The organism is Microbacterium sp. CH12i, assembly GCF_000685355.1.
Classification (GTDB): domain Bacteria; phylum Actinomycetota; class Actinomycetes; order Actinomycetales; family Microbacteriaceae; genus Microbacterium.
Map to the genome: position 1 here is coordinate 398,700 of NZ_JHET01000007.1, position 56,560 is coordinate 455,259.

The following is a 56,560-nucleotide window of genomic DNA, read 5'->3' on the forward strand; positions in this document are numbered from 1 at the left end:
GCCCACCAGCCAGTCCGGAACGCTGGCGGTGTTCAGGCCGAGGCCTTCTTCCCCGCCGGTGATGGCCTGGTTGCGTCTGACGAGCACCGAACCTGCTTGTGCGAATGCCAGCGTCACCATCGCGAAGGGGATGCCGTTCACCCGCATCGCCACGGCGCCCGTGATGAGTGCGATCACCATGCCGCCGACCAGCGCGGCGAACACACCTGGCACGAGCGGCAACTCGAATGACCGGAGCAGGATGCCGAGTCCGTAGGCCCCAGCGCCGAAATACAGTGCATGGCCGAAGGACAGCATGCCGGCGCTGCCGAGTAGCAGGTTGTATGAAAGTGCGAGGGCGGCGAAGACCATGCACAGCGACAGCAATGCGAGCGAGCCGGGCGTGTACGTCGGTCCTGGAAGGATGCCGGGCAGCGAGAGGTTCAGCAGCGGAAGCACTGCCATTACGATGACGAGCACTACCCCGATGATCACGGGCGCGAAGCGCTTGAGTGCGACGGCCTGGTTGTCTGAACGGCGCATCATGCTTTCCTCCCCATCAGGCCCGCCGGTCGCACAAGAAGCACGACAGCGAGCAGGATTACGACGATGAAGTCGCCGGTGCCGCCGAGATACGTGTTGGCGACCTGTTGCAGCACGGCGACCAGCACCGAGGCGACAGCGGCGCCGGTGAGCGAACCGAGCCCGCCGACCACCGTCACGATGAACGCGAAGATGAGCAGGGTCGAGCCGAGGTGCGCGGAGACGTACGTCATGGCATGCATTGCCAGCACGCCGCCGATGCCGGCCGCAGCGCCACCGATCGCGAAGACGAGAGTGAAGGAGCGGCGGACGTCGATGCCGAGGGCTGTGACCATGGCCCGGTTCTCGACACCGGCGCGGATGATCATGCCGTAGCGCGTCTTCTTCAGGAAGAGCACGAGGCCCGCGAGCACGAGCGCTGCCGCGATGATCAGCACCCAGTACTTGTTGGGGATGCTGGCACCGAGCACATCCGTGGTCTGCCCCAGCCAGGAGGGCCCGGTGACTGTGATGGCGTCGGTGCCCCAAATGCCTTCGAAGAGCGCGATCGCCGCGAACGACAGACCCACGGTGACGAGTACCTGCTCGATGTGTCGTTCATATAGCGGTCGGATGAGCACAAGCTCTGTCAGCGTCGCGAAGACGGCGCCGACGATTGCTCCGACCAGGATCGAGAGCAGGAACCCGAGCCAGGTCGATGCACCAATCGCTTGTGCAACCGCCCAGCCGACGAAGGCGCTGAGGGTAAGAAAGGCGCCATGCGCGAAGTTCAGCACGTGCATGAGGCCGTAGATGAGGCTCAGACCACTGGCGACCAGGAAATAGAGGGCGCCGAGTCCGACGCCGATGACCAGGGTGAGAACGAGAGCGCTCACGCGTGGGCCTCCGCGCTGACGCCGAGCAACCGACGGGTGAGGTCGGCGTTGTCCAGGATCTCCTTGGCGGGGCCGGTGTGGACAACGCGGCCTCCTGCGATCACCACAGCGCCGGCAGCGAGTTGCCGGACGACCTCAAGGTTCTGCTCGACGAGCAGGATCGGCACGGTCTTGGCAGCTTCTGCCAGAGCATCCGACACTTCTCTCACGATCTTGGGGGCAAGGCCCTTAGTCGGCTCGTCCACGAGGATGATGCGATTGTCGTTGAGGAGAGCTCGGGCAACCGAGACCATCTGCTGTTGTCCACCGGAAAGCGTTCCGGCGCGCTGATCGCGACGCTGCACCAGATCGGGGAACAGCTCCGCGACGAACTCATGACGGGGTGCGCGCTGACGTTCGGCGAGAGCGAGGTTTTCGGCGACGGTGAGTCCGGCGAAGACCTCGCGGTCTTCGGGAACGTATCCGACACCGCGCTGCACGATCTTGTGGGTAGGGAGATTGTCGATCCGCTCCCCCTCGAGCAGCACTTCGCCGCGCCGAGTGATGAGCCCGAGGATGGCGCGGAGCGTAGAAGTCTTGCCGACGCCGTTGCGACCAAGGACAGCGGTGATGCCGGTGGCGGGCACATCGAAGGAGATATCTTCGATGACCTGCTGGCCTGCGATCGAGCCGCGGAGGGATCGCACCTGAAGGATGGGGTCGGTCATGTTGCACTCCCCTTTCCGAGATAAGCGCTCTGCACTGTCGGGTTCTCCATGATCCGCTGAGGGGTGTCGAGGGCGATGATCGTACCGAAATACATCACCGCGACCAGGTCGACCAGTCCCATGAGAACGTCGATGTGGTGTTCGACCATGAGTACGGTGCAGCCCTTCTCGCGCTGCATCACCCGGATGTTGTCGACGAGGCCTGCAACATCGCCCGAGGCGACTCCGGCCATCGGCTCATCGAGAAGGACGAGTCTGGAGTCAGTCGCAAGCAGAGAGGCGATTTCGAGCTTGCGCTTGTCGCCGTGGCTGATGTCGCCGGCCAGAGTGTCGAGTCGATCTCCCAGCCCCACTTCCTCCAGAACCGCAACAGCCTCGGCTGTGGCGGCATCATCGCGGCGCGGGAACTTCAGCAGCGAGTAGCTGCCGCCCTGTGCGGCTTGGGCCGCAATACGGACGTTCTCGAGGATGCTGAGTTTGGGAAACAGACTCGATGTCTGGAATGTGCGCCCCAGTCCTGCCCGTGCCCGCTTGGGCACCGAAAGACCGGTGATGTCTTCGCCGTCGAGGAGGATCCGGCCCGCCGTGGGCTTGATCACACCCGATATCGCGTTGAACAGCGTGGTCTTTCCCGCGCCGTTGGGTCCGATCACTCCGACAAGAGTGCCGGGTGCGATATCGAGGTCGACATCCTTGAGGATTGTCGCTCCGCCGATCTGAAGGCCGAGTCCTTCGACGCGGAGTGCCGCGCCGCTCGTCTTCCGCTCAGGCAGGACTGGGGTGCTCATCGAGTGCTTCGCCTTCTACTTACGGTGCGACGTCGGCTGCGTCGACGGTGGCGACGAGCTCTGCCTTGAATCCGGCACCATCGGCGACGAGACGCGCCTGGTACATGTCCTGCAGGAGCGCGTGGTCGTCCGCGCGCACCGTCATCGTGCCCTTCGGTCCCTCGAATTCGAAGCCCTCGAGAGCAGCGATCATGGCGTCCACGTTGCCCTGGCCTTCCTTGACGGCCTGCACGAGCATGATTGCCGCGTTGAACCCATCCGGGCTGAACAGGTCGGGGGTGCCACCGGCATCCTCGATTGCCGCGATCATCGCGGTGTTCACCTCGTTGTCAGGCGCACCAGGGAAATAGTGATTCAGGAAGTTGATCTTCTCCGATGCCTCACCATAAGCACCGAAAGTGGCCGCATCGCCAAGGCCCGTGACCACCGGGATGTTGTCAAGCACACCCTGCTGGCTCATCGCCTGCCACATTGCGCCGGACGTTGCACCTGCCCAGGCGACGAACACCAGGTCGGGCTGAGCGCTCAGAACCTGCTGCGCGAACGGCGTGAACTCGGTGACATCTTCTGCCACAAGCACCGGAGCAACTGTCGCGCCCTTGCCGCCGAGGATTGCCTCGACCGCAGCGACGTTGCCCTGTCCGAACGCATTGTTCTGGGCGAAGACCGCGACCGTCTTGCCGTCGATGTCGTCAAGGAACGTGCCGGCCGTTGCGACGTCCTGTGCCGACTGACGGCCAGAGCGGAAGGTGTACTCGTTGACGCCGGTAATGGCGTCTGCGGCCGCGGGGCCGGAGATGAATAGAGTCTTGTTCTGGGCTGCCTGCTCTGCGACCGCGAGCGCGACACCCGAAGAAGCGCTGCCGAGGAGGATGTTCACTCCTTCGCCGATGAGTTCCTTCGCTGCGGTGACAGCCGTGTCGGGGTCACCCGCATCGTCGCGGTACTCGACGGTGATCTTGGTGCCGTTGACTTCGTTCGTACCGTCAGTGGCGTAGTCGAGTCCGGCCTTGAACGCCTCGAGATACTGGTTGCCGTAGCCAGCGAGCGGCCCGGTCTCACTGGTGATCACACCGGCGACGATTTCGGCGGGGCCAGTGCTCTCTCCGGTGCTTTCACCGCCACCGGTCGCAGCTTGCGGCGCGCACGCCGCTAAGACGAGGGCGGCCGTGGCGACCACGGAGCCCAGGAGCAACTTCTTTGAAACTCGCATGTGAATGCCTTTCACCCTTGGAAGGTCATAACCTGAAAGCTGATTCAGGTTTTTTAAAACTGTAGATCGCGCCAGGCATTTCGTCAAGCGGCGCATAGATACCTTGAGGTATATACTTCTTGGTATGAATCGTGATGAGATCATCCCCTCGATTGTCATCTCCGCGCACGCTCTCGCTCGGATCGCCGCGAAGGCGGCTCAGAATGAGGCACCCGCGGCGCAGTGGCGAGTGCTCAGTATCCTCGAACACGAATCCGGGCTCCGGGTCGGGACACTTGCTCAAGCGGCACGCACAACGCAGCCGGGAATGACTCGGCTACTGGGCGATCTAGAGCGCAGCGAGCTCATCAGCCGGTCCGCAGATCCGACCGATTCCCGCGCGACGGTCGTCGGTATCACCGACGTCGGACTAACCGCACTATGCGAATGGCGCGAAGAATTCCGCATTACCCTCGCGCCCCACTTCGCTGACTTGGATGACGCGGACTGGAGTGCCCTCACCCGCACGGCCGAGATCCTCGCCGCGCACATCATCGACCCAATCTCTGACGCAGGAGCCCACGAGTGAACAGCAGCACGACGACCGGATCAATCTGGAAACAGCCCGCCCAGGTGTGGGCGGTGGCGTTCGCCAGCGTCGTCGCCTTCATGGGCATCGGGCTGGTCGACCCGATCCTCCCGGCAATCGCCGCATCGCTCGAGGCGAGCCCGACCGAGACAGAATTACTGTTCACCAGCTACCTGCTCGTAACCGGTCTGGCGATGCTCATCACCAGCTGGGTCTCGAGCCGTATCGGCGCAAAGGCCACTCTGATGATCGGCCTCGCGCTCATCGTCGTGTTCGCGCTGGCGTGCGCCATGAGCGGTAGCGTGGACGCGATCATCGGGTTCCGCGCTGGCTGGGGTCTGGGCAATGCGCTGTTCATCTCTACGGCGCTCGCGACGATTGTCGGCTCCGCCTCCGGCGGCAGCGGTGCGGCGATCGTGTTGTACGAGGCGGCGCTTGGTCTCGGCATCGCTATCGGCCCCCTGCTGGGCGGCTTGCTCGGCGAAATCAGCTGGCGCGGCCCGTTCTTCGGTGTCGTCGTACTGATGGCAATCGCGTTCATCGCTGTCCTCACGCTGCTGCGCGGTCCAACAGAGAAGCGTGAGCCGGTGCCGTTCTCTGCACCATTCAAGGCGCTCGGACGGCCAGCACTCGCGATCCTGGCGGTTACCGCCCTGTTCTACAACATCGGCTTCTTCGTACTGCTCGCGTTCTCACCGTTCCCGCTCGGATTCGGTGCAATGGGTATCGGTTTCACGTTCTTCGGATGGGGCCTCGCGCTTGCGATCACCAGCGTATGGGGTGCCCCATGGATGATGCGGCGGATGCGACGCACCTCGATCATCCTCACGATCTTGCCGCTCCTGGCGCTGGATCTCGTCGTTGCCGGCTTCGTTGCCGAGACCGCCCCCGCGCTTGTGACCTGCATAGTCGTGGGCGGCCTGTTGCTCGGCATCATGAACACGGTCCTCACCGAAGCAGTGATGGAAGCCACCGATCTGCCGCGCTCGGTGGCTTCGTCGGCATACTCGTCCGTGCGCTTCATCGGCGGTGCCATCGCCCCACCCGCAGCAGCGCTGCTGTGGCACGCGTTCAACTCGACTGTGCCGTACCTGTTCGCCGCGGCATCCGTCCTGATCGCGACGCTGACCGTTTTCCTCGGCCGCAAGGTGCTCGCGCACATTGACGACGAACCAGCGGATGCCACCATCGAAGATGCCGAGGCGATCACGGTCGGTGACGCCGCCTAGGACCGGGGCGTCACTTCACAGTGACTTCGATGCGTGCGGTCTCCTGCTCGGCGACGTCATCAGGAACTTCGCCACGGAACTCGTATTCGAACTCGATAACAGTCGTTCCGGCGCCCACCGCCGGGAATCGGTAGGTCAGCGAGTTCCCACCTCCGGTGGAACCTTCCTCACCCAGGTATTTCGTACCCGCAGTGCCGGCACCGAGAATTGCGGAGTCCGGCTCCGTCGTGATCACCCAGCCGTCGCCGACAGAACTGTTGATCATGCCGAAATCAATGACCAACGTCTCTCCGGACGAAACGGTGACCGCGTCGCTCGTGTAGTCGATGGTCGTGTCACTCGCACACGCGCTCAAACCGATCGACAAGGCTGTGACGCCAAGCAACGCAAGTCCCGCGCGCGTAAGTTTCTGGTTCATACGGCCTCCCCTGCCGCATACAGGCTAGCGCTCGCCGGAAAATGAAAAAGCCTCGGAATCTGGCGAGAGATTCCGAGGCTATTCCGTGCACCCCCCCCGGGCTCGAACCGGGAACCCATTGATTAAGAGTCAATTGCTCTGCCATTGAGCTAGAGGTGCATGGCCCGGTATTACCCCGGCCGAGGAACAACATTACCAGTTGTTCAGCGTCATGTGAAATCGAGGCGCGACCTGTTCTGACGGGCCGGAGACTATCCTGAGAGAGTGACTGACTCCCCCGCCACCACAGCCTTCGAGAGTGATCTCGAGCTCGCCCTCCGACTCGCCGACGCAGCAGATGCGCAGTCTCTGCCACGCTTCGATGCGGCCGATCTGGAGATCTCGACGAAGGCCGACAGGTCACACGTCACGGATGCCGATCTAGCCACCGAACGCGCCATCCGGGCCATCTTGAGCGAAGAACGCCCGACAGACGGCATCCTCGGGGAAGAGTTTGGAACCGAAGGCGACGCACACCGACAGTGGATCATCGACCCGATCGATGGCACCGCGAATTTCCTGCGCGGCGTGCCGCTCTGGGGCACGATGGTCTCGCTCGCAGTCGACAGTGTGCCTCAGGTCGGCGTTGTCAGTATGCCGGCCCTCGGCCGCCGCTGGTGGGCGTCCACCGGCACCGGCGCTTGGACCGCAACCGACGACGGACCACAGCGCCTGCACACTTCTGCCGTCGATAGCTTCGACGACGCCAGCGTCAGTTTTCAGAGCATCACGCAATGGGCAGATGCCGGCCGTCTCCCCGCGCTCCTTCGCGTGGCGGACCGCGTCTGGCGTGACCGCGCCTACGGGGACGTGTTCGCGTACATGTTGCTGGCCGAGGGACGACTCGAGATGGTCGCGGAGTTCGACGTCAAAGAGTACGACATCGCAGCAGCTGTCCCCATCGTCCGTGAAGCAGGAGGCACATTCACGTCGTTCGACGGCGTGGAGACGATCTCTGCGCGCTCGTCTCTCGCCAGCAACGGCATCCTGCACAATGCCTTTCTCGAGCTCATCCACACTCCCGCGAACGACTGATCCGAGAGGCCAGAAATGACCCGTCGCGCCGTCTTCACCGCAATCGCCGCCCTGGCTTTCGCACTGCCCCTGACCGCCTGTGCTGCTACACCCGAAGCGCAGACATCGCCGCCGCCGACCGAAAGCGCTGCTCCGCCCGCAGAACCTGCGGTCGAAGAGACACCTACACCTGAGCCGACCGCTGCCGCCGAACCGACCTGCGAGACGATCATCGCGCCCAGCACGGTCACGAGCCTGAGCGAGATCGGTTGGACTCACCAGCAAAGAGAATTCCAGATCGGAGCCGACGTTGTCGACGGCGGAATTCAGTGCGTCTGGGGCGACTACAGCGTCGCGTCGGACCACGTCCAGGTCTACGGCTGGGCGCCGCTCGACCAGACCGCATCCGCTGCCGCTCAGCAAACCCTCATCGCCGAAGGCTGGCAGCGTGCCGAAGCCGACGGACACACCTACATCACCGAGGATCCGCAGTTCTCCCTCCAAACCGATGAAGAGGGCTTCGGCATGACCTACGAGTTCGGCGAAGGCTGGGTCGCCCTGGCCAATACGAAACAGGGCCTCTTGCTCATCAACCAGCCCTGATCTCCGTCTTGCTGACAATAGATCCCCGCAGGCGTCTGGGATGATCGTGCCATGAGCAACGTGTTGGCTGGATGGTACGACGACGACGCAGTCTCGCCCGCAAGAGCAGATTGGTTGTGGGCTGCGTGAAGCGTCAAGGTCTCTGGGTTGTGACGTCGGTCGTTGTCGTCGGCCTCGCATTGACCGGAGCGGTCGTGGCGTCGATCTACTCCGCTCACCGATCGGCGCCCACTCAGATCACCGCTACGGAGCCGGAGAAGGGAAACACTCCCGCGTCCCGAGACCTCGAGACAGGCGAGCCATCCGCGCCGGCTCCGCCTACCCCACCGCTCGTCGTCGACGAATCAGTAGTCAAGAGACCAGAGGTCACGAAACCCCGTCTCCCGACGTCCGGCAGCGAAGATCAATCGCCGCATTCCGCAAGGCCAGAGCCTGGAACACCCGGCGGGCTCCGTCCGGAGACTCCAGGTCCGGGTTCGGGGCTGGGTACCTCGACCCCAGCGACCGGAATCGTTCTCGGCGACACAACCGACGAGGCGGGCAATGATCATTCTCTGGTGCTGAAGCTTCCGGAGGAGACCCAAGATGCGCTCCTGCGCACCGATGGCATCTTTGCTGTTGTATCGGGAGCTTCCCGACTATCCGTCACAGGAGATGTAGCTGCGGAACGGTGGCGCTTCATCGTCGACTCAACCGTCATCGGAGCGAAAGCACCCATCGTCGTTGTGAAGACCATGACGAACAGAACCATGCACGATCTTGCATCGGCGCCGGATGTATACACCTCGGCAAGCGGGCTGAACGAGGACCCTCGCGGGATATCCATCCGCTTGACGGCGCTGATAACCGAAGTGCTTTCGAACGCGGAGCCGTCGCAACCAGACAGCCATCTGTACATGGCACTGGCTCAGATGATGCTAGATCCTAACTGGACCGGGGTTATGGTCTTCAACGCCACGGCAACAGTGCCGAGCGAAGTCCTGGGTCAATCGACCGGTGCTCTCGCCGACAGCCCGGTGGCGGTTCTCAATATGGGGTTCACTGCGTCGATTATGTCGGAGGGACCGGAATCGCCTCGCCCGTTCTTTGGCACGGTCGACCAGTCTCGCGTTCGGGGTGATGTGCTCCCGCTGGGTGTCGAGCATCTGCGTGCCCGATTTTCCAACAGCGCCATGGTTGCCTTCGAGCAGGGTTAGGACATCATTAGGGCATACACGCTTGATACATTGCGTGTCGCAGTCGTCAAAGCCCACCAGGCCCGACAGCAGGGGGACCAGGTGAGGGAAGCGCTGGTGTCAGACGATCCACGGTCGCCATCGCGTTCGGCCCCCGGCGGACGGCGACCCTTCGCAGGTCGTCCGGATTCTGGTACACCGGACGGGCATAGAAAAACCCCCGCGCTCCTTACTCTCGTAAGGTAACGCGGGGGTTATCCACAGTGACAACGGTTGGTGGAGCTGGGGAGAATCGAACTCCCGTCCAACGCTGAGTCTCCACGTCTTCTCCGGGCGCAGTCTGTGCAGACGTTCTACTCGGCTCCGACATTTGCCACAGACACCTAAGTCGACAAGCCCAGCCTGGGAAGAGTCCCGCGTGACGTCCAGACGCCATCACACAGCAAGATTCCTAAATGACGCCAGGGTCCGTATCGGAATCACATACGGTCTGACGGACTATCGGGCTCGCTTATGCAGCGAGGGCGAAGTCGTTGCGCTTTGTTTCGGCAACTATTTTTTGCAGGGAGCGTTCACGAGATAACCCTGCATCCTCGGCCCGCTTCTCGTGGATTCACAGGCGCTGTCGAAACCGATCAGCCCCGTGTTCCTTCTTGCGAAGGGACCGTTGTCACTCTGTGGATTTATCACCTCGGATGCCGAAACACCCGAGCTTCTTAGGATACAACGGATACGTTCATCCTGCCATTCCCCGACGTGCCTCAGTTTCTTTGAGCGTGTGGGGGGGGGACGGCGACGACCGGGATGGGACGTTCAAGCGCCAGGCGGATGCTGACCGGACCGCCGCTGCCAGAGCCTGCCGAGCAGGTCGATCGGCGACGGCTTCGCGCGAAGTCGTATAGCGATGAGTCCCCGCTGCTGCTTGAGCATGTGGGCGTTGATGGGCTGCCGTGCGGGAAGTACTTCGTGGTGATGCTCCCGATCTGGCTGCCGTTGCTGCGAGGCGCCGGAGATCTCTACAAACCGTTCGCGACGAGCGAGACGATCGGCGAGTTGGAGGCGATGAGCCCGGCGACCATCGACCGGTATGCAGCTGCGGGGCATCTCGACCACGAAGCCGTCGCGGTTGCTGCGCAACTCGATCGGACTGGCTCCAACAACGCGATATCGCCCAGACCCGCTCCCGCCCCTACGACAAGAGCCATACGGAGATCCATCTGCGGCTATCAAAATCCGGTGTACTCGTTGCACAACGTCAACGACGAGTGTCTCGTCAGCCAGACTCTCGTCGAGCGGAATCGGGACCTACAGTTGGCCAACCACCCACCGTCACGGCGAAGGCACCGCGGCATCCGGATCCTCGATATAGTCCCAGAGCCAATCCTCGGGACGGCCGGGCATGAAGTTGAGGGCCCCCTGGACGATCGGGGTTGTTACCGCCGCCGCCTGCAACTGGACGACGTACTTGTCTGGCGCCCCGACTTGGGCCGAGGGGTTGAACACGGCGACGTTAGTACGCGACAGATCACCGAACCACTTCATCAGTGACGCCGCGGCGTTGAGGTAGTCGCCGGGGTTCCCACCGAGGTGCTTAGCGAATAGTCGGGCGCGCAGATCTTGGGCGACAGTCGTTGCCCCTGGGGTTGTTACAGCCAAGGAGGCAACATCGCCGGCAACCACCACATCAGTCTCCGAGTTGTAGGTGTAGCCGCGGCGGTCGGCGTTTGCAGAACCCGTGATTACCAACTCGTCATCGAATATCCACGTCTTCGAGTGCACGTAGGCGTGCGGCCTATCTGCCCGGCGATGCACGACCGTCCAGCGCTTGCGGCGAGGATCCGCGGCAAGCATCTTCGCAAAGACTGCGCGGCGGCGCGGCCAAGCCTGTTGGACGTCGGCAAAGTCGGGGTGAAGAACGACGATCACGATCCGAAAGTCGTCTGCAGCAGACGCGAGTTTGGCGGCCAGTGCGTCGCCCACCCATTGTTTGTAAGGTATTGATCCTCGAGGTAGATGAAGCGCGTGGCCTCGGCAATCGCCCTCTTCACGGCCCGCCAGATTTGCTGCACGCCCCTCGACGGGTCGTAGAAGTTGTAGTACCTGACAGAACCGTTGACCCCCATATCGCCCGCGGTCAGCGCGCCGCTGCCCTTGAGTTGTTTGTTGATCACGGGAAGGTAGTTCTTCACCAGGATCGAGTAGGCCAATCTCGATTGAAACGTGGGATAGGTGTTGCACACCTGCACGAGCGAATTGCCTCCCGCTGGTACGACAGATGTGCGGTCGCTCAGCCCGGTTCCGTGCTCCGGATGGTCATTCCAGCGCTCCTGAAAGACCTTCACAAGATCATCCGCCGCGGGCCCACGAATCTTGCAATGCACGTCATGGAATCCCGTCGGCCCGATCCGGTCAGTGAAGACGTCCATGCCGCCGCAGTAGGCGATGGCTGCCACCAAACCCGCGTCATCCGCACCGTGGTCGGGCGAAGGCACCACGATTTGAATCTTCTGGTGGTGCGCCCCCGCGAGGGGAGTGCGATGGTCGAGTATTGCGCTCGACCCGTTCGGCAGACTGCCGATGTGTTTCACCGCGTCGGCGCATCCGGCATTCTTCATAATGGTGTTTTCCCACAGCATCGCGCGCACGGCACCGCCCTGCTTCGCGAAGTAGCTCAGTGTCTGTCCGAGCGTCGTGCCCGAGGGTGAGGCCACCGCGCGAACCGTCGTGTTGATGTCGCACGACCAACCCAGGAGGTAACACACCGCCTTCGCCCCCGCGTCCAACTCGAGGCGATCGGCGAGATCCGCGAACGCCTCCTCGCCGGTGGTGAAGAAATCGGTCAGGTTACTTTCCGTCACCGGCCGCATGGAAGCGGAGGTGTCGAACCAACGGGAGTACTTCGACGTGCCCACGGTGCGCCATTACTTCTGCCGACCGGTCTTCGCATCGTATTTGACCTCGACCGGTACTACCTGATCCGTCGGCAGCACCTCAATCCATTGATCGAACACCTCATACGGCTGGCTTGTCACGGCACGGAAGCCACCCTGAAGGGGGTAGAAACCGTGTTCGTAGACCTTGTCGACCGGGGTCGCACTGACCCGATTGTCGTCGTTGATCTCCTCCGCGGGATACCTGCCCACCTGCAGCGACTCCTGATGCTTCTCCGCCACCTTGGCGCACAGGTACTTGATGGCATCGGCAAGCGTGACATCGGCCACCCCCAGGACGGCGCGAATCTCCGCGAGCTCTGCGGCGGGCGCTTGATAGAGCCCGTCCAAGCCCTCTGTGCCTTCCACGTGCACCTGTTGCAGCCAGTTCGTCGCCTCAAGTTCCTTCCCCGGGCGAACGGGGATGACGGCCTTGACCCAGGGTGCATTGAGGAAGGCGTTGCGGAGGTCGTCGCCATCGAGCTCCAGGAGCCAGCCAAGCGAGCTACCCATCCGCGCAAACTGCGATTTCTCGGTGATGTAGTAATTGTCCGGCCGCGACTGGTTGTCTGCCCAGTTCGTGACGTTGCTGTCGAAGATGGCCTCGTTGCTCCCCTGCGCCAAGTACTGGTGGGAGTGGAGGCGCGGCTTCCACCACTCCGGAGCCACAAAATAGAGCATCTTGTCGATGTCGAAGATTGAGTTCAGTAGCTCTGAGATCACGTGACGCGTGTGGTCATTCGTGGTGCTCTCTGGCAGGTGGTAGGTCGCGGTGGTCATTAGCGCACTGATGAGCCGGCGGTAAACGATGATTCGCTCCTCCTCGCGGAGGTCTTCATACTTGCGGGTGTTGATGCCGCTGGCTGCCTCGATGCGCACCTTGGCCGCATCCACAAAGGCCTGTTGCGTTTTGCGGGCGTTCGCCAAATTGGCGGCCGTCACGACCTCTGCGCTTTTGGAATTGGCGGCATCGATCGCCGACTTCGTTGCGGCAGTGGGAGTGAACGCCACGACCCCGCCCACGACGAAGTCGATTCGTTCATCCCACTTCATTCCTCCGGGGCCGATGAACGGGCCCACCTGCACATTGGCGGCATCGACCAAACGCCCCTTGAACGCCCAGGCGCCGGCGAAGTCCTCCCCCGTGCCGGACACTTGGACGACATCGACCATGCTTCCCGGATACTTCAATTCGTACCCGTCTGGTGCGGGCGGGAGGGCAATAGCGCCGAGCGGCAGGAATCCGTCAGCGCCGTTGAAACGACGAGTGTTGTCGAATGTCCACGACACCCCTCCGGTGAACGACACCGACTTGTCTGGCGGGTACTGCTGATTCGACTGTGCGGGCACTGGCGTGAGGTCGGCGGGTTTGGCAATGTTGACGAGATTCGCGAGCCCGAGATCGTTGCCCGGCTCGTCGACGAAGGTCTCCCAGCACAGATAGGTGCCCACATCCTGCACCTGCACACCCACCTGGCGCATCTTGCGACGTAGCTCATAGTTGACCAGGAGGTCGGTGGTGTTGTTCAGGACGTAGCGCTTGCTCGAGGTGTCGATCGTCTCGTTGATCGTCTTGAACGTCGACTTGTAGTTCTGTTTGATCTCCGATGACAGTTTTGACGACTGCTCGCGCATCCGCTTGTGCGTATTTTCGCGGGCCGTGTCTTGGGTTGTTTCGAGGTTCATGCTGCCGGTTGCGGTCGCGTTTCCAGAGCCCCAGGACTGGTTCACCGTGAGGGATGCGCCAAGCTTCAAGTCGTTCTTGTTGTCAGTCTTGACGGCTTCAGAGAGCTCGTCGCGGTCGGTGCTGCTGTCTTCCGTTCGCTTTGTTGTCTCCGTTGATTGCTCGATGATCTGCTCTGTGTAGCTGCGGCGGGTGCTGATTTCGATCAGTTCGACGAGCGAGCCGGGGCTGAGCCAGACGTGCTCGACGGGCGTGCCGAGAAAGGAGTCGAGCTCGAAGAAGAACTGTCGAAACAGGTGAACAATGCCGAGCGGTGACAGGTTGACGTTCGAGATGTCTCGGTTGGGGTCAAATGTGGCAAACGGATCGTCGGCATTCAGCTGCGCGATGATGGCGTCGGTGACCGCCTGCTCGTTGACGTCTGGGTCGACGTAGAACATCTTGTACAGGAGCGAGAAGTTCTTCGTCTCGAGCAGGTTCAGCAAGGAAGCACCGAGGGCCGACTCGCGCTCAACGCGCGCGAACTGCGTGCGTTCGAGTTCGGCGAACGCGGGCATACGTTCCCGCTGGTGAAGGTCAGAACACTGTCTCCGGAAGTCTTCGAGATAGAACTCTTTGACCGTCGTGTCGAGCAGGCTTTGAATCTGGTCTTCGTTGACATACCGTCGCCACTCCTCGTCAACGGGCGGGGTAGTCGGCAGCGTTGTAGCGATGGACGCGAGGAGCCGGCTCGACCCATCCGTGACGATGCGCGGGCCGAGCAGATGGCCGATGCCGATGCGGTCAATGGAGGCATCGCACTCTCGTGTGTCGAAGCGCGCGTTGGCGACGTCGCCAACGTAACGCTTGGAGAGTGAGTAGAGCAGCCCATCCATGGCTTCGTCAAAACCGGGCCGCAGCCGATCTTTCTGCCGAGCCGAACGCCAGCCAATCATGGGCTGGTAAACCCCGAACATTTCACTCGCGTACGGCAGGACGCTCGTGTAGTCCGTCAGATCCGTGATGCGCTTGTTCGTTGTCATGGTGACTCCCGCTGAGAAACGATCCGTGCGGCAATGCGACGGAACTCAAAGGTCGGACGGGCGGGGTCGAAATGCCCCGTCATCTGCCTAAGCAACGTCCAGTGTCAGTAACAGGATCAGTATGCGCTCGTGTAGCCCGCGGGGCAAGGGCACCTCATTCCCGGTCTGGCGTAAAGTCGCACCATGAGCGATGTCACCATCACCGTCCGAGGCGAGAACGAGGCGCGAGTCGCGCCCGAACGCGCCACCGTCAGCGTCACCGTCCGCACCGAGGGCCCTGAGCGCGCCGCGGTCGTTGACCGGGTGATGCGCCTTGCCGAACCTGTACGTGCGAGCATCGCCGAACGTAAAGAATCAGGCGCTGTCGCCGATTGGACGAGCAAGCGTCTTGCGGTGCGCGCAGAGCGGCCGTGGAACAACGAAGGCAAGCGCCTCGCCCTGGTCTATCACGCGACCATCGACTTCAGCGCGACTTTCACCGAAGCATCCGAGCTGTCGATCTGGGTGTCGGATATCTCCGCATGGGACGGTGTCGAGATCGGCTGGGTGAACTGGGATTTGACTCCTGAGACCCGCGCCAGGGTAGAACGCGAAGTCGCATCATCCGCCGTCGGCGTTGCCGTCGCACGCGCCGAGGCCTACGCCAGCGCTCTAAACCTCAGCACCGTCACGCCGCTGGAAATCGCCGATGTCGGCCTCATCTCCAAAGCGCAGCCGCAACGTGCCCCACAGATGATGCAAGCGCGCGGGATGGCGTTCGCAGTATCCGACTCCGCACCGACGATGGAGTACGAACCCGATGAGATCATCGTCTCCGCGGCCGTCGAGGCGCGCTTCACCGCCAGCTAAGCGTCTTCAGCGCGCGAACGGCGCTAACTCTGCAGCAAGCCGCTCGGAGACGTGTGCGTGGATGTCAGTGCCGTCCTCGCCGTGTTCTGCCGACAGCAGTACGCCGGTCTCATGCACCGCTGCCACGAGGTCACCGCGGTCGTACGGTACCCGCGCATGCACCTCGACGGCCGGTTTCGGGAGCGCCTCGTCGATCGCCAGACGCAACTCCTCGATGCCCTCACCTGTGCGCGAAGAGACAAAGTGCGCGTGGGACTCGAGGCCCTGCAGCACGAGGCGTTCGTCGTCGGGGATGAGATCCGCCTTGTTGAACACGACGATCTCGGGAATGTCGCGTGCTCCGACATCACCCATCACGTCGCGCACCGTCTGCAACTGACCCGCAGGATCAGGGTGTGCTCCGTCGACGATATGCAGCACGATGTCCGCGTCTGCTACTTCTTCTAGCGTCGAGCGGAATGCTTCAACGAGCTGGTGCGGCAGATTGCGGACGAAACCTACTGTGTCGGTAAACGTATAGACGCGGCCGTCAGCCGTTGCCGTGCGACGCACCGTGGCATCCAACGTCGCAAACAGTGCGTTCTCGACGAGCACGCCAGCACTCGTAAGCGCGTTGAGCAGGCTCGACTTGCCCGCGTTCGTGTACCCCGTGATCGCGACCGAGGGAATCGTGTTGCGCTTGCGTTCAGCACGCTTCGCGTCCCGCGCGGGGGTGAAATCACGGATCTGTCGCCGCAGCAGCGCCATGCGGGTGCGGATGCGGCGCCGATCAAGCTCGATCTTCGTCTCACCAGGACCGCGCGATCCCATGCCCGCGCCGCCGGCACCGACCTGGCCCCCGGCCTGACGGCTCATCGAATCACCCCAGCCGCGCAGGCGCGGAAGCAAGTACTCGAGCTGCGCAAGCTCGACCTGCGCCTTACCCTCGCGGCTCTTGGCGTGCTGGCTGAAGATGTCGAGAATGACGGTCGTGCGGTCGATGACCTTCACTTTCACAACGTCCTCAAGCGCGCGCCGTTGGCTGGGCGCGAGCTCGGAGTCGACGATCACGGTGTCTGCACCAGTCGCTGCGACGAGATCCTTGAGTTCTTGTGCCTTCCCTCGGCCCAGGTATGTCGCCGGATCCGGGTGCGGGCGCCGCTGCAGCACGGCGTCAAGCACGACGGCACCGGCGGTCTCGGCGAGGGCAGCGAGCTCACGCAGAGAATTCTCGGCATCCGACTGCGCACCCTGTGGGTACACACCCACCAGAACGACGTTCTCGAGACGCAGTTGCCGGTACTCGACCTCTGTGACGTCCTCGAGTTCGGTGGAGAGGCCAACGACACGACGCAGCGCGTGCCGATCCTCCAAATCCCACTGATTTCCGTCGTGGTCGCCGAATGCGGCGGTCGAAGAATTCTGCAGCGCCTGCGCGCCCCCGAATACCCGCGCCGCAGTGCGCGTTTCTGCATTCGCAAGCACGCGGTCCAGCATCTCGTCGGAGTGTGTCTCGTCTGTGGCTTTCGTCATCCTCTGCCTTCTGTGTTCGGCACCTTAACCTTAACCCCGCTGTCCGGTACGCTCGCCGTATGGGGTCCGATCATTACTTCACTGCGGCCCCGGCAAGTGCGGAGAACCTGCGAACCATCAAGGTGACCCTCGCAGGTCGCGAACTCGAAGTGACTACCGCTGGTGGCGTCTTCAGTCCTGACCGCGTGGATGCCGGGACAGCAGTGCTTTTCGCAAGTATGCCGCCACTGCCGCCGGGCGGGAACTTTCTCGACCTCGGCAGCGGTTGGGGGCCAATCAGCATCACGATGGCGCTCGCATCCCCCCATGCCACGGTGTGGGCGGTCGATGTGAACGAGCGTGCTCTCGACCTGGTTCGTCGCAACGCCGAGGCGCTTGGCTTAGAAAACATCAACGCGGTGCTGCCCGACGATGTTCCCGATGACGTCATGTTCCGCACGATCCGCTCGAATCCGCCGATCCGAGTGGGCAAGAACGTGCTGCATGACATGTTGCTGCGCTGGATTCCGCGCCTCGATGAGCACAGTGACGCCTGGCTCGTCGTACAGCGCAACCTCGGAGCGGATTCGCTGCAGCGGTGGATTGGCGCGAGCTTTCCCCCTGGCTACAGCGTGTTTCGTACCGCGACGGGCAAGGGCTATCGTGTGCTGAAGGTGCGCAAGCACGGTACGCCGCAGACGATGCCGATCGACATCGCCTGAGCGCGGTCAGACCTTCGCTGTGGTGTGCACGCGATAGCTCGCTCCACGATGTTCTTCGGGGAGCCGGTCTCCACGACCGTGCAGCTTCTGACGAAGAGTGCCTGGCGTGTACTGGGTCTGGTAGACACCGCGGCGCTGCAACTCCGGCACGATGAACTCGACGATGTCCTCGAACGTGCCCGGGGTGATGGCGTACGCGAGGTTGAACCCGTCGACGTCGGTCTCGTCTACCCAGTCCTGGAGGAAATCCGCGACTTCATCCGGGGAACCGACAACCCGTGGGCCCAGGCCGCCGATGTTCCCCAGCCGGGCAATGTCACGAACCTTCCACTCTTTGCCGTCATCGCCAGCCTGTTGGAAGTTTGCGACGGTTGACTGAATGGCATTGCTCTTGACGTTGCCAATCGGTTCGTCAAGGTCGTACTTCGACAGGTCGATGCCCATCCACCCCGACATAAAGACCAGGGCGCCCTCGTCGCTCGCGTACTGCAGGTAATCTTCGTGCTTAGCGTGCGCCTTTTTCGCTCGTCTCATCAGTGATGATGGTCAGGAGCGTGTAGATCTTCGCGGAGTAGCGGTCGCGTCCCGCCCCCTCTAGGGCATCGCGAATACGCTTCACCACTCCTGCGAGCACTGTCTTCGTGGGCGCTGCAACGAAAATCGCCTCCGCGTTGCCTGCGGCGAACTCGATGCCGCGGGGCGAAGCGCCGGCTTGGTAAATCACCGGCGTCCGCTGTGGCGAGGGCTCAGAGATGTGGATACCTGGCACCGTGAAGTGCTCACCGTGGTGGCCGATCTCGTGCACCTTTGACGGGTCGGTGAACACACCGCTCTCGCGGTCGCGGATGACGGCGTCATCCTCCCAGGATCCCTCCCACAGCTTGTAGGTGACCTCAAGATACTCGTCGGCAACGTCATAGCGCTGGTCGTGCTCAAGCTGATCGTCGTGGCCCATATTGCGCGCTGCGGAGGGAAGGTAGCCGGTCACAACGTTCCAGCCCACGCGTCCTTCGGTGAGGTGGTCAAGCGTCGACATGCGTCGCGCGAAAGGATAGGGATGCTCGTAGGCGGTGCCAGCGGTCACCCCGAAGCCGAGATCCTCGGTCACGGCAGCCATGGCACTAACCAACAGAATCGGGTCATTCACTGGCACCTGCGCCCCGTGGCGAATTGCTGCCTCGTTGGAATCGCCATACACGTCGTAGGTGCCGAGCACGTCGGCGATGAACAGTCCGTCGAAGTTGCCGCGTTCGAGAAGCCTCGCCAATGAAGTCCAGTAGCTGAGCTCTTTGTATCGCGCTGACTGGTCGAGCGGATGCCGCCACATCCCGGAGGACTGGTGAGCAACACAGTTCATGTCAAAGGCGTTGAAGCGGATCTGCTTGGGCATGCCACCCATATTTGCTGATGCAGTGGATTCTCGCCTTTTCCGCGGTAATCCAATGACTTATTTCACCGACAAGCACAGACCTCAGACCAGGTCGACGGTTCCGCTGTAGACAAGCTGCGCGGGGCCGGATAGTGCGACATGTTCGCCATCCTCGGCGGGGAACATCCGCACGCTCAGAGTGCCGCCTGGCACCTCAACACGCCAGTTGTCCGGAGCACGCTCCCCGGCCCAGTAGCGCACGGCAAGGGCCGTAGCTGCAACTCCGGTACCGCAACTGAGAGTCTCCCCCACACCACGCTCGAACACTCGCATAGAGACATGCCCGATGCCGTCACGCACGAGCGGGTCGCCGGGCACGACAAACTCCACGTTCGCGCCAGTGGGAAGTTGTGGCTCAAGTTCAGGCATGTACTCGAGTTCGAGACCAGCGAGCTCTCCCTCAGAGGCGAGAGCGACCACGACGTGCGGGTTGCCGACGTCGATGCCCAGGCCAGGACGAGCGACGTCGAGGCCGCGGGCCATGGCAAGTGGATCATCGCCGGATAGGCGCCAACGTCCAAGGTCGACCTGGTAACCAGTGCCGCTACTGGTCACATCGCGCACGCCGGCGCGTGTTCCGATCGGCAGCGTCGAGCCCGCGTCAATTGTGGCGAGTCCAGCGCGGACCAGATAGTGCGCGAAGACCCGGATGCCGTTGCCACACATCTCGGCAATGGAGCCATCGGCGTTGCGGTAGTCCATGAACCACTCGGCAGCCGGCTCCTCTCGGAGGGCTGCCGCGTCCCTCCGGGAGGGCTGCAGAGCGGACCACACGAAGAATGCCGTCGGCGCCGATTCCGAAATGTCGGTCGCAGAGCACGGCCACCTGCTCGGCGGTGAGCTCGAGCTCGCCATCCGGGTCGGCGATGATGACGAAGTCGTTGCCGGTGCCGTGTCCCTTGGTGAATGCGACCATGTCTTCAGTTTAGAGACCATGTGGCAGCCGGGGCTGGCGCACGGGGCATCCGAGGTCGAGGATGGACCAAGGAGGTCGAGACATGGGGCACGACAAGAAGGACATCAGCCAGGTGAACCTGGCAGGCAAGGTGGCACTCGCGGCACTCGGAATCGTCCAGGTCACCTTGGCGACACTGGCGTTCTGGGATCTGGCGCATCGGGCTGACGAGGATCTTCGAGGACCGAAGCCCGCATGGATTCCGGTCATCCTGGTGAACTGGATCGGCCCCGCGGTCTACTTCGTGCTCGGCGTCAGGCGCGATACCCGGTAACGACCGCACAGGAAGTCGCGGTTGCGCGCGACCTCGAGCAGTTCGAGGTCGAGCATTCGCGGAAACAGCGGCGCGCCAGCTCCGAGTGTCACCGGCGCGAACTGCACCCAGATCTCATCGAGCAGCCCCGCGTCGGCGAACTGACCGGCGAGGCCGCCGCCGCCGACCACCCACAGGTCTTTGCCGCCAGCGGCCGCAGTCATGCTCGCGTGCACCTCGGAGATCGGTTCACTGGTGAGTGTCACGTCAGCGTCGTCGGGAATCTTCAGCTCTCGATGAGTGAACACCCATGTCGGCTGGGTGTAGCCCCAGCGGCCCTCCTCATGATCCATGACCCACTCGTATGTGGATGCTCCCATCGCCAGCGCGCCGATCGTCTTCTCGAACGGCTGATACGCCATCGGTCCCTCGGGATCGACGTCCTGCTTCAAGAGCCAGTCGAGCGAGTGCCCTGGAGTGGCGATGAATCCGTCAAGGCTGGATGCAGTGAAGAAGTGAGTGACCATGTCACGATACTGACACGCACCACTGACGTCGGTCAGAGTAGCGTCGCCGGATCCGTCCCCGGGCCGATCCATTCAAGCTCGGGATAGCGCTTGAACCACGACACCTGACGACGCGCATACCGTCGGGTGAGGGCCTGCGTCTCGGCGATCGCTGATTCTTCCGTGAGCGTTTCATTGAGCTGGCCCAGGGCTTGCGTATAGCCGATAGCCCGTCCCGCGGTCACACCGTGTTCGAGACCCGCCTCGCGGAGCGCTCGGACTTCGGACAGCATCCCCTGCTCCCACATCCGCTCCACGCGCCTGTCGAGTCGCTCAACGAGTTCACTGCGCTCGCTGTGCAGACCAATGATGCGGGTGTTCGGATGCCACAACCGGGGAGCCTCGGGTAGGGCCGCACCGTGCGTGTCAGAACCCTGAGCGAGTACTTCCAGCGCCCGGACGAGGCGGCGGCCGTTCTTCCGGTCGATGCGGGCAGCAGTGGCGGCGTCTTGCTCTTGCAGTCGCGCGAACAGGGCATCGGCGCCCTGCTCATCAAGCTCTCGCTCCAGACGCTCGCGGACAACCGGATCACGAGGTGGGAATTGGAAGTCGAAGATCACGCTGGAGACGTACAGCCCCGAACCACCAACCAGAATGGCGTCGCCGCCACGCGCATGGATGTCTTCGATCGCGGCGCGCGCGAGCGGCTGGTACCACGCCACCGCGGCTTCCTCGGTGACGTCGCGCACATCAAATAGGTGGTGCGGGATGCTGCGGCGTTCTGCGAGCGGAAGCTTTGCCGTCCCGATGTCCATGCCCCGGTACAGCTGCATGGCGTCGGCGTTGACGATCTCAGCGGCATTGCCCGCATTGCGCAACGAGTCGGCAAGGTCAAGGGCGAAATCGCTCTTGCCTGTGCCGGTGGCGCCGACGACCGCCCAGAGGCGCGGAGCTGGACTAGACACCGACGCGAAGCGTGGGAAGCCCCAGCGACACCGCACGCGGAGCACCGGGGTCACCGGCGGTCGCCGGAACGGCACAGGACTCTGCCTGCGCGCGATCCCACGCGTCTCCCCCACGTGTCCGCCGGATGCGCAACGGAGCACCGGTCGGGTCATCGGCGAGCAGGTGGAACGGCGCGCCGTGGGTGATCTTCACGGTGACGACGTCGCCCGGACGCGGAATCTCGGAGCCTTCGGTGACCTCGAAGTGCACGAGACGGTTGTCTTCGGCTCGGCCGGTCAGGCGGTGGGTCTCGGCATCTTTCTTACCCTCGGCGGAGGAAACGAGAACGTCGACTTCACGGCCGACCTGCTTCTCATTCTCTTCGACGGAGATGCGCTCCTGCAGAGCGAGCAGACGGTTGTACCGCGCCTGCACAACTGCCTTGGGTACCTGATCTTCCATCGTTGCGGCGGGTGTGCCCTCGCGGATGGAGTACTGGAATGTGAACGCGCTGGCGAAGCGAGCCTTCTCGACGACCCTCATCGTGTCTTCGAAGTCGTCTTCGGTTTCACCGGGGAAGCCCACGATAATGTCGGTGGTGATCGCGGCGTCAGGGATGCGATCGCGCACGCGGTCGAGGATGCCGAGGAACTTCTCGCTGCGGTACGAGCGACGCATCGCCTTCAGGATGCGGTCGCTGCCGGACTGCAGCGGCATGTGCAACTGCGGCATCACAGAGGGCGTTTCTGCCATGGCATCAATGACATCATCAGTGAACGCGGCAGGATGCGGGCTCGTGAAGCGGATGCGCTCGAGTCCCTCGATCTCGCCCGCCGCGCGCAGCAGTTTTCCAAACGCCTGACGATCGCCGAACTCGACGCCGTAAGAATTTACATTCTGACCGAGGAGTGTGATCTCGATCGCACCGTCGTCGACGAGCAGACGCAACTCGTTCAGGATGTCGCCGGGCCGACGATCCTTCTCCTTGCCACGCAGGCTCGGGACGATGCAGAACGTGCAGGTGTTGTTGCAGCCGACCGAGATTGACACCCAGCCGCTGTGTGCGGAATCGCGCTTGGTCGGCAGCGTCGAGGGGAAAACCTCGAGAGACTCGAGAATCTCGAGCTCTGCGTCGCCATTATGACGCGCGCGCTCGAGCAGGCCGGGCAACGATCCCATGTTGTGTGTGCCAAATACGACGTCGACCCAAGGCGCCTTGTCGAGCACCACGTCCTTGTCCATCTGCGCGAGGCAACCGCCGACGGCGATCTGCATACCGTCGTGCTTGTCTTTGATGGACTTCAGATGACCCAGCGTGCCGTAGAGCTTACCGGCGGCGTTGTCACGCACGGCGCACGTGTTGATGATGACGACATCGGCCTCGGAACCCGAGTCGGCTCGGGCATAGCCAGCACTCTCCAGCGATCCGGAAAGACGCTCGGAGTCGTGCACGTTCATCTGACAACCGAAGGTGCGCACCTCGTAGGTTCGCTGGCGGCCGTCGGCATCGACGGACGCCGACGAGGGCGAGATGATCGTCGGTTCGCTGCGCGGGATAGTCATGGTTCACCTATTCTACGAGCGATTCTGCGCACTCAGTCCGAGTCTACGAACCGTACTCCGCTCGGCGCCTGTCCCAACGATGCTTCGGTGAGGGCCATTCGCGCGGCGTTCATGGCTACGGCGCCGCCGTAACCGCGACGAGCAAGCTGCCCCACAAGGCGTCGCAGCGCCGTATCAAAGTCGAGCCGTGAGAGCGATCGCGCCTTCGTGCGGGCGAATTGAAGGGCCCGTTCCGCATCGTCGTCAGGGAGATCGCCCATCGCCGCGTCAATGACATCGCGCGGAATGCCGCGCTGCGAGAGAGCACGCGAGAGCGCAACGCGCCCCTGCCCCTTGCGCTCGACTCCGGAGAGCACCAGCTGCTCTGCGAGGACCCCGCGTCGAGGTATCCCCGACGACAGAACTCGTCAATCACATCGTCGATCTGCGCGGTCGTCAGATCGTGGCCGCGCAACACCTGCCTCGACTCAGAGATCGAGAGTGAGCGCGCGCGGAGCTTTCGAACAAGTGCCGCCGCGCCGACTTCGCGCGTCCGGTCGGGCTCAAGGTCGGAGTCAGGCTCGGCTGCGACGTTGGTCTCGAGGCCCGAGCCAATCTCGGCGTTCGGGGTGGAGGTCTGCTCCCCCGAGGGAACAGATGCCGCCATCTTGCGCAGACCTCGGTGCGCGGGATGGTTCTCACCCACAGCGTGGAGCGGCTCATCGTGATCCGGCTGTCGCCGGCCGAAGAGCGGGATTACGGGGGCGAGGTTGTCCTCGCCCCCGTTCTCACCTGTCGACATCACGCGGGACGACGCTGCGCGAGCTCGTCATCGGCAGCGGGAGCCTCGTCAGCGACCGCGCCACCGATTCCGAGCTTCTGCTTGATCTTCGTTTCGATGTCGCGCGCAACATCGGCGTTCTTGAGCAGGAACGAACGAGCATTCTCCTTGCCCTGTCCGAGCTGATCGCCGTCGTAGGTGTACCAGGAACCCGACTTCTTCACGAGGCCGTGCTCCACACCGAAATCGATGAGGCTACCTTCGCGGGAGATGCCGGTCCCGTACAGAATGTCGAATTCTGCCTGCTTGAAGGGAGGGGCCATCTTGTTCTTAACGACCTTGACACGGGTACGGTTACCCACCGCCTCGGTGCCATCTTTCATGGTCTCGATGCGACGGATGTCGAGGCGAACCGAAGCGTAGAACTTCAACGCCTTTCCGCCGGCCGTAGTCTCGGGCGACCCAAAGAAGACACCGATCTTCTCACGCAGCTGGTTGATGAAGATCATGGTCGTGTTGGTTTGGCTGAGCCCACCGGTGAGCTTACGAAGCGCCTGCGACATGAGGCGGGCCTGCAGGCCAACGTGGGAGTCGCCCATCTCGCCCTCGATCTCCGCCCGCGGCACCAGGGCTGCAACCGAGTCGATGACGATGAGATCGATCGCACCAGAACGCACGAGCATATCGGCGATCTCGAGCGCCTGCTCACCGGTGTCAGGCTGCGAGACCAAAAGGGCGTCGATGTCGACGCCAAGCTTCCTGGCGTACTCGGGGTCAAGTGCGTGCTCTGCGTCGATGAAGGCCGCGATTCCGCCGCCACGCTGAGCATTCGCAATCGCGTGCAGCGTCAGCGTGGTCTTACCCGACGACTCCGGACCGTAAATCTCGACGATACGTCCACGCGGCAGGCCACCAATGCCGAGAGCGACATCAAGGGCGATAGAGCCAGTGGGAATGACAGCAACCGGCGCACGCTCGTCGCTGCCCAATCGCATGACCGAGCCCTTGCCGAACTGTCGGTCGATCTGAGCGAGGGCTGATTCCAGGGACTTCTCGCGGTCGGCGGGTGATGGCATGACGTGCTCCTTATGCTTGCGTGGTGCCGCCTGTAGGCTGTCGCGGCAGCCCCGATTGGGGCGAACTCTCCGACAAGGCGTATGGCTTTTCGGCCTGTCTTCACCGTAGAAGGAGCCTCCGACATTGCGTCATCTGCTCCAGGAACTGTGGAAGACAAGTCCTCGAAACCACTTGTGCAGAACGATACCCGGGCTTCGAACAGATCTTCGACGACACGCCGAATCAGCGCGTCACAAGCATCTTTACCGGCGGCGAGGTTCTAGACGGCCCGCGCCATAGCGGCGTTCAGCCGGAACATCGGTCTCCACACAGAGAGCGATCCAGATATCACGAGGCGCAATGCCGGCGTCAAGTGCCTCCAGCGCGGTACGCCCACCCACTGCATCGAGCACAAGGTCAGTCGTCAGCGAAGACGCGCGCGCACCGAACTCAAGGCTCACCGCGCGAAGAAACTCACTGCGTCGCATGTATGAGAACAGTCTGGTCTAAACCCGTAAGAGGGTCAGTGCAGTGAGAGCTCGGACTCAACGGACGCCACAAGATCGTCGGGAACGACATCAGGGAAGACCTGAATACCCTCGAGCACGGAGATACGGTCTCCGACCTCGCGCATGATGATGGAGATGGGCACATCGAGTGCGTCGGCAACCGAAGCGAGAATCTCGCTCGATGCCTCTTTCTGACCACGCTCGACTTCACTGAGATATCCGAGCGCGACCGAAGCCTTACCCGCGACCTGCCGGAGCGTGCGCCCCTTCTGCAGGCGGAAGTCCCTCAGCACATCGCCGATTTCCTGTCGTACAAGAATCATCGGAACCTCCTCTCCATTCCTCTAATCGAAGTCTCCTCCGAATGGATCGCTAGTCTAACGCGACTCGCTGACAAAAAAGCTATAGTTTCACGCTGTGCATTTGTTGAGAGCACATCTGTTGTTCGCACACCTGACACAACGACCAAACTCGGCATGCTATTCCCGCATCCACTCGCACGCCACGGCGATTGCGGCGTCAACGGACTGGGCGCGAATCGACGCTCGATCCCCCTTGAATAGGAACTGATACGAGTGAACGCCCGCCGGTGAACAGACGCCGACGTGCACGGTTCCCACTGGTTGTCCGTCTGGGGATTCGGGTCCGGCGATGCCTGTCGTCGAAATTCCCACGTCTGCCGCTCTGCCGTCGACACGCATCACCTTGCGCACACCCGTCGCCATCTGCTCGGCCACCCGGGGGTGCACCGGGCCGTGTACGGCGAGCAGTTCCGCGTCCACTCCGAGCAGCGACGCTTTCACCGGTGTGGCGTAGGCAACCACCGCACCGAGAAGCACCGCAGATGCGCCCGGGACCGAAACGATCTCGGCCGCGAGAGCGCCACCGGTGAGCGACTCCGCAATGCCGAGCGTCCAACCGTGTTCCTTCAGCGCCAAGAGCAACTGCGCTGCGTCATTCACAGCCTCCCCGCCCGCGATCCGCGCACCTGCGAAATGACGTAGTCAATCCCACTTGCCACCGTGATCACGAGCGTGGCATACATGAGCACGACCCCGACGCCGACCCAAATATCCATGCCGATCACCTGATGCAGCGGCAGCAAGCACCACCCGAGCGCGACTCCTTGCAATGCGGTTTTCACCTTGCCCATCCACGCAGCCGCGACGATGTGGTTGCTCGCCACAATGAAACGGTGGATTGTGATGCCCCACTCACGGATCAGAATGATGATCACAACCCACCACGGCCACTCGGTCAGAATGGCGAGTCCGATGAAACCTGCGCCGGTGAGGAGCTTGTCTGCGATCGGATCCCACAGCTTGCCGAAATCGCTCACAATTTCGTATTTGCGCGCCAGATACCCATCGACCCAGTCCGTGGAGATGGCGAATATGAACAGCGCACCCGCGATCCAGCGCACCACCACGTCGTCCGAGCCGTATGTTCCGCCCCACAGAAGAACGATGAAGAACACCACTGCGAGCGGGATGCGAGCGATCGTGATCGCATTCGGCAGCTGACGCGGAATTGCCATCAATCGCGACCCGTCAGTCCCCAGGCGTCTTCATCGCCGTCATCTTCATCGACCGCCGGGAGTCCCTGAAACTGGGCTTCAATCGGGTCTTGGTGATGGTCGGGAGCTGCAGAAGCAGAAGTTGGGAGAACGGCGGGCGCGGCTGCAGGCGGATCTTCACCGCGCAGCGTGGCGATCACGCTCGGCAGCTGCTGAGCAGTGACCAACACGTCGCGAGCCTTGGAGCCCTCGGACGGGCCGACGATCTCGCGCGATTCCAAAAGATCCATGAGGCGCCCCGCCTTCGCGAAGCCCACGCGGAGCTTGCGCTGCAGCATCGACGTTGACCCGAACTGGGACGACACCACGAGTTCGGCCGCAGCAAGCAGAACCTCGAGGTCGTCGCCGATATCTTCGTCGACTTCTTTCTTCTTCGTGGGCTCGAGCGCTTCTTGCACATCAACGCGGTACTCGGGGCGAGCCTGTGCCGTCACGTGCTTGACGACGGCGTCGATCTCGCTTTCCTCGACCCACGCGCCTTGCAGGCGGAAGGGCTTCGACGTTCCCATGGGAGAGAACAGCGCGTCGCCCTGGCCGATCAACTTGTCCGCTCCCGGGCTGTCAAGAATCACTCGGCTGTCCGTGACGCTGGTCACGGCAAACGCGAGGCGTGATGGCACATTGGCCTTAATCAAACCGGTCACGACATCGACGCTCGGACGCTGTGTGGCGAGAACCAGATGGATGCCGGATGCACGAGCGAGCTGCGTGATGCGGACGATCGAGTCTTCTACGTCACGGGGTGCGACCATCATGAGGTCTGCGAGCTCATCGACCACGACCAGGAGGTACGGGTAGGGCTTGAGCACGCGCTCGCTCCCCACCGGCAAAACGATCTCGCCCGCGCGAACAGCCTTGTTGAAGTCGTCGATGTGACGGAATCCGAAGGCGCGAGGTCGTCGTAGCGCATGTCCATCTCTTTCACCACCCACTGAAGAGCCTCTGCGGCCTTCTTCGGGTTAGTGATGATGGGCGTGATGAGGTGAGGCACACCGGCATAGCTGGTGAGCTCAACGCGCTTAGGGTCAATCAGCACCATGCGCACGTCCGAGGGACGCGCACGCATCAGCAGGCTCGTGATCATCGAGTTGATGAAGCTGGACTTACCCGATCCGGTGGAACCGGCGACCAAAAGGTGCGGCATCTTGGCGAGGTTCGCGACGACGAAGTTGCCACCGACGTCCTTGCCGACGCCCACCGTAAGCGGATGGGTGCTCTTATGCGCGGCGGCTGACCGGATCACGTCACCGAGGGCGACCGTCTCGCGGTCGGTGTTCGGAATCTCGATGCCGATTGCGCTCTTACCCGGAATCGGCGAGAGGATGCGCACATCGTTCGACGCGACCGCATAGGCGATGTTGTTGCTGAGCTGGGTGATCTTCTCGACCTTGACGCCGTGTCCGACCTCGACCTCGTACTGCGTCACCGTCGGGCCGCGGGAGAAGCCGGTGACCTTCGCATCGATCTTGAACTGGCTAAGCACGCTGGTGATCTGTTCGACGACTCGATCATTGGCTTCAGAGCGAGCGACAGACGGCGGGCCTTCGCTGAGCACGCTCGGCGAAGGCAGAACATACGGCGCGCTGGGTGCCTGAAGCCCGCGGTCGCCGGGGCCTTCAGTGCCGAAACCGGTGAGGCCGGGCAACTCAGGCTGTTCGCCGGTATCTCCTGAATCGTCGAGGAGCGCAGTACTCCCCTGCTCGCCGAGGCCAGCCATCACGCTCTGCACATCGGTGAGAACCTCCGTGGCAGACTCTGTCGAGTCCGCAAGAATCACCGCCTGGTCGTAGGCGTTATTCTCGCCCGGCATGTTGATCGTCGGCGTAAGCAGTTCGGTGAGGTCCTGCGAGCTATTCCCCTCGTCGGGGTCTTCTTCGCGGCCCGTCTTGTTTCGTCGCCACCACGGCAGCGCATCATCCGACTCGTTGGCATCGTCTGCTTGAGGTGCTTCTTCAACCTTCGGTTCTGGGCGCTCCGCGCCGAACATCCAGGCGTAAAGATCGCCGAGACGGGCACCAATCCGGTTGGGCGGAGTCTTCGTGATGATGAGCAGGCTGAGCGCTGCAAGCAGCGACAGCACGATGTAGGCGACAACGTTGTTGAGAATGGCCAGTGGTTCACCCAGCATCCAGCCGAAGAGCCCGCCAGCCGCGCTGAGCGCTGGCATGCCCTCTTGTGGTTCGGGTCGCCCGCCTGCGACATGGCAGATGCCGGCGATCGAGAGCACGAAGAGCCCGAACCCGATGCCAATTCTCCCGTTGTCGTGCACCGACGACGGATGCCGGAAAAGCCAGCCCGCGAGGATCAGCAGCATCACCGGCATAAGGAAGGCGGTACGTCCGATGAGTCCGCCGACCGAGTACGCACTGATGTTCTGTGCGACCTCGTTGCCGATGAAGAACCACTCGTTCACTGCTCCGAGGCACGCAAGTAGGACCAGCAGCAATGGGAAGCCATCGCGGCGCTGATCTTTCTCGAGGGCTTCGGGACCGAACGCACGGAAAAGCCCGCCGACACCGTGCGCGAGTCCGACCCAGGCGCGGACTGCGACCGGGGGCTTTTCGATGTCGTCGATGTACTTCTTCGGAGCGGGCATCTTTTTCGTCACGGCCGTCTGCGCCTTGGCGCGCGCCGGAACCTTCTCGGACGCGCGCGAGGTCTTCGTGGTGCTCCTGGCCATGCCAAAAGCCTACGCCGAGGGGCAGACATCACCCGTAATGACGCGGCTTTCCGGCCGATCCGACTATGCCTCGATGACGAGCGGAACGATCATCGGGCGACGACGCAGCTTCTGGTTCACCCAGCGGCCGATCGTGCGCCGGACCACCTGCGAGAGCGCATGCGTGTCGCGGACACCGTTACCGGAGGCCTCCTTCAGCGCCGCCACGATCTTCGGAATGACGTCGTCGAACACGGCGTCGTCCTCTGCGATGCCGCGTGCATGAATTTCGGGGCCGCTGATGATTCGACCAGTTGCCGCATCCACCACGATGATCACGGAGACGAAGCCCTCTTCGCCGAGCACTCGTCGGTCCTTGAGGTCAGCATCCGTAACTTCGCCGACGGACGAGCCGTCGACGTAAACGAAGCCGAGGTCAAGCTGACCCGCCACGCGGGCCACGCCGTCTTTGAGGTCGATGATCGTGCCGTTCGACGCGATGAAGGTGTTTTCTTCAGGGACGCCTGTTTCGTGCGCGAGCTTCGCGTTGGCGATCAGGTGGCGGTATTCGCCGTGCACCGGAAGGACATTCTTGGGCTTGAGGATGTTGTAGCAATACAGCAACTCTCCGGCCGCAGCGTGACCCGAAACGTGCACCCGGGCGTGGCCTTGTGAACCACGTTCGCGCCGAGCTTGGTGAGCCCGTCAATCACGCGATAGACGGCGCTCTCGTTACCAGGGATGAGGCTGGATGCCAGGATCACGGTGTCGCCCTCACCGGGCTCAATCGCGTGATCAAGGTTCGCCATCCGGCTGAGGACGGCCATCGGCTCGCCCTGCGAACCCGTCGACATGTAGACGATCTTGTCCTCGGGGAGGTCTTTGGCCTTCTTATAGTCGATGAGGACGTTATCCGGAACTTTGAGGTACCCGAGGTCTGCAGCGATGGTCATGTTGCGCACCATACTGCGACCGAGCAGCGCGACCCGACGGCCGTTCGCATGCGCAGCATCAAGAACCTGCTGTACCCGGTGCACGTGGCTGGAGAAGCTGGCCACAATGACGCGACGCGGAGCCTTGGCGATCACCTGATCAAGGACCGGACCGATGGAACGTTCCGTCGGCGTGAATCCGGGGACGTCGGCGTTGTCGAGTCGACCAGGAACAGGTCGACTCCTTCCTCGCCCAGACGTGCGAAGGCACGAAGATCAGTGAGACGGTCATCGAGCGGAAGCTGGTCCATCTTGAAATCGCCAGTAGCGAGGACAAGGCCAGCGGGAGTTCGGATCGCGACAGCCAGGGCATCCGGGATGGAATGGTTGACAGCGATGAACTCAAGATCGAACGGACCGATCTTCTCCTGCTGACCTTCCTTCACCGTGAGAGTGAACGGCTTGATGCGGTGTTCCTTGAGCTTCGCTTCGATGAGCGCAAGCGTGAGGCCGGAACCGATCAGCGGGATGTCGCTCTTCAACCGGAGCAGGTACGGCACAGCACCGATGTGATCCTCGTGGCCGTGCGTGAGCACTACACCGACGATGTCGTCGAGGCGGTTCTTGATTGGCTCGAAGTCGGGCAGGATCAGGTCGACGCCGGGCTGGTGCTCCTCGGGGAACAGCACGCCGCAGTCGACGATCAGGATCTTCCCGTCGTACTCGAACATGGTCATGTTGCGACCGATCTCGGCGAGGCCACCGAGCGGAGTTACCCGCAGGGTTCCTTCGGCCAGAGGTGCAGCTTCAGCGATGGGAATGGACATTCATGTCTCCTCAGTCGGACACACGTCGTGCCCGTTCGTCTTATGGGCGCTCGACGCGCCCGTCGTCTCAGCGCGTTGTGCCGTGCACCTTCGGCAGGGCGCCGCCGGCGGCCGCGTTGCGGTCGGGGCGGAAGTTCGAGAAATCGGCGCCAGCAACATCCTTGACGAGCGCGAGTTCGTCTTCGATGAGCGCGGCTTCCCACTCCTCCGGCCCCACCAAGGGAAGCCGAACGCGAGGGCTAGAAATGCGGCCGAGACCGTGCAGGATGTATTTCACTGCCACAGTGCCGGGAACGTGGGTCATGGTGGCGCGAACCAGCGGCTCAAGGCTCTTATGCGCGGCCGTCGCGGCAGCAAGGTCGCCACGGTTGACTGCGTCCACCATCGTGCGGTACGGCGTCGCGGTGATGTTACTCGTCACGCCGATTGTTCCACTTGCTCCGATTGCAAGGTGCGGCAGGACATTTGGATCGTCGCCGGAGAAGTACATCAGGTCTGTCTGGTTGAGTACCCGACTGACCTCGCTGAAGTCGCCCTTGGCATCTTTCACCGCGAGGATGTTCGGGTGCTTTGCCAGGCGCACGATCGTCTCATACTTGATTGGCACGCCGGTGCGGCCGGGGATGTCGTAAAGGATGACCGGGAGATCTGTGGCGTCTGCCACCATCCGGAAGTGTGTAAGGATGCCAGCCTGCGTCGGCTTGTTGTAATAGGGCGTGACGATCATGATGCCGTCAGCGCCAGCCTTTTCGCTGGCCTTGTAGAGCTCGATCGCGTGCGCAGTCTCGTTGGAGCCACCCCCAGTGATGATGGTGGCTCGGCCAGCTGCGACAGATTTGCCGACCTCTACGAGCTTGAGCTTCTCAGGATCCGTGAGGGTCGAGGTCTCGCCGGTCGTTCCGGTCACGACGATGCCGTCTGCACCAGCGTTGATCACGTCGTCGATGTGCTTCTCGACACCGTCCCAGTCGACTTCACCGTCGGCCGTCATCGGAGTGACCAGCGCGACAAGAACCTGTCCGAATGGGTTGCCCGAATGCGTCATGTTCCCAGGGTATCGGTGTTGAGCCGCTCACCGCGACGCCAGCTGCGCACAGCCCTGCCGATAGAGTCGGGGCCATGACCTGGCGCACCAACCACTCCCGGATCGTTTATGAGAATCCTTGGATCTCGGTGCGAGAGGATGCCGTAACCGGGCCCGCCGGCGATGGAATCTACGGGGTCGTCACGCTGCGCCACCCTGCTGTGTTCATCGTCGCGTTGGACGAGCAGGACCGGGTATGCCTCGTCACACTGGATCGGTACACGGTCGGCCGCTCGGTTGAGGTGCCCGCCGGCGGCAGCGACGGCGAAGACCCGCTGATCGCCGCACAGCGCGAGCTGCTCGAAGAGACCGGCATGCAGGCCGCGAGTTGGACCGCTATCGGCAAAATGAACGCGTTGAACGGCGTCACCATCGCTCCCGAATACGTCTTCCTCGCACAGACGCTGACCGCAGCTGAAGGCTCAGCGCAAGAGGAGGAAGGGATCGACGAAGTCTCCTGGGTGCCCTTCGACGAGGTTCTGCAGATGGTCAAGGACGGACGCATCGCCGACGGAGAGACCGTGGCAGCACTCGCCTATGCGGGAATCCACCTCGGCCGCTTCCGCTGACTCTGAGGCTGACTCCGAGAGACAGCCGCGGCTCCGCACCGCTTCACATCCGCCCGCGACGCCCCGCGCCTGCCAGCAACGACGACGGCAGAATGCGCGTTGCCGCCACAATCGCCTTGTAGCGCCAGGACGGTACTGACAAGGCCTTGCCGCGTGCCGCGTCGCGAAGCCCTTCGCGCACAACGGTGCCGGCATCCAGCCACATCCACGACGCGATGCCTTCCTCGCCACGAGCGAGTCCCATCCGCTCATGGAAGCCCGTGTGTGTGAATCCGGGGCAGAGCGCTGTGACCGTGACGCCATCGCGAGAATACTCGGCGTTCGCCCACTCGCTGAAACCGACCAACCAGTTCTTGGAGGCAGCGTATGTCGATCGAGGAATGAATGCCGCGACCGACGCCACGTTGATGATTCGACCGCCGCGTCCGCGCATCGAACCGAGCGCCGCATGCATGAGTCGCATGGGCGCCTCGACATGGATGCGCAGATGCCTCACCTCATCATCGATGTCGTTGTCCGCGAAGTGCAATGGCAGACCGAACCCGGCATTGTTGATCAAAAGATCGATCGGGTGCGCTGCATCCGCGAGCCGTGCCACCACCCGAGACATTCCGGCCTCTTCGACGATATCCGCGACCAATACTTCTACCGAGATGCCGTGGTTGTCGCGCATTTCACCAGCAAGGTTCTCGAGGGTATCGCCCGACCGCGCCACGAGAACGAGATCCGCACCGCGCTCAGCCAGCTGGTGGGCGAACTCCGTCCCCAGCCCGGAGCTTGCTCCGGTGATCAGTGCAATCGGCATCAGCGCTCGTATCCGAGGAAACGGTAGCGGATGCCGGAACTCGAGGTCTGCCACTCGCCATCGTCGACCAGCCGCCAGCCGGTCTTCGATGGGGCGAAAGCATCGCCCTCAACGTTGACGTCGAGTTCGGTCACTTCCAAGCGGTCTGCGTCAGCGATGACCTGGCTGAAAATCTCCGCGCCGCCGATGATCCACACTCGATCGAGCCCCCGCACCGCCTCGGACACGTTCGCCGCACGACGCGCACCGTCTACCTGCCAGTCCTGCTGCCGGGTGATGACGATGTTCTCGCGTCCGGGCAACGGTCGAAAGCGTTCCGGAAGAGAGTCCCAGGTCTTTCGTCCCATCACGACGGGGGCGGTGAGGGTGATCTCCTTGAAGTGTGCGAGGTCCTCTGGCACATGCCACGGCATCCCACCCTCTGCACCAATGACGCCGCCAGCCGCCTCTGCCCAGATCAAGCCGACCCAGGTCATACCGCCACCACCGCGCGAATCGGCGGGTGATGCTGATAGTCCTCAATGATGAAGTCAGAGAAGTCGTAGTCGAATACCGACTCCGGCTTCCGCGCGAAGCGGAGAGTCGGATACTCATACGGCTCGCGGGTCAGTTGCTCGCGGACCTGCTCAAGGTGATTGTCGTAGATGTGGCAGTCGCCACCGGTCCAGACGAAGTCGCCGAGTTCGAGGCCGGTCTGTTGCGCGATCATCATTGTCAGCAGCGCGTAGCTGGCGATGTTGAACGGTACGCCGAGGAACATGTCGGCACTGCGCTGATAGAGCTGGCACGACAGCTTGCCATCGGCGACGTAGAACTGGAACAGTGCGTGACACGGCGCCAGCGCCATGTCAGGAATGTCGGCCGGGTTCCACGCCGACACGATGAGGCGCCGCGAATCGGGGGTAGCTCGGATCTGCTCAATCACCTGGGCGAGCTGGTCGATGTGCCCGCCATCCGGGGTCGGCCACGACCGCCACTGCACGCCGTAGACCGGGCCGAGGTCGCCATATTCATCGGCCCATTCATCCCAGATCGTCACACCGTTGTCTTGCAGCCACTTGACGTTCGATTCGCCCCGCAAGAACCACAGCAACTCGTACGCAATGGACTTGAAGTGCACGCGCTTGGTGGTGATCAGCGGAAACCCCTTCGCGAGGTCAAAGCGGATCTGCCGACCGAAGACGCTGGTGGTGCCAGTGCCGGTGCGATCATCTTTGTGTGTGCCGGTATCCAGCACATCTCGGAGCAGGTCTTCGTACGGCGTGGGGACGGCTGCGCTCATGACTGCCACGATACCGGCACACTGCGTCGGCAGGCGTTGGCAAGCGGATGCTGTCACGCGTCATCGTCTGACACATCGGCCCTCGCCGCGTCTTGACGGCTTATTCTCGTGAGATGCCTGTCTCCACTGCACTCCTCATCGCTGGGGCGCTCGTGGTGCTTGCCGTCATCGGCGGGTTCGGGATGCGGATGCTGGATGGTCGCCTTCGCTCAGGCGGTGACCTGCGCGTTCGCGCTGATGATCTCAGCGGTGCCGTGCTGGCTCCAGGAGCGACGCTCGTACAGTTCAGCACCGAACTGTGCGCGCGCTGCCCACAGGTGCGACGACTACTCAGCGAGATCGCCGAGAGCCGTGGCGGTGTCGAGCACGTAGAGATCGACCTGACGAATCGTAACGACCTTGCGAGTCGGTACCACGTGCTCCAAACTCCGACGACTTTCCTGGTCGATGCATCCGGAGCAGTGCTTTCCCGCTGGGGAGGCGTGCCTGACAGGCGCGCAATCAACGAGGCACTCGCCTCCCTCAAGCCCCTCGCGACCCTCCAGAACCAGGAGCAGAGATGACTCAGCCCACAGCTATCGACCCGCGGGGTCCGCGCTTCGCGGCGACGATCACGTCCGTGCTGTTGCTGGTGGCAACCGTTCTCGCGCTCACGGGGATCTCGACCGCGCGAGACAGCAGCGCCAGCTTCGGCTGGTTCGCCTACCAGCCGCTCGCCGATGCCACATTCGCTCCCGGTGCCGGTTGGGCCGTGCAGGTTGCGACCGTCGCGCAGCGAGCCCTGGATCCCGGATTCGTGCTGCTCGCGATCATCGCGCTGCTGTTCTTGTGGGGCGTCGCATCTCCTGCCACCGCCCCGTGGGGCGCGCTCTTCCGCCGCGTTGTGCGACCGCGCCTCGCGCCGCCGACTGATTTGGAAGACCCGCGCCCGCCCCGCTTCGCGCAGGGAGTCGGCCTGGCGGTCGTCACAATCGGCCTGTTGCTGCACCTGATCGGCGTGCCGTGGGCGTTGCCTGCTGCCGCAGGTGCTGCCTTTATCGCGGCGTTCCTCAACGCCGCGTTCGCGTTCTGCCTCGGCTGCCAGCTCTACCTCCTGCTTCAGCGCGGTGGAATCATCGGCAAGGCGGCGCCGGCGGCGTAACTCGGAGGGTTTCCTGCAGACGTCCCGGTCGATAGGCTGACCGGACACCCTGCCCACGACATCCGGAGGAAATCATGCCCGTCACCAGTGAAGCAACCACCACCTGGACCGGTTCCCTTTTCGAGGGATCAGGTACCGTGCAGTTCTCCTCGTCGAACCTCGGCACCTTCCCGATCAACTGGAAGGCCCGCAGCGAAGGCTCTGACACCACGACGACTCCTGAGGAGCTCATCGCCGCCGCGCATTCGTCGTGCTTCAGCATGGCGCTTTCGAACGCGCTCGCCGAGAACGGCACCCCGCCAGAGCGCGTCAACACCAGCGCCTCTGTCACGTTCAAGCCGGGCGTCGGCATCAGCGGCAGCCACCTCAACGTCAACGCAACGGTTCCGGGCTTGACGCAGGAGCAGTTCCAGGTGATCGCCGAAGGCGCGAAGACCGGATGCCCGGTCTCTCAGGCGCTCAGCGGTATCGAGATCACGCTTGAGGCGACGCTCGCCTGAGCCTGAGCCTCACCTCTGGGCCTCATCTCCGAGCGGAGGGCGTGGTTGCGCCTTCCGCTTGGAGAGCGCAATAGCAGCGCGGATGCTGCCACGAGCGTCTTTACGTCGGCCAGCGGCATCCTGCACGACTCCGAGACGATAGCGCGCACGCCAGTCGTCGTCGGCAGCGTCAGCCGCAGCTGCATAGCGCTGGATGAACGGCTCCGCATCAGCCTTGGCGATACGGCCGCTGGGCGTCAATTCCGTCTCGGCCTCGGGCATGCCACCCTCGGAGTCGAGTAGCGTCCCGAGCTTCTCTGCCTGCACACCGAACTGAATCTCACGTACGAGCGCCCAGACGCCGATCAGTGGCAGCACGATCAGAGCGACGCCCATGGCGATACCGATCGGTTCACCGCTCGCGATGAACAGCACCGACTTCTGCCCCATGAGCACGAAGTAGAGCAGCAGGGCGGCTCCGATAACAGCCACCCCGACCCGTGCCATCACGAGCGGGCCTGGATGCCGATATCGATGATGTTCTCGAGTCCGACGACCACGCCGCGCGCTTCGAGCGCGAACGGCACCGCGAGACGGATGCCCGGGCCATAGGCCTGCGCGGAGTCCACCGTGTCATGCGTGATGGTGAGGGACTCCCCCGCACCCGACAGAATGACATCCTGACGGGCAATGACTCCGGGGCGGCGCAGTGAGTGGATCGGCACGCTGGCGACCTGCTGGCCACGAGCACGCTGATCGGCGTGCGGGGCATTGACCGGCCCCTGGTCCGCTCGAGCGGCCGCGATGAGCTCAGCCGTCCGCACGGCGGTACCACTGGGCGAGTCGATTTTGGTATCACGGTGGGCTTCGATGATCTCGACAGAGGGGAAGAACGGCGCTGCCGCCGCGGCAAGGGCTGAGCCCAATGCAGAGCCCAGCGAGAAGTTCGGAATGAAGACCGCACCAGTCTGGGCTGCCTCGACGAGCGGCCGCACGAGCGCAATGCGCTCCGCCGACCAGCCAGAGGTACCGATGAGAACGTTGATGCCGAGTTCGATTGCCGCGCGAACCACATCGATACTCACCTGAGGAGTTGTCGCATCGATCACAAGATCGACGCCCTCAAGGTCGCGCAGATCGCTTGAGGACGTGAGCACTCGCGCAACCTCATAGCCGTCTAACTCATTGATCACCGCGTGGATGATCCCCCCGAGCTTTCCGGATCCGCCGACAAGTGCCACCTGCTTGGTCATGTCTTCAGTCTATTCAGCGGAGGGTATGACGAGGTCGTTCCGCGCGGCGCGGCGGAAGAGCGCTAACCCGAGGTATTCGAGCCTCCAGCGGGACACTCACCTCAGCCGCCGGCACGTCAGACGGGCATCTGCTCTGGAAGGCCAGTGCGCAGTTCCATCGGCAGATGAGCCAGGTCGTTGTGCGTGAGCAGCGTCCACGGCCGGCCCTGCTTCTGAGCGATTACGGTGAGCCCACAGTTCGCCTGGTTGAGGGTCATCCATCGCCACTCGGGTGCGCCGAGGACTTCGCGGACGAACCATGAGATCACGAAGTTGTGCGTGATGAGCACCTCGTGCACCTCACCCTGCTTGCGCACCAGGAACTCGTTCACTGCATCGGCCATCTGCGCGCGGCCAGCCTCTACCTCGGCCTCTGTGAGGGCGCCGAAGAACGGCTCGTATACCGCGGGTGTTTCGTCGGTCATGCCGGTCGGCACGCAATCGAAGAGCAGCGCTCTCGGGACGGGGCTGACGGAGGGAAGTCGCTCAGCGATCGTTCGAGCCGTCTCGGTGGCGCGAATCAGCGGTGAGTGCCACACCGAATCGAGGGGAAGACCGGAGAGTCGATCAGCGATCGCTTCGGCCTGCCGCACGCCCCGTGGAGACAGGGGTCCATCATCGAGTCCGTGTTCTGCGTCTTGCTGCTCGCCATGCCTGACCAGATAGATGTAATGCGTCACAACCCACTCGCTTCGTCGTCGGCGCCCCTCGGCCAGGCTTCATTCCACCCTATGTCACACCTGTGACACGCGTATGAACTTGCGGCGACAGAACTCAGTTTCCCGCGCGCGTCAGCTCGGCGACCTGCGCTCGAGACAAGCTGATTCCCGCGCCCTGCATGAGCTCATCCACATGTTGAGTAGCGAAAGCGTTGACAATCGGCGCAACAATCGTTCGCTGCGCGAGCAACCACGCGATCGACACCGCAGCGACCGGCGCGGCAAGATCGCTGGCTACCTGGTCGAGCGCGCGAAGAATTCGGGTACCACGCCGGTTCAGATTTCCGCGCAGTTGCTCGCCACGCACGCCCTGCGAAACCATTGCTTTGCTGCGATGACGACCGGAGAGAAAACCGTGCTCCAGTGCATGCGAGGGCGTGACGGCAAGACTCTGAGCGCCAGCAACAAGCCGCAGATCGCCCTCGAACGCCTGCCGACGAATCAGGTTATAGGGCTCGTCGAGCACCTCGATGCGCGGGTAGCCTGCGGCCGCGAGAATACGCGCTTCGACCAGACGCTCTGGGGTGAAGCGGAAGGCGCCGACAGCACCGATCTTGCCCGCCTCGCGAAGCCACTCGACGGTCGCAAGGGTGTCTTCGAGGTTGGTGGTCTGATCAAGGGTCGCATCCAGGTGCAACACCTCGATCCGCTCAATACCCAGCCGGGTGAGTGACCCCTCTACGGCGCGCACGAGGTTCACCGATCCGAGACCGGGATTGTCTTCGTGAGCACCAATGCGCACGCTCAGAAGAGTGTGGTCACGACTGTTTCGTGAACTCAGCCACTGGCCGATAATGTGCTCACTGCGGCCACCGGAAAATCCGTCTGCTGTGTGAATCGAGTTACCACCGAACTCGACATAGCGGTCAAGAATCGCGTGACTCGTCTCAAGATCGACGTTCCAGCCGAACTCTGCCGCACCCAACATGAGCGGAAACGTCTCGAGACCCGTTTCACCGAGCGCCACACGAATGCTTTCTCCGACGCCAGGGCCGACAACGGGAATCGGGGCCGAAGGATGCGCGAGCGCGGCTTCTTGCGTGCTCGATGACTGATCAGCTGCACCTGTGCTGAACAGTTTCATCCTTTTCCACCTCCGCGCATGTACCGGCTGTCACCGGCGTGCTATGCACGCACCCCCCCGGTGCGTACTTTGAGACTAAACGAGAACGGCAACAGCCCCGGTCATTGCAGCCAACTGCAGTCAAACTTCGCATAACGTTTTGATTACATCAGATACGAAAAAGGCCCGGATTACGTTCATAAGAACGAAATCCGGGCCAAGTCGTTGCAGATTAGGCTTCGGCCGTCTCCGCCTCAGACGCAGCTTCTGCCGCCGGAGCCTCGTCGATGACGGGCTCAAGCGACAGCTTGCCGCGGTCATCGATCTTGGTGATCTTCACGAGAATCTTCTGGCCGACGGAGAGCACGTCATCGACGTTCTCGACCCGCTTGCCACCGGCGAGCTTGCGCACCTCAGTGACGTGCAGCAGACCGTCCTTGCCCGGGAGCAGTGAAACGAACGCACCGAAGGTGGCGATCTTGACGACCGTACCCAGAAACTGTTCGCCAATCTCGGGGTTGGTCGGGTTGGCGATCGCGTTCACCTGAGCGCGAGCAGCCTCTGCCGACGGACCATCGGTCGCGCCGATGTAGACGGTGCCGTCCTCCTCGATGGAGATCTGCGCGCCGGTCTCGTCCTGGATCGAGTTGATCGTCTTGCCCTTCGGGCCGATCAGCTCGCCGATCTTGTCAACCGGGATCTGGACGCTGATGACGCGAGGCGCGGTCGGCGCCATCTCGTCAGGAGAGTCGATCGCAGCGTTCAGAACACCGAGGATCGTCAGACGCGCGTCGCGTGCCTGAGTCAACGCGCCAGCAAGCACGTCGGAAGGAATGCCGTCGAGCTTCGTGTCGAGCTGGATGGCAGTGATGAATTCGCTGGTACCGGCGACCTTGAAGTCCATGTCGCCGAGGGCGTCTTCCGCACCGAGGATGTCAGTCAGCGCCGCATAGCGAGTCTGACCGTCAACCTGGTCCGAGACCAGACCCATGGCGATACCGGCGACGGCTGCGCGCAGCGGCACACCCGCGTTCAGCAGCGACAGCGTCGAGGCGCAAACCGAGCCCATCGACGTCGAGCCGTTGGAGCTGAGAGCCTCAGACACCTGACGGATCGCGTAGGGGAACTCTTCGCGGCTGGGCAGCACCGGCATGAGCGCGCGCTCGGCGAGGAAGCCGTGCCCGATCTCACGACGCTTCGGCGACCCCACGCGACCGGTCTCACCAGTCGAGTAAGGCGGGAAGTTGTAGTGGTGCATGTAGCGCTTGGAGGTGGTGGGCGACAGCGAGTCGATCTGCTGCTCCATCTTCAGCATGTTCAGCGTGGTGACACCCATGATCTGGGTCTCGCCGCGCTGGAAGATCGCCGAACCGTGCACGCGCGGGATGACCTGAACTTCTGCGTCTAGCGCGCGGATGTCTGCAAGGCCACGGCCGTCCATGCGGACGCCCTCTGCGAGGATGCGGCCACGAACGATGCCCTTGGTAACGGACTTGTACGCGCCCGAGACGTCACTGAGTGCGGATGCCGGCAGCGTGCCAGCTTCTACAGCAGCAGCAACCTCAGCCTTGATGCGGTCCTTGACCTGGTCATCAGCAGTCTGACGCTCAACCTTGTCGGCGATCTGGTAGACCTTCTCAAGGTCGGCGGTCGCAGACGCGGAGATGAAGTCGTAGGTTGCCTGCTCGTACGCCGGGAAGACCGGGTACACGCCAGGTGCCTTCGACGAGTGTGCGGCCATCTCGGCCTGCGCCTCGACGAGCTGCTTCAAGAACGGCTTAGCAGCCTCAAGGCCGCCAGCGACGATCTCTTCATTCGGCTTGACTGCGCCGCCCTTGATGAGGTTCCAGCTGTTCTCGGTGGCCTCAGCCTCGACCATCATGATCGCGACATCGTCGGTGCCGTCGGCGTTCTTTACGACGCGGCCGGCAACCATGAGGTCAAAGACAGCTTCTTCGACCTGCGCCTGGTTCGGGAACGCAACCCACTGGTCTGCATTCTCGCCCTGGCCGGGGATGAGCGCGAGGCGGACGCCTGCGATCGGGCCGGAGAAGGGCAGGCCGGAGATCTGCGTCGACGCGGAGGCCGCGTTGATCGCAAGAGCGTCGTAGTACTCGCCAGGAGCGATCGAGAGAACGGTGATGACGATCTGCACCTCGTTGCGGAGGCCGTCAACGAACGACGGGCGCAGCGGACGGTCAATCAGACGGCAGACCAGGATGGCCTCGGTCGAGGGACGACCCTCACGGCGGAAGAACGAACCGGGGATCTTGCCTGCAGCATACGAACGCTCTTCAACGTCGACGGTCAGCGGGAAGAAGTCGAATCCTTCACGCGGGTGCTTGCCCGCGCTGGTTGCGGAGAGCAACATGGTCTCTCCGTCGAGGTAAGCCGCAACCGAACCCTGGGCCTGCTGAGCGAGGCGACCGGTTTCGAAGCGGATGGTGCGAGTGCCAAAGCGGCCGTTGTCAAGAACGGCCTCGGCGGCAGTGATTTCAGGACCTTCCAAGAGGTCTCTCCTTCTTTGTTTAGACTCGTCCGTCCGTGTGACGGGCGAGCGTACATGTGAAATTGATCGAACTGCAGAGCAGTCCGCGAATAGCCTATCAGCGCGACCATGGAATACCCCGATGAACTGGGCTGATGGTGGACCATCACCGCACTTGCGTTAGCAAGTTCAGCGGACCTCGACGTCGCGCATACTGGACGATCGTCCGATGTAGACGTAGTCGTCGTGCTTGGCGATGCGACCGTCGCCCGCCACGCGTCCGCGCATGCGTCTCCATACCCATGGCAGCGCGTGCGAGCGCCACCATGCGGCCCGGGTCGTGGCATCCACGTCGTGAAGCACCTGGTCCAACACGCCAAGCGTCTCTGCGTGCGGAACGCCGAGCATCTCGCCCACGCGGTACGCGAGGAAACGATGGCCGCGGCTGCTCAAGTGCACGAGGTCCTCACCCCAGTTCGGCCGCGAAGCGAGAGAGGGATGCAGGTCAGTGTCCAGCAGCATCGCGCCGGTGCGCTCGGCAATGCCGACAAGTCGACTCGAGAACTCCGCGAAGCGAGCGGTGAACAGGCGTGCAGCCCGGCGGTCGGGCAGGAAGGGCGTGATGAGCACGACGTCGGCGCCATCATCGCGGAGCGTCTGCACGGTCTTCTCAAGCGATGCGGCGAGCGCAGCAACATCGGCGTGCGACTTCACCAGATCGTTGGCGCCGATCAGGATCGACACCAGGTCTGGGCTGAGCTCTCTCGCCCTGGCGAGCTGCTCTCCACACACGTCGCGCACCCGCCGTGAACGTACGGCCAGGTTTGCGTAGTGCAGTCCCCCGCGCGCGGCGAGCAAGAGTGCGAGGCGATCGCCCCAGCCGCGGAGCGCTCCGTCCGGTGCGGGGTCGCACAGCCCTTCTGTCAGCGAGTCGCCGAGCGCGACGTAGCGCTGCCAGCGGCGGCCGGTAGTCGACGCTGGCGACTCTGGGCGTCTCGTCCGCGAGAAACGCAACTGGCGGTCGAGGCCGTGCAACTCTTGCGCTTCTTCGAAGTGCCCGAGCAACTGATCACAGACTGCGTGCCAGCTTCGCCCTTCCACAGCCGTACGTCCTGCTTCTCCGAACGCGCGACGCTTGCGTCCATCACCCGCAAGGTCGGCCACCCGCATACGGAGGTCGTCGAGATCGCCCGGGCGGTACAGCCAGCCGTCAACCCCCATCCGGACGAGGTCCAAGGGGCCGCCGCGGCCGGTCGCAACAATCGGCACTCCGCTGGCGTGCGCCTCTTGAAGCGTTTGACCGAAGGTTTCGCTCTCCCCCGGATGTACGAAGATGTCGAACGACGCCATCGCTTGCGCGAGCGCATCGCCGTCGAGGTGGCCGAGGAAGACCGCATCCGGCATCAGTGCCTGCAGTCGCAGTCGCGACGGCCCTTCCCCGACGATCACGAGTCGCACTCCCGGAAGCTGGTAAACGACTCGCAGATCCTCAACCTGCTTCTCGGCCGCCAGCCGGCCGACGTACCCGACGATCACCTGACCGGTGCTCTCGCGTTGCCACTGCTCATCGCGTCGCGACGGGTGGAACCGCTCAGCATCCACCCCTCGCCCCCATCGACGGATGCGGTCGACGCCGAGCGAGGTCAACTGATGCTCTGACTCACTCGATGGCGCGAGTGTGAGCGTTGCTCGGTGATGCAGTCGGACGATGTGGTTCTGCGCGAATGAGGTGGTTGCGGCCACCCGATATCGCTCGGCATATGCGGCAACGTCCGTCTGATACGCCGCCACCGAAGGGATGCTTCGACGGGATGCCGCGAGCACCCCCCGCCAACCGAGAGCGAAGGGCGAAGCCAGATGGACCACGTCAGGTTTGAAGCGGTCCAACGATTCGGCGACGCGATGCGCAGTGACAGCGCCAACGCGCACGTTTCGGTACCCGGGCAGCGCCAGGCTCGTCACCGGTTCGATGGGAGTCCCGTGCATCTCTCGCGGGATCCCCACGGCATCCGGTGCAATGACATGGGCTTGGTGGCCCGTGCGTTCGAGGTGGCGCAGGATCTGCAGCACAGACCCTGTCACACCGTTCATGTGTGGCAGGAAAGACTCGGTCACGATTGCGACTCTCACAGATTCAGAATGCCCCGCCCGGTCACCGTTGCCGCGCCGATATACGCGCAAGAACCGAGAGTTCACCCGTTGCACGACTTTCCTTCACCGGCTGTCTTCGATTCGGTTCCCGTTCACATCCGACCGACACAGTGAGAGCGTGAATCTGGACTTCCTCGCAGATACAGCGACCGGACCATGGGGCCTGGTGGTGATGGCGTTGCTCGTTCTCGGCGACGCGTTCTTTGTCGTCGTACCGGGCGAGATCGCCGTGACGGCGATGGGTGCGCTCTCGATGGACACCGGGAGTCCTGCGCTCTGGGCGGTGATCGCCTCTGCAACGGCGGCCGCTGCAGCCGGCGACCTCCTCTGCTACTGCGTCGGTCGCTGGGTGGGCCTCGAGCGATGGGCGTGGATGCGAGGCGAGCGTATCCAGCGCGCGCAACAGTGGGCACGAGATCGCCTGGCCGCAAGAACAGCGCTGGTACTGTTCACCGCCCGCTTCATCCCCTTCGCACGCCTTGCCATCAATCTCGTCGCTGGAGCCACGCGAATTCCTCCCCCACGCTATGCAGGGCTGGTCCTCGTCGCTGCGACCGGATGGGCGACGTACCAGGCTGCCGTCGGTGCGCTCTTCGCGGCTGTTCTCCCCGGCGCCCCTATCGTGGCAATCCTGGTGTCGGTTGCGGCCGCGATCATCCTTGGCGCGCTGATCGATCTACTGATCAACTGGCGCAGTCGCAGGCGCGAATCTTCCCCGGCCGTGTGATCGTCGCAGTAGGCTGATCCTATGAGCACTGAAGAAGGCGCCACCTCCTCTGAGGACATGAAGCGCAAGTTCAAGGAAGCGCTCGAGAAGAAGAACGCACATCACCGCAATGGTGAGTCGCACCTGGATGGCGATTCCTCCATCCAGGCGGGGAATGCTCCCCAGACGCGACGTGAGTTCCGACGCAAGAGCGGTTGACCACGAATGCGGGCCGCCCCGGAAGGGACGGCCCGCATTTCTCTTCGCTGGTTACTCCCCTGCGAGGCCACCGAGCAGGTGCCCGAAGGAGCGTCCTTCCCCGAGGTAGTTTGCCGGGTCGAACGGATCATTCGAGACGACGACTTCTTTGCGAGCGATAGCTTCTGCCAACTCACGGGCGCCCTTCTCGACGCGCTTGGCCAGCGGTGCGACATCGTCGCCTGCGCCGCCCCAGTCACTTGAGGCCGCGAACACTCCTGTGGACACCGTCTCTGCGTGGAGGTAGGCAAACAGTGGACGGATCGCATAGTCGATTGCCAGCGAGTGGCGCGGTGTTCCGGCGTTCGCGCCGATCAGCACCGGCTTGCCGGTAAGCGCATCCGGGTCGAGCACATCGATGAACGACTTGAACAGCCCGGAGTAACTGGTGGAGAAGATCGGCGTCACGGCGATCAGCGCATCCGCTGAATACACGGAGTTGAGAGCCGATTCCAGCGGCGCTGGGGCGAAACCGGTGAGCAGGTTGTTAGTGATGTCGTGCGCGAGGTCGCGCAGTTCAATCACGTCCACGCTCGCCTCGATGTCGCGCTCCGCGAGCTCTCGGACAGTTTCAGCGGCCATCCGGTCAGCCAGCATCCTGGTCGACGACGGATTTGAAAGTCCGGATGAGATGACAGCAATACGACGTGTGCTCATGCTCACGCCTCCTTCCGGCCGAGGCCAAACGCGGCACCTGCAGGCGTCGGAGTGTCTTGATAGGGCGAACCACCCGTGAGGTTGTCGCCGCGGTTCGCACCGGGACGAGCCTCGCGAGTCGGGCCATCGCCGTACACAGCGCTGACACGAGCGGCATGGGTCGGAGCATCCGGCACATTCGCCGGGCGGTTCTTTGCAAGCTCCTTGCGCAGAACCGGAACGACCTCGCCACCGAGAATATCGAGCTGCTCGAGCACGACCTTCAACGGCAGGCCCGCGTGGTCCATGAGGAACAGCTGACGCTGGTAGTCACCGTAGTAATCGCGCATCCCGGCGTAGCGGTCGATCACCTGCTGCGGTGAGCCGACCGTCAGCGGCGTCATCTCGGTGAAGTCCTCCATGCTCGGACCGTGACCGTAGACGGGCGCGTTGTTGAAGTACGGACGGAACTCGTTGATGGCATCCTGCGAGTTGGCACGCATGAATGCCTGACCGCCGAGGCCGACAATCGCCTGCTCTGGGGTGCCGTGACCGTAGTGCGCGTAGCGCTGGCGGTAGAGCTCGATGAGGCGCTGGTAGTGCTCCTTCGGCCAGAAGATGTTGTTCGCGAAGAATCCGTCGCCATAGTAGGCGGCCTGCTCTGCGATCTCCGGTGTGCGGATCGAGCCGTGCCACACGAAGGGGGCAACGCCGTCAAGCGGACGCGGGGTCGACGTGAAGCCCTGCAGTGGGGTGCGGAACTTGCCTTCCCAGTCCACGACGTCTTCGTGCCACAGCTTGTGCAGCAGTGCATAGCTCTCGATGGCGAGCGGAAGGCCCTGGCGGATGTCTTTGCCGAACCACGGGTAGACCGGGCCCGTGTTTCCGCGGCCGAGCATGATGTCGGTGCGCCCGTCAGAGATGTGCTGCAGCATCGCGAAGTCTTCGGCGATCTTCACCGGGTCGTTCGTGGTGATGAGCGTCGTGGAGGTCGAAAGGATGATGCGTTCAGTCTGAGCGGCAATCGCCGCGAGAGTCGTCGACGGAGAAGATGACCAGAACGGCGGGTTGTGGTGCTCACCGACGGCGAAGACGTCCAGACCGACCTCTTCGGCGTGCTTTGCGATAGTGATCGCGTCTTTGATCTTCTGACCCTCACTCGGTGTCTCGCCCGTCACAGGGTTCTGTGTGACGTCGCTGACGGTGAAGAGGCCGAACTGCATGCCCGAGGTGTCGGTCTGCTCGCTCATGATGTGCTCCAGAATTCTCGAGGCGGATGCTGTTGTCATCCGAGTCTATGCAAATGAATGTATATGTGACAACACGTGCTGTGCCACTTTATTCCCGTCGCGCCCGGTAACCTCAGAGAATGAGCAGTGCGGCACAGACTCCGGCGGGCCCGATCACCGGCAGCCTCTCTCGGCCGCGCCGTCGCGTGCCGTTCTGGGACAACGCCCGGTACGCCTGCATCGTGCTGGTGGTGCTGGGGCACGCGATCCAGCGCCTCACCTACGACTCCGATATCGCCATGGCTATGTACCTGACGATCTACGCGTTCCACATGCCGGCATTCGCGATCATCGCGGGATACTTCTCCAAATCCGCACCGCCCTCCAGACGCCAGATGGCACGGGTGATCACCGACATTCTCGTTCCGTACGTCATCTTCGAACTGCTCTGGACGCTCACGAAATGGCTGGTCGAAGGCCAAGTCGACCCGAACCTCACCAAGCCGTCATGGACGCTGTGGTTCCTCCTCGCCCTCGGCATATTCCGGCTGGTTCTGCCGTATCTTGCACTGCTGCGCTGGCCACTGGCGTGGAGTCTGCTGATCTCGATCGGCGCCGGCTACCTCCCGAACGTCGACAGCACGTTCTCACTCTCACGCACGCTGGGCTTCCTGCCGTTCTTCGTACTGGGCTGGTGGCTGCGAGAGCACGATTTCGTCAATCGCTTGCGACTTATTGACTTCCGCCCCTGGTGGTTGCGCGCTATCGCCGTCGTTCTGCTCGGCGCAAGCGCTTTCGTCGCCTGGAACTGGGTGGGAGTGTGGCGAAACATCAACCTCGACCAGTGGTTCTTCTATGCCGACTCTTACTCGGACCTCGGCAACGATGTGTGGTGGTCAGGGGGCGTGCGTCTGCTGTTCATCGTGCTGGGCGTGGTACTGACCAGCGCATTCTTCATACTGATCCCCCGGCGCACACAGTGGTGGACGCGCTTCGGTCAGTACACGATGTACGTCTACCTGCTGCACTCCTTCGTGCTGTACCCGTTCCGTGAGTCCGGCATCCTGCGCGACGCAGAGCCGACCTGGATCTGGCTGCCGGCCGTGATCGTGCTGGCAGTGGCTATTTCGCTCGCGCTCGCGACCGGCCCTGTTCGCTGGGTATTCCGCCCGCTCGTCGAACCGCGGGTGCGCTGGCTGTTCTCGAACGCGAGGCTCTCGGCAGACACGTCACGTCGTGACGATCCGACCGGGTCGCGACGTCCCGCGGAGCGGCCGAAGCACGATCAGTCGAAGAGCGACGCACCAACATAGGAACCCGGCGCAGCCCCTGGCGGGACTGCCCAAATCCCGGATCCGACGTGGCGGATGTACTCGTTCATCAGGTCGGTCGAAAGCTGCCGCTGCAGCGTGACGAACTGTTCGGGATCCCGCTGATACGACAAGAAGAACAGCCCTGCATCGAGCCTTCCGAGCGCGCTGTTGCCGTCGACGTAGTTGTATCCACGTCGAAGAATTCGCACGCCGTCGTTCAGCGTCGGATGGGCGAGCCGCACATGGCTGTTCACGTCGATCGAAGAGCCCTTGAAGCTCGGCTCGGTGAACTCGTCGCCTCCCGACAACGGTGCGCCCTGGCCCTTGTCACGCCCGATGATGCGTTCCTGCTCGGCCAGTCGAACCCGGTCCCAGGTCTCCACGATCATCGCGATCTTGCGTGCAACGAGATAGGAGCCTCCCTGCAACCAGTTCGGATCGTCGGATGCCGCCACCCAGACATGATCGTCAAGGGCAGCAGTGTCATCCGCGAGAATGTTCGCCGTGCCGTCTTTGAAGCCGAAGAGGTTTCGCGGTGTCGCCTGGTCCGTGGTGGTGCGTGAGGTCCGCCCGAAGCCGAGCTGAGACCAGCGCAGCTTTGCCCGTCCGAAAGCGATTCGGCTGAGGTTGCGGATAGCGTGAACCGCGACCTGCGGATCATCGGCGCAGGCTTGGATGCACAGGTCGCCATCTGAGGCGTCCGGGGCCAGATCGTCACCAAGGAATCCCGGGAGACGCTGCAGGCCCACGGGCCGGAGGCTCGCGAGACCGTAGCGGTCACCATCCGCGTTCTCGAAGAGGCCAGGTCCGAATCCAAAAGTGATCGTGAGTCCGCTTGCTGCGAGCCCCTGCGCCTCGCCGGTGTCATCTGGGGGCGTCTGTGCGTCGCCGCTGACAGCACCGGTCGCGCTGACATCAAGCCCCTGCGTCATGCGGGATGCCGCGTACGTCCAGTCCTGCAACAGTGTCACCAGATCATCACGGTCTGTGCGCGGCATCATGTCGAAGGACGCGAAGTGCAGGTGATCCTGCACTGGCGTGGTGATCCCCGCCTGATGCACGCCGAAGAACGCGTAAGGTTCCGTGCTCTGATCGGCGCGAGCAACAGCGGCGCCGCCAGCGAAACCTGCACCAGCACCCACAGCAAGTCCCGCAACGCCGCTGCCGATGGCGAGGCCAAGGAGGCCTCGCCTGCTCAGGCCGGCCGGTGCGAGGGAGGGCGCCGCGTCATCAGACGGCGCATCCTGCTGCTCAGATCGCTCAGTCACGTCAGGACAGAATCGTTCCGGTCAACTGCGAAAGCGGCTCGGCCAAGGCGTTGAGCAGGTCGGTCAGCTCGCGCTTGTCTGCGTCAGTGAGCTGGGGGTATGCAATAAACCCGGTCTCGAACGACCCTTGGACTGCAAGCGACTCGTTGAGCGCCGCGTAGCCATCTTCGATCTTCTTCACCAACGCTGCTCCGTCGTCGCCCTGCGCCGCAGCGAGGTCCCGAACGAGCGAGAACGCCATCTCTGACCCTTCGACGTTGGCCGCGAAGTCCCAGAGATCTGTACCAGACCACCAGTCCTCTTCGCCGGTGATTTTACCGGTGGCTACCTCGTCGAGCAGGGCGATGGCACCGTTGGAGATGCCACTGATGCCCTGTGCGTCCAGCGCCGCGGTGAAATCCTCAGAGTGCACGTAGTCGAAGAGCTCCTGCACATCAGCGATCAGCACGTCGCCGAATTCACCGCGCTCCTCGGTGGTCGACGGCGTCCAGTCCTGCCACGCCGGAGTCTCGCCGTCGGCGTTCAGCGCATCTGCGGCAGGCACCCAGAGATCTTTTTCGATGCGATGGAACCCTGTCCAATCAAGGCCTTCGGCTACGGCATCCACCTCGCGGTAGTCGATGCGCGGATCAAGGTCTCCGAGCGATTCAGCGACAGGCTCGATGCGCTCGTAGTAGGACCGCACCTGCGGGAAGAGTGCCCGAGCAGTCTCGTCATCGCCTGATTCGTAGGCCGCGACGAAGTCATCGACTGCCGGGACAAGCTGACCGACCTGATCCTTGACGAACGCCGCGTAAAGGTCGACGGCCTGTTGCTTCTGTTCGGCATCCGGCCCATTGATCGCAACAGCCTCGCCGGTGACAGTGAAGCTGGCCTTTCCGACCCCGGCGCCGAGCATGCCCGGCTTGCAGAGGGTGAAGTATTCACCGGGCTGGACGACAACGGTGAGCGTGCGGGATGCCGATGGCGCGATGTTCTCGGCCTCGCCGACGATGCGAAGCCCATCATCTGCGAGCAGATAGAACTCGCTGACCTGGGCGGACTTATTGCTGACATCGAAGGTCAGCGTCCCGCTGGTAGCGGTGGCTTCGGAGACCGCGCACTCTCCATCGGTCGACGTCACGGTCAATGCTGATGCATCGCCCGCATCGCTTTTCGCGACGCAGCCGGCGAGAACGAGAGTCGCTGCACCTGTTGCCGCAAGGGCAGCCAACAGACGTCTGGGCATGGTCATGATGCTCCTTGTGTGGCCGCAGGCTCTGGGTACCGAGCGGTGTTTGTGGACGGCGTGGTGGAGCGCGCTCGCTTCGGCCGAAGGCCGCGGAGGAAGAACGTTCCGACGATGACGATGTAGAGGATCCAGACCGAGACCTGAAGCCAGGTCATCTGCGGCATGAAGCCGATAGTCGCCTGCAGAATCACGGCGAGAGGGCTGCCAGGCGCGATCAGCGCGCTGAGGTCAAAAGCCCAACCGAACGGGAACGCCGCCCAGCCAACGGCGACCGCGCCGGTTACCGGATCGAGAGGCGCTGCCGCCGTGAATGGACCGGGAAGCGCACCGGCCTCCTGTAGATCCATGATCGCGTAGGCGAGGACTCCCGCAGCGACGATGACAAGGAAGCCACCAGTGAAGGCGAAGAAGCGACGCAGGTCAAGGCGTACCGCACCCCGCGCAATCAATGCCCCAACCACGGCGGCACAAAGGAGCCCGAGAAGCGCACCGAACAGGGCGACTGGTGCTTCTCCGAACGACTGAACCATCGACCAAAGCAGCAGAGTCGTCTCGATGCCTTCGCGTGCAACGGAGACGAATCCGATCGCGACAAGCGCCCACAAGCTGCCGTGCGCGAGCGCTCGGTCAATGCCGCCTTCGAGCGTGGCCTTCATCGTGCGCGCGGCCTTCTGCATCCAGAAGATCATCCAGGTGACCATCGCGACGGCGATCAGCGAGAGCCCGCCGCCGATGAGTTCTTGCGCTTCGAAGGTCAGCGCATACGCGCCAAACGTGAGGATGGCACCGATGCCGAGCGACAGTGCGATTGCGAGGGCGATGCCCGCCCACATCCGGGGAAGGACGTCGCGGCGACCAATACGAGAGAGGTACGCGACAAGTATTCCGACGACCAGCGCAGCCTCGAGACCTTCACGAAGGCCGATCAGAAAAGTGGCGAGCACGGGCAGTTTCTCCGGGAGTTTAGGTAAGGCACCCCTTACTCGGAAAACTTTAGCATCCAGGACAGGCTGCGCCCAACACTCACGATGAGACACGCCTTGAGGTGGTCTTCGCGTAAATCTTCGACACACTCGGGCCGGGCCATGGAAACTCGCCGTACGCTCAGGGCATGGCTGATCTCAACCTCCCCATTCTCTCTCTGTCCGAGCTCGACAATGGAACAGAGGCCGCCGCGCGCTTCCGTGATGCACTGGCCGCTGCCGCCCACGACGTCGGATTCTTCTACCTGACCGGCACCGGCATCGCGCCCGAACTCTTCCGCAAGCTTCAGCAGGCCGCTCGCGATTTCTTCGATCTGCCCGAGGACCAGAAGCTCGCCATCGAGAACGTGCACAGCCCGCAATTCCGGGGCTACACCCGCATCGGCGGCGAACTCACGCAAGGCAAGGTCGACTGGCGTGAGCAGATCGACATCGGTCCAGAGCGAGAGCCCGTCGCCGACGGGCCGGCATTCAACCGCCTGACCGGACCCAATCTTTGGCCCGCAGCCCAGCCAGAACTCCGCGAGGTCGCCGAGTCATGGCGTGAGCATCTCACGGGCATCTCCCGCCGGCTCCTGCGCAGCTGGGCGGAAGCGCTCGGCGCCGAGCGAACACACTTTGACGCCGACTTCGGCGACCCGGCGAGCCTGATGAAGATCGTGCGGTACCCCGGCACGGACGCCCCGGAACCGCAACAGGGCGTCGGTGCGCACAAAGATTCTGGCGTGCTCACCCTGCTCTGGGTGGAGCCAGGCAAAGGCGGCCTCCAGGTCGAGCGCGACGGCGCGTGGGTGGACGCCCCGCCGGTCGACGACGCCTTCATCGTAAACATCGGCGAGATGCTCGAATACGCCACCGGTGGTTACCTCAAGGCCACCAACCACCGAGTGATCTCGCCTAAGGCACCGGCGGACCGCATCTCGGTGCCGTTCTTCTTCAGCCCGGCCCTCGACGCGACGCTGCCGCTGATTGAACTGCCTGCCGAGCTTGCCGCCGAAGCACGCGGGATAACCGAGGACCCGTCGAACCCGATCCACAGCCTTTACGGCGAGAACGCGCTCAAGTCTCGCCTGCGCGCGCACCCCGACGTGGCAGCCATTCACCACGCCGACCTGGTGGCAGCGACCGCCTAAGCCGCGGCATCCGCTCACTCCCCGATCGGAAAGGATGCCCAATGCCTCTGCCGTTCTTCACCGTCGGGCACTCCGACCGCTCCATCGAGGAGTTCGCCGAAGTCTTGCAGTCCGCTGAGATCGGTCATGTCATTGATGTGCGTCGCCTACCGGGGTCGCGGAGGCACCCGCAGTTCAACGAGGACTCGCTGCCCGAGACACTCGAGGCCACCGGCATCCGATTCGATCGCATCGCAGAGCTGGGCGGACGCGGCCGGTGTCGAAAGAGGTTCCGTTCGAGGTGAACGCGTTCTGGCAGAACCGCAGCTTCCACAACTATGCAGACCACGCGCTCTCGGACGAATTCCGCTTGGGGTCTCAGCAACTACTCGGGCACGGGCGAGAGTCACGCACCGCAGTCATGTGCTCAGAGGCGGTCTGGTGGCGCTGTCACCGGCGAATCATTGCCGATCACCTCATCGCCAATGGCGAGCAGGTGTTTCATCTGATGAGCGCCGGTCGCCAGCATCCGGCCGAGCTCACCGTGGGCGCCGTGGTCGACGACGGCAGGGTTACCTACCCCGCCTGAGCGTGAAACATCGTTTCCGGCATGAGAAACGTCGCTGCACGCGATGTCTCATGCGGGAACACGTTTCTCGCGGGCGCCGCAACAAAAACGAGGCCGCCCCACACCTGGGACGGCCTTCGGAAGAAGTGCGATTGAACGCTGGGTCGCTTTAGCGGCGCAGTCCAAGCTTCTCGATCAACGTACGGTAACGTGCGATCTCGGTGTCCTGGAGGTAGCCGAGCAGACGACGGCGCTGACCCACCATAAGGAACAGGCCACGACGCGAGTGGTGGTCGTGCTTGTGCTCCTTGAGGTGTTCGGTGAGGTCTTTGATGCGCTGCGTCAGCATTGCGACCTGCACCTCGGGGGATCCGGTGTCACCGGGGTGCGTCGCGTACTCTTCCATGATCGCCTTCTTGGCGTCAGACTCGAGTGGCATAGATGGGATCCCCTTTCAGTTCGTTGCGCGGCGCCCAACACCTGTTGCGTGGGCTCTCTTTATCCGCGGCCGATCAAACGGCAACTTCAAGAGTCTATCAGCCCTGCGACTGGCCCTACGACCGCGCACAGGCCCAGTCACAGAAGCAGATAGCCTCATGGAGTGAACGGCTCCCTCATCGACCTCCGGCCTTTCCGCGCCAGCGGAGCGTTCACCAGAATGTGGATCGGCTCCACCCTCGCTGGCCTGGGCGGTCAGCTCACGCTCGTCACCGTGATGCTTCACGTGTTCGAGTTGACCGAAAGCACCTTCGCCGTGTCGATGGTCGCGGTAGCTGGCCTCATCCCGATGATTCTCGCGGGCCTCTACGGCGGGATGCTGGCCGATGCGTTCGACCGTCGCCTGGTGGCCCTCATCGCCGCTGTCATAACGTTCGCGTCCACGCTGCTGCTCGCCGCAGTGACCTGGGCTCAGATCGAGACGATCTGGTGGCTTTACGCGCTCAGCATTGTCAATGCCGCTGCGAACTCGGTCGGAATGGCGACCCGCAGCGCGATCATCCCCCGTCTACTCCCCCGCGACCTGCTCGCGTCGCGTCGGCGCTCAACGGCATCACGATCGGCATGATGGTGATGGTCGGTCCCGCGCTCGCGGGAATTCTCGTCGCCACGACCGGTTACGGCTGGACGTATTCGATCGACGTGGTCCTGATGCTCGCGATGTTCCTCGGACTCTGGACGCTTCCGCCGTTGCGCCCCGAAGGGACGATCGTGCGTCCTGGGCTGGAATCGCTCGTCGACGGATGGCGGTTTCTCAAGCGCGCCGGGAACATCCGCACGCAGTACATCCTCGACATCATCGCGATGACGTTCGGAAATCCCATCGCGCTGTACCCGGCGCTCGGGACGGTGCTGCTCGGTGGCGGCGCGATCACAACGGGTACGCTCACCGCAGCTGTCGCCGCTGGTACGTTCCTTTCGAGCCTGTTCTCTGGACGCGTCGTCCGCTACCGCTGGCATGGGCTGGGCATTCAGCGTGCGATCCAGGTCTACGGCGCATCGATCCTGGCCTTCGGCGCGGTTCTGCTTCTGGGCGTCTGGATGCCGCCGGTCAGCGAGAACACGGTGAACCTCGGGCTTATCATCGCCGCGTGCGTCGCCCTTGCGGTCTCCGGAGCATCTGACAACATCAGCTCGATCTATCGCAGCACGATGATGCAGGCATCCGTGCCCGACAGCATCCGAGGCAGGCTGCAGGGCATCTTCATCATCGTCGTCACCGGCGGCCCACGCCTCGGTGCACTCTACGTCGGGGCGCTCTCGACGTTGACTGCACTGTGGTTCCCGCCGCTGATCGGTGGGTTCATTGTGATCGCTCTGGTGGCGTTCGCAGTCCGTCTCACCCCGCGATTCCGCTCTTATGACGCAGAGAACCCCACGCCCTGACGGACGTGGGGTTCTCGAAAACGTAGCTCAGTCCTGCTGCAGAGCGCCCTGCAGGTCAAGGTTGATCGTGATGTCCTTGCCGACGAGGACGCCGCCGGTCTCGAGAGCGGTGTTCCAGGTGAGGCCGAAGTCCTCACGGTTGATCGTCGTCGTCGCCGATGCACCCGCCTTGTAGTTGCCATACGGGTCCTGGCCGAAGCCGCCGAACTCGAACTCGAAGCTGACCGGCTTGGTGGTGCCGCGGATCGTCAGGTCGCCATCGATGAAGAAGTCACCTGACTCGACGCGAGCACCCGTGGAGACGAACTCCATCGTCGGGAAGGTCTCGGCGTCAAAGAAGTCTGCCGAGCGGAGGTGCCCGTCGCGGCCATCGTCCTTCGTGTCGAGCGAAGCGACGTCGACGCTCGCCGTGACCCGTGCATCGAGCGGGTTCTCCGGAGCAACGAGGGTCGCACTCTTCATTCCGAACGTGCCGCGTAC

At 63.0% G+C, this 56,560-nt stretch carries 52 protein-coding genes, 1 tRNA gene, 1 other RNA gene and 7 pseudogenes (2 of these 61 only partly in view); 18 read left to right on the forward strand and 43 right to left on the reverse strand.

The genetic code is table 11. From position 1 onward, the window contains the following. The 5 genes in view from DC31_RS10390 to DC31_RS10410 are tightly spaced (at most 19 nt apart) and all read right to left on the reverse strand, a layout consistent with a single transcriptional unit that may run on beyond the window. Positions 1-525 carry the beginning of a branched-chain amino acid ABC transporter permease gene (locus DC31_RS10390; protein WP_051606717.1) on the reverse strand. Its footprint begins 612 nt before the window's first position, so only the first 525 of its 1,137 coding nucleotides appear in the window; its start codon is at positions 523-525; its stop codon lies beyond the left edge, outside the window. Next, positions 522-1,397: a branched-chain amino acid ABC transporter permease gene (locus DC31_RS10395; RefSeq protein ID WP_036279597.1), complete on the reverse strand. Its 876-nt coding sequence runs from the start codon at positions 1,395-1,397 to the stop codon at positions 522-524. Before DC31_RS10395 ends, DC31_RS10390 begins: the two co-directional genes overlap by 4 nt. After that, on the reverse strand, positions 1,394-2,104 hold the full coding sequence (locus DC31_RS10400) for an ABC transporter ATP-binding protein (protein ID WP_036279599.1): 711 nt from the start codon (positions 2,102-2,104) through the stop codon (positions 1,394-1,396). Before DC31_RS10400 ends, DC31_RS10395 begins: the two co-directional genes overlap by 4 nt. Continuing rightward, positions 2,101-2,892: an ABC transporter ATP-binding protein gene (locus DC31_RS10405; protein WP_036279601.1), complete on the reverse strand. Its 792-nt coding sequence runs from the start codon at positions 2,890-2,892 to the stop codon at positions 2,101-2,103. Before DC31_RS10405 ends, DC31_RS10400 begins: the two co-directional genes overlap by 4 nt. Positions 2,893-2,911: 19 nt before the next feature. After that, positions 2,912-4,105 carry a substrate-binding domain-containing protein gene (locus DC31_RS10410; protein ID WP_036279603.1) on the reverse strand — a complete coding sequence of 398 codons (1,194 nt, stop codon included), beginning with the start codon at positions 4,103-4,105 and terminating at the stop codon, positions 2,912-2,914. A 124-nt stretch (positions 4,106-4,229) separates the two neighbouring features. Here DC31_RS10410 and DC31_RS10415 point away from each other — a divergent pair, with 124 nt between their 5' ends. Together DC31_RS10415 and DC31_RS10420 are read left to right on the forward strand one after the other, a co-directional pair. Then, positions 4,230-4,673, forward strand: a complete 444-nt coding sequence (locus DC31_RS10415; RefSeq protein ID WP_036279605.1) for a MarR family winged helix-turn-helix transcriptional regulator — start codon at positions 4,230-4,232, stop codon at positions 4,671-4,673. Continuing rightward, positions 4,670-5,902 carry an MFS transporter gene (locus DC31_RS10420; protein ID WP_036279607.1) on the forward strand — a complete coding sequence of 411 codons (1,233 nt, stop codon included), beginning with the start codon at positions 4,670-4,672 and terminating at the stop codon, positions 5,900-5,902. The genes DC31_RS10415 and DC31_RS10420 overlap by 4 nt, the downstream gene beginning before the upstream one ends. Positions 5,903-5,912: 10 nt before the next feature. On the opposite strand, the gene DC31_RS10425 is transcribed toward DC31_RS10420, so the two are convergent. After that, positions 5,913-6,320: a hypothetical protein gene (locus tag DC31_RS10425; RefSeq protein WP_036279609.1), complete on the reverse strand. Its 408-nt coding sequence runs from the start codon at positions 6,318-6,320 to the stop codon at positions 5,913-5,915. Positions 6,321-6,406: 86 nt separating this feature from the next. Then, positions 6,407-6,479 (reverse strand) — tRNA-Lys (locus DC31_RS10430). Between the two features lie 105 nt (positions 6,480-6,584). Here DC31_RS10430 and DC31_RS10435 point away from each other — a divergent pair. From DC31_RS10435 to DC31_RS10445, 3 genes are all read left to right on the forward strand, one after another. Further along, positions 6,585-7,394, forward strand: a complete 810-nt coding sequence (locus DC31_RS10435; RefSeq protein WP_036279612.1) for an inositol monophosphatase family protein — start codon at positions 6,585-6,587, stop codon at positions 7,392-7,394. A 15-nt stretch (positions 7,395-7,409) separates the two neighbouring features. Next, complete coding sequence (locus DC31_RS10440) at positions 7,410-7,976, forward strand: hypothetical protein (RefSeq protein ID WP_036279614.1); 567 nt, start codon at positions 7,410-7,412, stop codon at positions 7,974-7,976. Between the two features lie 125 nt (positions 7,977-8,101). Beyond that, positions 8,102-9,172: a hypothetical protein gene (locus DC31_RS10445; protein WP_152545395.1), complete on the forward strand. Its 1,071-nt coding sequence runs from the start codon at positions 8,102-8,104 to the stop codon at positions 9,170-9,172. Positions 9,173-9,425: 253 nt separating this feature from the next. Here DC31_RS10445 and ssrA read toward each other — a convergent pair. The 5 genes from ssrA to DC31_RS10460 form a co-directional block, all read right to left on the reverse strand. Further along, positions 9,426-9,794: a transfer-messenger RNA gene (gene ssrA / locus DC31_RS17630) on the reverse strand. 170 nt (positions 9,795-9,964) lie between these two features. Further along, on the reverse strand, positions 9,965-10,288 hold the full coding sequence (locus tag DC31_RS18430) for a hypothetical protein (RefSeq protein WP_051606719.1): 324 nt from the start codon (positions 10,286-10,288) through the stop codon (positions 9,965-9,967). Between the two features lie 192 nt (positions 10,289-10,480). Then, positions 10,481-11,131, reverse strand: coding sequence for a phospholipase D-like domain-containing protein (locus tag DC31_RS17010; protein WP_051606722.1), 651 nt, complete (start codon positions 11,129-11,131; stop codon positions 10,481-10,483). After that, on the reverse strand, positions 11,074-12,009 hold the full coding sequence (locus DC31_RS18435; protein ID WP_160173221.1) for a hypothetical protein: 936 nt from the start codon (positions 12,007-12,009) through the stop codon (positions 11,074-11,076). The genes DC31_RS17010 and DC31_RS18435 overlap by 58 nt, the downstream gene beginning before the upstream one ends. 63 nt (positions 12,010-12,072) lie before the next feature. Further along, the gene (locus DC31_RS10460) at positions 12,073-14,787 is read right to left on the reverse strand and encodes a hypothetical protein (RefSeq protein WP_036279622.1); all 2,715 of its coding nucleotides are present in this window, start codon (positions 14,785-14,787) and stop codon (positions 12,073-12,075) included. A gap of 183 nt (positions 14,788-14,970) precedes the next feature. On the opposite strand from DC31_RS10460, the gene DC31_RS10465 reads away from it, so the two are divergent. Continuing rightward, the gene (locus DC31_RS10465; protein WP_036279625.1) at positions 14,971-15,636 is read left to right on the forward strand and encodes an SIMPL domain-containing protein; all 666 of its coding nucleotides are present in this window, start codon (positions 14,971-14,973) and stop codon (positions 15,634-15,636) included. A gap of 6 nt (positions 15,637-15,642) precedes the next feature. Here DC31_RS10465 and hflX read toward each other — a convergent pair whose 3' ends face one another. After that, entirely contained in the window at positions 15,643-17,148 is a 1,506-nt protein-coding gene (gene hflX, locus DC31_RS10470) for a GTPase HflX (RefSeq protein ID WP_036279628.1), read from the reverse strand. 59 nt (positions 17,149-17,207) lie between these two features. Here hflX and DC31_RS10475 point away from each other — a divergent pair, with 59 nt between their 5' ends. Further along, positions 17,208-17,849: a class I SAM-dependent methyltransferase gene (locus DC31_RS10475; protein WP_036279630.1), complete on the forward strand. Its 642-nt coding sequence runs from the start codon at positions 17,208-17,210 to the stop codon at positions 17,847-17,849. A 6-nt stretch (positions 17,850-17,855) separates the two neighbouring features. On the opposite strand, the pseudogene DC31_RS10480 reads toward DC31_RS10475, so the two are convergent. Both DC31_RS10480 and dapF read right to left on the reverse strand, forming a co-directional pair. Continuing rightward, positions 17,856-19,239: pseudogene (locus DC31_RS10480) on the reverse strand (LLM class flavin-dependent oxidoreductase). 81 nt (positions 19,240-19,320) lie between these two features. After that, positions 19,321-20,194 (reverse strand): annotated as a pseudogene (dapF, locus tag DC31_RS10485) (diaminopimelate epimerase). A gap of 82 nt (positions 20,195-20,276) precedes the next feature. On the opposite strand from dapF, the gene DC31_RS10490 reads away from it, so the two are divergent. Then, positions 20,277-20,507, forward strand: a complete 231-nt coding sequence (locus DC31_RS10490) for a PLDc N-terminal domain-containing protein (RefSeq protein WP_036279632.1) — start codon at positions 20,277-20,279, stop codon at positions 20,505-20,507. Here the strand turns inward: DC31_RS10490 and DC31_RS10495 are convergent. From DC31_RS10495 to dapA, 12 genes and pseudogenes are all read right to left on the reverse strand, one after another. Then, positions 20,471-21,013 carry a dihydrofolate reductase family protein gene (locus DC31_RS10495; RefSeq protein ID WP_036279909.1) on the reverse strand — a complete coding sequence of 181 codons (543 nt, stop codon included), beginning with the start codon at positions 21,011-21,013 and terminating at the stop codon, positions 20,471-20,473. The two genes, DC31_RS10490 and DC31_RS10495, sit on opposite strands and share 37 nt — an antisense overlap. 32 nt (positions 21,014-21,045) lie before the next feature. Then, a complete protein-coding gene (gene miaA / locus DC31_RS10500) occupies positions 21,046-21,957 on the reverse strand; it encodes a tRNA (adenosine(37)-N6)-dimethylallyltransferase MiaA (protein ID WP_036279635.1) in 912 nt (303 codons plus the stop codon). After that, positions 21,950-23,500: a tRNA (N6-isopentenyl adenosine(37)-C2)-methylthiotransferase MiaB gene (gene miaB, locus DC31_RS10505; protein ID WP_036279638.1), complete on the reverse strand. Its 1,551-nt coding sequence runs from the start codon at positions 23,498-23,500 to the stop codon at positions 21,950-21,952. The genes miaA and miaB overlap by 8 nt, the downstream gene beginning before the upstream one ends. Positions 23,501-23,532: 32 nt before the next feature. Next, positions 23,533-23,856 carry a regulatory protein RecX gene (locus DC31_RS19445; RefSeq protein WP_235201432.1) on the reverse strand — a complete coding sequence of 108 codons (324 nt, stop codon included), beginning with the start codon at positions 23,854-23,856 and terminating at the stop codon, positions 23,533-23,535. Positions 23,857-24,280: 424 nt separating this feature from the next. Further along, on the reverse strand, positions 24,281-25,336 hold the full coding sequence (gene recA, locus DC31_RS10515) for a recombinase RecA (protein WP_036279641.1): 1,056 nt from the start codon (positions 25,334-25,336) through the stop codon (positions 24,281-24,283). A 243-nt stretch (positions 25,337-25,579) separates the two neighbouring features. Then, a complete protein-coding gene (locus DC31_RS10520; protein WP_036279644.1) occupies positions 25,580-25,804 on the reverse strand; it encodes a DUF3046 domain-containing protein in 225 nt (74 codons plus the stop codon). A 35-nt stretch (positions 25,805-25,839) separates the two neighbouring features. After that, a complete protein-coding gene (locus tag DC31_RS10525) occupies positions 25,840-26,148 on the reverse strand; it encodes a helix-turn-helix domain-containing protein (protein ID WP_036279648.1) in 309 nt (102 codons plus the stop codon). 156 nt (positions 26,149-26,304) lie between these two features. After that, positions 26,305-26,787 carry a CinA family protein gene (locus tag DC31_RS10530; RefSeq protein ID WP_036279651.1) on the reverse strand — a complete coding sequence of 161 codons (483 nt, stop codon included), beginning with the start codon at positions 26,785-26,787 and terminating at the stop codon, positions 26,305-26,307. Next, on the reverse strand, positions 26,784-27,362 hold the full coding sequence (gene pgsA / locus DC31_RS10535; protein ID WP_036279654.1) for a CDP-diacylglycerol--glycerol-3-phosphate 3-phosphatidyltransferase: 579 nt from the start codon (positions 27,360-27,362) through the stop codon (positions 26,784-26,786). Before pgsA ends, DC31_RS10530 begins: the two co-directional genes overlap by 4 nt. Next, positions 27,362-30,081 (reverse strand): annotated as a pseudogene (locus DC31_RS10540) (DNA translocase FtsK 4TM domain-containing protein). Before DC31_RS10540 ends, pgsA begins: the two are co-directional and overlap by 1 nt. A 63-nt stretch (positions 30,082-30,144) precedes the next feature. Beyond that, positions 30,145-31,819: pseudogene (locus DC31_RS10545) on the reverse strand (ribonuclease J). 67 nt (positions 31,820-31,886) lie between these two features. Further along, the gene (dapA, locus tag DC31_RS10550) at positions 31,887-32,864 is read right to left on the reverse strand and encodes a 4-hydroxy-tetrahydrodipicolinate synthase (RefSeq protein ID WP_036279657.1); all 978 of its coding nucleotides are present in this window, start codon (positions 32,862-32,864) and stop codon (positions 31,887-31,889) included. A gap of 74 nt (positions 32,865-32,938) precedes the next feature. Here dapA and DC31_RS10555 point away from each other — a divergent pair, with 74 nt between their 5' ends. Continuing rightward, positions 32,939-33,472, forward strand: coding sequence for an NUDIX domain-containing protein (locus tag DC31_RS10555; protein WP_036279660.1), 534 nt, complete (start codon positions 32,939-32,941; stop codon positions 33,470-33,472). A 43-nt stretch (positions 33,473-33,515) separates the two neighbouring features. Here DC31_RS10555 and DC31_RS10560 read toward each other — a convergent pair whose 3' ends face one another. Genes DC31_RS10560 through DC31_RS10570 form a run of 3 tightly spaced genes read right to left on the reverse strand, consistent with a single transcriptional unit; the run spans position 33,516 to position 35,559 of the window. After that, entirely contained in the window at positions 33,516-34,277 is a 762-nt protein-coding gene (locus DC31_RS10560) for an SDR family NAD(P)-dependent oxidoreductase (protein WP_036279662.1), read from the reverse strand. Beyond that, the gene (locus DC31_RS10565) at positions 34,277-34,753 is read right to left on the reverse strand and encodes a dihydrofolate reductase (protein ID WP_036279664.1); all 477 of its coding nucleotides are present in this window, start codon (positions 34,751-34,753) and stop codon (positions 34,277-34,279) included. Before DC31_RS10565 ends, DC31_RS10560 begins: the two co-directional genes overlap by 1 nt. Beyond that, positions 34,750-35,559, reverse strand: coding sequence for a thymidylate synthase (locus tag DC31_RS10570; RefSeq protein ID WP_036279911.1), 810 nt, complete (start codon positions 35,557-35,559; stop codon positions 34,750-34,752). Before DC31_RS10570 ends, DC31_RS10565 begins: the two co-directional genes overlap by 4 nt. A gap of 113 nt (positions 35,560-35,672) precedes the next feature. Here DC31_RS10570 and DC31_RS10575 point away from each other — a divergent pair, with 113 nt between their 5' ends. The 3 genes from DC31_RS10575 (at position 35,673) to DC31_RS10585 (ending at position 37,200) form a co-directional block, all read left to right on the forward strand. Then, a complete protein-coding gene (locus tag DC31_RS10575; protein WP_051606728.1) occupies positions 35,673-36,122 on the forward strand; it encodes a thioredoxin family protein in 450 nt (149 codons plus the stop codon). Then, positions 36,119-36,700, forward strand: coding sequence for a DUF4395 domain-containing protein (locus DC31_RS10580; protein ID WP_036279666.1), 582 nt, complete (start codon positions 36,119-36,121; stop codon positions 36,698-36,700). Before DC31_RS10575 ends, DC31_RS10580 begins: the two co-directional genes overlap by 4 nt. Before the next feature lie 74 nt (positions 36,701-36,774). Next, complete coding sequence (locus DC31_RS10585; RefSeq protein ID WP_036279668.1) at positions 36,775-37,200, forward strand: OsmC family peroxiredoxin; 426 nt, start codon at positions 36,775-36,777, stop codon at positions 37,198-37,200. A gap of 9 nt (positions 37,201-37,209) precedes the next feature. Here the strand turns inward: DC31_RS10585 and DC31_RS10590 are convergent, their stop codons facing one another. From DC31_RS10590 to DC31_RS10615, 6 genes are all read right to left on the reverse strand, one after another. Further along, on the reverse strand, positions 37,210-37,671 hold the full coding sequence (locus DC31_RS10590) for a hypothetical protein (RefSeq protein WP_327036851.1): 462 nt from the start codon (positions 37,669-37,671) through the stop codon (positions 37,210-37,212). A 14-nt stretch (positions 37,672-37,685) separates the two neighbouring features. Beyond that, positions 37,686-38,432: a 4-hydroxy-tetrahydrodipicolinate reductase gene (dapB, locus tag DC31_RS10595; RefSeq protein WP_036279672.1), complete on the reverse strand. Its 747-nt coding sequence runs from the start codon at positions 38,430-38,432 to the stop codon at positions 37,686-37,688. Between the two features lie 116 nt (positions 38,433-38,548). Next, complete coding sequence (locus tag DC31_RS10600; RefSeq protein WP_036279676.1) at positions 38,549-39,151, reverse strand: histidine phosphatase family protein; 603 nt, start codon at positions 39,149-39,151, stop codon at positions 38,549-38,551. Positions 39,152-39,245: 94 nt separating this feature from the next. Further along, complete coding sequence (locus tag DC31_RS10605; RefSeq protein WP_036279679.1) at positions 39,246-40,274, reverse strand: aldo/keto reductase; 1,029 nt, start codon at positions 40,272-40,274, stop codon at positions 39,246-39,248. A gap of 211 nt (positions 40,275-40,485) precedes the next feature. Continuing rightward, positions 40,486-42,762 (reverse strand): polyribonucleotide nucleotidyltransferase, encoded by a 2,277-nt coding sequence (locus DC31_RS10610; protein ID WP_036279682.1) that lies wholly within the window; start codon positions 42,760-42,762, stop codon positions 40,486-40,488. 168 nt (positions 42,763-42,930) lie between these two features. Beyond that, positions 42,931-44,856: a GDSL-type esterase/lipase family protein gene (locus DC31_RS10615; RefSeq protein ID WP_235201433.1), complete on the reverse strand. Its 1,926-nt coding sequence runs from the start codon at positions 44,854-44,856 to the stop codon at positions 42,931-42,933. A gap of 154 nt (positions 44,857-45,010) precedes the next feature. On the opposite strand from DC31_RS10615, the gene DC31_RS10620 reads away from it, so the two are divergent. Both DC31_RS10620 and DC31_RS18440 read left to right on the forward strand, forming a co-directional pair. Continuing rightward, the gene (locus DC31_RS10620) at positions 45,011-45,619 is read left to right on the forward strand and encodes a DedA family protein (RefSeq protein WP_036279685.1); all 609 of its coding nucleotides are present in this window, start codon (positions 45,011-45,013) and stop codon (positions 45,617-45,619) included. Positions 45,620-45,640: 21 nt separating this feature from the next. Next, positions 45,641-45,817, forward strand: a complete 177-nt coding sequence (locus DC31_RS18440; protein WP_160173222.1) for a DUF5302 domain-containing protein — start codon at positions 45,641-45,643, stop codon at positions 45,815-45,817. Positions 45,818-45,868: 51 nt separating this feature from the next. On the opposite strand, the gene DC31_RS10625 is transcribed toward DC31_RS18440, so the two are convergent. Continuing rightward, complete coding sequence (locus DC31_RS10625; RefSeq protein WP_036279690.1) at positions 45,869-46,513, reverse strand: FMN reductase; 645 nt, start codon at positions 46,511-46,513, stop codon at positions 45,869-45,871. Positions 46,514-46,515: 2 nt separating this feature from the next. Then, positions 46,516-47,715, reverse strand: coding sequence for an LLM class flavin-dependent oxidoreductase (locus tag DC31_RS10630; RefSeq protein WP_442921890.1), 1,200 nt, complete (start codon positions 47,713-47,715; stop codon positions 46,516-46,518). A gap of 146 nt (positions 47,716-47,861) precedes the next feature. Here DC31_RS10630 and DC31_RS10635 point away from each other — a divergent pair, with 146 nt between their 5' ends. After that, positions 47,862-49,034, forward strand: coding sequence for an acyltransferase family protein (locus DC31_RS10635; RefSeq protein WP_051606730.1), 1,173 nt, complete (start codon positions 47,862-47,864; stop codon positions 49,032-49,034). Here the strand turns inward: DC31_RS10635 and efeB are convergent. From efeB to efeU, 3 genes are read right to left on the reverse strand one after another with little or no spacing between them, the layout of a single operon-like run. Continuing rightward, on the reverse strand, positions 49,007-50,302 hold the full coding sequence (gene efeB, locus DC31_RS10640) for an iron uptake transporter deferrochelatase/peroxidase subunit (RefSeq protein ID WP_036279696.1): 1,296 nt from the start codon (positions 50,300-50,302) through the stop codon (positions 49,007-49,009). The two genes, DC31_RS10635 and efeB, sit on opposite strands and share 28 nt — an antisense overlap. A 1-nt stretch (position 50,303) precedes the next feature. Then, positions 50,304-51,536: an iron uptake system protein EfeO gene (gene efeO, locus DC31_RS10645; RefSeq protein ID WP_036279699.1), complete on the reverse strand. Its 1,233-nt coding sequence runs from the start codon at positions 51,534-51,536 to the stop codon at positions 50,304-50,306. Further along, positions 51,533-52,477, reverse strand: a complete 945-nt coding sequence (efeU, locus tag DC31_RS10650) for an iron uptake transporter permease EfeU (RefSeq protein ID WP_036279702.1) — start codon at positions 52,475-52,477, stop codon at positions 51,533-51,535. Before efeU ends, efeO begins: the two co-directional genes overlap by 4 nt. Before the next feature lie 167 nt (positions 52,478-52,644). Here efeU and DC31_RS10655 point away from each other — a divergent pair, with 167 nt between their 5' ends. After that, the gene (locus DC31_RS10655; RefSeq protein ID WP_036279704.1) at positions 52,645-53,649 is read left to right on the forward strand and encodes an isopenicillin N synthase family dioxygenase; all 1,005 of its coding nucleotides are present in this window, start codon (positions 52,645-52,647) and stop codon (positions 53,647-53,649) included. 41 nt (positions 53,650-53,690) lie between these two features. Beyond that, positions 53,691-54,217, forward strand: a pseudogene (locus DC31_RS10660) (DUF488 domain-containing protein). A gap of 148 nt (positions 54,218-54,365) precedes the next feature. Here the strand turns inward: DC31_RS10660 and rpsO are convergent. Continuing rightward, positions 54,366-54,635: a 30S ribosomal protein S15 gene (gene rpsO / locus DC31_RS10665; protein WP_036279706.1), complete on the reverse strand. Its 270-nt coding sequence runs from the start codon at positions 54,633-54,635 to the stop codon at positions 54,366-54,368. A gap of 219 nt (positions 54,636-54,854) precedes the next feature. Here rpsO and DC31_RS10670 point away from each other — a divergent pair. Next, positions 54,855-56,080, forward strand: a pseudogene (locus tag DC31_RS10670) (MFS transporter). Between the two features lie 27 nt (positions 56,081-56,107). Here DC31_RS10670 and DC31_RS10675 read toward each other — a convergent pair. Further along, positions 56,108-56,560 (reverse strand): annotated as a pseudogene (locus DC31_RS10675) (YceI family protein) (it continues 101 nt past the right edge of the window).

Excerpts from the sequence above, each read along its gene's own strand:
- DC31_RS10400 (WP_036279599.1), bottom strand. The coding sequence starts at position 2,104 with ATGACCGACCCCATCCTTCAGGTGCGATCCCTCCGCGGCTCGATCGCA.
- DC31_RS10405 (WP_036279601.1), bottom strand. The coding sequence starts at position 2,892 with ATGAGCACCCCAGTCCTGCCTGAGCGGAAGACGAGCGGCGCGGCACTC.
- DC31_RS10410 (WP_036279603.1), bottom strand. The coding sequence starts at position 4,105 with ATGCGAGTTTCAAAGAAGTTGCTCCTGGGCTCCGTGGTCGCCACGGCC.
- DC31_RS10415 (WP_036279605.1), top strand. The coding sequence starts at position 4,230 with ATGAATCGTGATGAGATCATCCCCTCGATTGTCATCTCCGCGCACGCT.
- DC31_RS10425 (WP_036279609.1), bottom strand. The coding sequence starts at position 6,320 with ATGAACCAGAAACTTACGCGCGCGGGACTTGCGTTGCTTGGCGTCACA.
- DC31_RS10440 (WP_036279614.1), top strand. The coding sequence starts at position 7,410 with ATGACCCGTCGCGCCGTCTTCACCGCAATCGCCGCCCTGGCTTTCGCA.
- DC31_RS10460 (WP_036279622.1), bottom strand. The coding sequence starts at position 14,787 with ATGACAACGAACAAGCGCATCACGGATCTGACGGACTACACGAGCGTC.
- DC31_RS10465 (WP_036279625.1), top strand. The coding sequence starts at position 14,971 with ATGAGCGATGTCACCATCACCGTCCGAGGCGAGAACGAGGCGCGAGTC.
- hflX (WP_036279628.1), bottom strand. The coding sequence starts at position 17,148 with ATGACGAAAGCCACAGACGAGACACACTCCGACGAGATGCTGGACCGC.
- DC31_RS10475 (WP_036279630.1), top strand. The coding sequence starts at position 17,208 with ATGGGGTCCGATCATTACTTCACTGCGGCCCCGGCAAGTGCGGAGAAC.
- DC31_RS10490 (WP_036279632.1), top strand. The coding sequence starts at position 20,277 with ATGGGGCACGACAAGAAGGACATCAGCCAGGTGAACCTGGCAGGCAAG.
- DC31_RS10495 (WP_036279909.1), bottom strand. The coding sequence starts at position 21,013 with ATGGTCACTCACTTCTTCACTGCATCCAGCCTTGACGGATTCATCGCC.
- miaB (WP_036279638.1), bottom strand. The coding sequence starts at position 23,500 with ATGACTATCCCGCGCAGCGAACCGACGATCATCTCGCCCTCGTCGGCG.
- recA (WP_036279641.1), bottom strand. The coding sequence starts at position 25,336 with ATGCCATCACCCGCCGACCGCGAGAAGTCCCTGGAATCAGCCCTCGCT.
- DC31_RS10520 (WP_036279644.1), bottom strand. The coding sequence starts at position 25,804 with ATGCGACGCAGTGAGTTTCTTCGCGCGGTGAGCCTTGAGTTCGGTGCG.
- DC31_RS10525 (WP_036279648.1), bottom strand. The coding sequence starts at position 26,148 with ATGATTCTTGTACGACAGGAAATCGGCGATGTGCTGAGGGACTTCCGC.
- pgsA (WP_036279654.1), bottom strand. The coding sequence starts at position 27,362 with ATGGCAATTCCGCGTCAGCTGCCGAATGCGATCACGATCGCTCGCATC.
- dapA (WP_036279657.1), bottom strand. The coding sequence starts at position 32,864 with ATGACGCATTCGGGCAACCCATTCGGACAGGTTCTTGTCGCGCTGGTC.
- DC31_RS10555 (WP_036279660.1), top strand. The coding sequence starts at position 32,939 with ATGACCTGGCGCACCAACCACTCCCGGATCGTTTATGAGAATCCTTGG.
- DC31_RS10560 (WP_036279662.1), bottom strand. The coding sequence starts at position 34,277 with ATGCCGATTGCACTGATCACCGGAGCAAGCTCCGGGCTGGGGACGGAG.
- DC31_RS10565 (WP_036279664.1), bottom strand. The coding sequence starts at position 34,753 with ATGACCTGGGTCGGCTTGATCTGGGCAGAGGCGGCTGGCGGCGTCATT.
- DC31_RS10570 (WP_036279911.1), bottom strand. The coding sequence starts at position 35,559 with ATGAGCGCAGCCGTCCCCACGCCGTACGAAGACCTGCTCCGAGATGTG.
- DC31_RS10575 (WP_051606728.1), top strand. The coding sequence starts at position 35,673 with ATGCCTGTCTCCACTGCACTCCTCATCGCTGGGGCGCTCGTGGTGCTT.
- DC31_RS10580 (WP_036279666.1), top strand. The coding sequence starts at position 36,119 with ATGACTCAGCCCACAGCTATCGACCCGCGGGGTCCGCGCTTCGCGGCG.
- DC31_RS10585 (WP_036279668.1), top strand. The coding sequence starts at position 36,775 with ATGCCCGTCACCAGTGAAGCAACCACCACCTGGACCGGTTCCCTTTTC.
- dapB (WP_036279672.1), bottom strand. The coding sequence starts at position 38,432 with ATGACCAAGCAGGTGGCACTTGTCGGCGGATCCGGAAAGCTCGGGGGG.
- DC31_RS10605 (WP_036279679.1), bottom strand. The coding sequence starts at position 40,274 with ATGAAACTGTTCAGCACAGGTGCAGCTGATCAGTCATCGAGCACGCAA.
- DC31_RS18440 (WP_160173222.1), top strand. The coding sequence starts at position 45,641 with ATGAGCACTGAAGAAGGCGCCACCTCCTCTGAGGACATGAAGCGCAAG.
- DC31_RS10625 (WP_036279690.1), bottom strand. The coding sequence starts at position 46,513 with ATGAGCACACGTCGTATTGCTGTCATCTCATCCGGACTTTCAAATCCG.
- DC31_RS10630 (WP_442921890.1), bottom strand. The coding sequence starts at position 47,715 with ATGCAGTTCGGCCTCTTCACCGTCAGCGACGTCACACAGAACCCTGTG.
- DC31_RS10635 (WP_051606730.1), top strand. The coding sequence starts at position 47,862 with ATGAGCAGTGCGGCACAGACTCCGGCGGGCCCGATCACCGGCAGCCTC.
- efeO (WP_036279699.1), bottom strand. The coding sequence starts at position 51,536 with ATGACCATGCCCAGACGTCTGTTGGCTGCCCTTGCGGCAACAGGTGCA.
- DC31_RS10655 (WP_036279704.1), top strand. The coding sequence starts at position 52,645 with ATGGCTGATCTCAACCTCCCCATTCTCTCTCTGTCCGAGCTCGACAAT.
- rpsO (WP_036279706.1), bottom strand. The coding sequence starts at position 54,635 with ATGCCACTCGAGTCTGACGCCAAGAAGGCGATCATGGAAGAGTACGCG.